This is a genomic window from Curvibacter gracilis ATCC BAA-807, assembly GCF_000518645.1.
GTDB classification, from domain to species: domain Bacteria; phylum Pseudomonadota; class Gammaproteobacteria; order Burkholderiales; family Burkholderiaceae_C; genus Curvibacter; species Curvibacter gracilis.
Map to the genome: position 1 here is coordinate 283,790 of NZ_JADZ01000005.1, position 53,273 is coordinate 337,062.

Consider the following 53,273-nt stretch of genomic DNA (forward strand, 5'->3'; position numbering starts at 1 on the left):
CACGGAAACAGGCGCGAAGTGTAAGGAATATTGAGGTCGCCCTTTTGACACCCCCTGTTTTTCACCCAGAATGTGGTGTCAGCAAGACAGCCTCATGGCTGGCCTGGGAGAAGAAATCATGACCCCGATCACCCTGTGGTGGATTCTGGCCGGTGCGGCCATCGTGGCCGAACTGTTGACCGGCACGCTCTACCTGTTGCTGCTGGCCGCCGGCCTGGCCACTGGGGCCCTGGCAGCCCTGCTGGGCGCCAGCACCACCGGCCAGCTGCTGCTGGCCTCGGCCGTGGCAGGCGCGCTGATGCTCGCCTGGCACCTGTGGCGCCGCCAGCACCCCAAGGACCGCCCCGCCAGTCAGAACCCCGACGTGAACCTCGACCTGGGCCAGACCGTGCAGGTGGCGCAGTGGCAGGCCGATGGCAGCGCCACCGCCCATTACCGCGGCGCACAATGGGCCGTGCAGTTGCAGGCCGGGCAAAGCGCCCGCCCCGGGCCGCAGCGCATCGTCGAGGTGCTGGGCAGCCGCCTGATCGTTGCCCCCGTCTGAGGCGTCAACGCCACCCTGCTCTTCCAGCATCGCCTTCCACCACCCCAGGGAACCCCATGGAATTCGCCCTCGTCGTCGCCGTCATCATGGTCATCTTCATTGCCCGCTCGATCAAGATCGTGCCCCAGCAACATGCCTGGGTGGTCGAACGCCTGGGGCGCTACCACAGCACCCTCACACCCGGCCCCAAGCTGCTGATCCCCTTCGTGGACAACGTGGCCTACCGCCACAGCCTGAAAGAGATCCCGCTCGATGTGCCCAGCCAGATATGCATCACCCGCGACAACACCCAGCTGCAGGTGGACGGCATCCTGTACTTCCAGGTCACCGATCCGATGCGGGCCAGCTATGGCTCGTCCAACTACATCATGGCGGTCACGCAACTGGCCCAGACCTCGCTGCGCAGCGTGATCGGCAAGCTGGAGCTGGACAAGACCTTCGAGGAGCGCGACATCATCAACGCCCAGGTGGTGGCCGCCATCGACGAGGCGGCCCTGAACTGGGGCGTGAAGGTGCTGCGCTACGAGATCAAGGACCTGACCCCGCCCAAGGAGATCCTGCATGCCATGCAGGCCCAGATCACGGCCGAACGCGAAAAGCGGGCCTTGATTGCCGCCTCGGAAGGCCGCCGGCAAGAGCAGATCAACATCGCCACCGGCGAGCGCGAGGCCTTCATCGCGCGCTCGGAGGGCGAAAAACAGGCTGCCATCAACAAGGCCCAGGGCGAGGCCGCCTCCATCACGGCGGTGGCCGACGCCACGGCCCAGGCCATCGAACGCATCGCCACCGCGATCCGCCAGCCCGGGGGCGAACAGGCCGTGCAGCTGAAGGTGGCCGAGCGGGCCGTGGATGCCTACAGCCGCGTGGCCACCGACGCCACCACCACCCTGATCGTGCCCAGCCACATGGGCGAGCTGGCCAGCCTGATCGGCTCGGCCATGGCCCTGGTCAAACAGAACAAGGGCTGAGCGCCTCCAGATTGGGCTGGCCGCGTGTGGACGGCTGCGGCGGGTTTTCCCCGCCGTCACTGAACAAACCTGTGGACAAGCCGTGCCCTTTGGCTTAAAAGCACACGCAAGTGATTGATTTGATTGAACTTGGCTTGCACTGCCTGTTTTCAAGGCAGTGGTGTGACAGCCACCGGTTCTTGCCGCCCTCGGGCCTTGAACGAGAGCCAGAACAGCACGACGGCCACGGCGGAGAAGGTCCAGTAGTCGGTCGGGGCCCACCACCACCAGTGCTTTTGCCAGGGCACGTTCTGCGGATCGAAGCGGGCCAGCCCGAAGTCGGGGTTGAGCACGAACCACAGAAAATCTTCCATCACCCAGAACTGCATGATGCAGGCCAGTGCCCGGGCCTGCAGGCGCCACGACCAGGTCTGGAAGAAGGCCAGCGGAAAGTGGAACATCAGCACCATGAAGGAGAAGATCCAGGCGTGGTAGCCCGTCATGGCCCGCCCGCCCCAGAAGATGTCGAGCAGCCAGTGCTGTTCGATGCGCCAGGTGGGCAAGGCCGCCGCCCAGCCCGCGCCGCCTTCGATCTGGATCTCGACCTGGGCAAAGAAGAAGGCCAGCACGGCCACCCAGGCCACGGTGAGCAGGGGGCGCTCGGCGCTGGGGCCTGTTGGCACGGCAGGGGCCCTCATGCCAGCACCCTGGCCAGCACCCGCTGCGCGGCATCGGGCCGGCCCAGCGCGCGGCTGCGCTCGCGCATGGCGGCCAACAGCGCCGGCTGATCGAGCAGACGCCGCACCCGGTACTCCAGCGTCACCCCGTCAAAGGCCTTGAGTGCCACCCCCTGCTCCAGCAGGTAGTCGGCATTGCGCTCCTCCTGACCCGGGATGGGCGAGTTGACGATCATCGGCAGGCCCATGGCCATGCATTCGGAGGTGGTCAGACCACCGGGTTTGGTGATCACCAGATCGGCACAGGCCATCAAACGCTCCACGAAACCCGTGAACCCTTGCGGAAACAGCCGCCCCGGGTGCTCCAGGGCCAAGGCCTGCAGGCTGGCCAGGGCCTGTTGGTTGCGACCGGCCAGCACCAGCAACTGAAAGCGTTGCTCCAGGCGCATCAGGCGCTGGGCAATCGTCTCCAGGCTGCCCACCCCGGCCCCGCCGCCCATCAGCAGCACCGTGGACTGGGCCGGGTCCAGGCCGTACTCGGCCGCACAGACCGAGCGGCTCAAGGCCTGACCGAAGGCCGGCATGATGGGGATGCCCGTGACCTCGATGTTGCGCGCCTCAATGCCCTGGGCCTGCATGCGAAAAGCCACCTCGTCGTTGGCGGCAAAGTAGCCCGCCATGCCCTGGTGCACCCACAGGCGGTGCAGGTCGAAGTCGGTCACCTGCACCCACACCGGGCACGACAGCTCGCCCAGGTGGATCTGGCGCGCCAGCATCTCGGCCGGCAGAAAATGGGTGCAGATGATGGCATCGGGCTGCAGGGCCCGGATCTGGCGGCGCAAGGCCCGCGCGTTCATGCGCTCCAGGGCGCGGCGCAGGCGCTCCAGCGAGCTGTCGGCCTTGGCCTCATGGGTGTGGTTGTACAGATAGCCCCAGAGCGTGGGCGCCTTGTCGACCAGCTTGACATAGAAGTCGGTGTAGACCTTGCGAAAGCCGGCCGTCACGAAGTCCATCGCATCCAGGTGCACCACCTCGGCCACCTCGGGGTGCTGCAGGGCACAGGCCCGGATCGCCTCGGCGGCCCGCACATGGCCCATGCCGGCTGACACGCTCATGATCAACAGTTTCTTGGCAGGCATGGTTGGCCAGAGTTCAGGAGGGGGCTCAGGGCAGGTGGACGAATCGGTCGATCCTGAAGCCTAGAGCCGCCACATGACAACAGCATTTCTCCTTGCGTCTGCCCAAAGGCCACAGCAGACAACCGGCCGGGTTCAGCCTCTCGCATACCCCAGCGCAGGCCCGGCCCCCTCCAGCCGGAATACGGCCACCAAATCGGCCAGATGTTCGGCCTGGCGCTTGAGGGCTTCGGTCGCCGCTGCCGCCTGCTCGACCAGGGCGGCGTTCTGCTGCGTCACCGAATCCATCTGGGCGATCGCCTGGTTGATCTGCTCGATGCCCAGGGTCTGCTCCTGGCTGGCTGAGGCGATGTGGGCCACGATGTCGGCCACCTGGCGCACGCCGGACTCGACCTGGGCCATGGTGCTGCCGGCGCCCTCCACCAGGCGATGGCCCTGGTCCACATGGTCGACCGAGGCGGAGATCAGGCCCTTGATCTCCTTGGCTGATTGGGCGCTGCGCTGAGCCAGCACACGAACCTCGCCAGCCACCACGGCAAAGCCGCGCCCCTGCTCGCCCGCACGGGCCGCCTCGACCGCGGCATTGAGCGCCAGGATGTTGGTCTGGAAGGCAATGCCGTCGATCACACCGATGATGTCCACGATGCGCCCTGACGAGGCATGGATCTGGCCCATGGTCTGCACCACCTGCCCCACCGCCTGCCCGCCCGCCGTGGCGCGCTCCGACGTGGCCTGCACCAACTGCTTGGCCTGGCGGGCGTTGTCGGCGTTCTGCCGCACGGTGCTGGTGATTTCTTCCATCGAAGCGGCCGTCTGCTCCAGGGCACTGGCCTGCGACTCGGTGCGCCCGGAAAGGTCCAGATTGCCCTGGGCGATTTCGCTTGAGGCGTGCAGCATCGCGTGGGTGCCCTGACGCACCTGGTTCACGATGTCGCGCAGGCGTTCGTTCATGGTGCCCAGTGCGTTGAGCAACTGCCCGACCTCATCGTTGCGCTCGCTGCTGATCTGCCTGCGCAGATCGCCTGCGGCCACAAGATGGGCCACCTCGACCGCCTGAGACAAGGGTTGGGTGATGCTGCGCGTGATGAGAACCGCCAGGGCCGCCGCCAGCAGCACCGCCAGAAATCCCAACACCAACATCTGATTGCGCCCACTGCGGTTGTTGCCTTCGATCAGGACTGCTGTTTCGTCGATGGCCCGGCGCTGCTGGTCCAGCAAGGTCTGCAGGCTAGCCAGGTAATTGGTGCCGGCTGGTTGGAAATCCTGCTGGAACAGACGCTCGACCTCTTCGGCCTGCCCCGCCGTCTTGCTGGCCGTGATGGCGTCCCGGGCTTTCACATAGGCCACGCGATGCACCAGCAACTGCTTGAACGCGGCCTGCTCGTCAGCGGTTTCCAGCAGGCCCTCCAGGTCTTTCTGCTGCTGCGACGAGACCTTGGAGGCGTCCTGGTTCTCCTGGGCAAAGAAAGCGGCCAGGGCGGGATCGGCGCTTTTCACCACGGCAGTGGTTCTGCGCACACTGGTGTGGATGGTGCGGTACCAATCAGACACCAGGCGCTCCTTGGCCAGGGGGCGCTCCATCATCTGGTGCGTCTGTGAGGCGATGTCCTGCAGGCGCCACACCCCCACGATGAGCATGACCACCATCATGAGAATGAGTGCCGCGAAAGCCAGAGCCAAACGGGCTCCAATGCGTAGCCTCTGAAACACGCTCATTTCGGTTCCTTCACAGATGGATCACCAATCGCTGGCCCGGACGCACAACTGGTCACATAAGTGACACTTTGTCCAGTATAGGGTTAACAAATGACGTCCGAAAGTCGCAAAAAGCGCATGTGAGCCCCCTGATGCCCGCGCATGGCGAGGCATTTCAAGGCCCTGGCCCCACGACGGGATAGGGAGCCGCCCCCTCGGAACCGACCCGCCACTGCCCAATGACCGCCTCGACATCGTCAATGCCCTGGATGGCCTGTTCGATCGCCCGGCCCTGCGCCTCAGAGCCCACGCAGCCCAGCACGAACACCCAACGGCGCTGACCGAGAACCCAGAGGCTGGTGCCCACAAAACGCTCGTCCTGCTGCGCGAACAAACGCACCCTGAGAATGATCTCGGCGTCGTACAGATAGGCATTGGGCAGGCGGCAACGGCCCGACCGATAGCAGCTGGTGCCACGCTCCGCGCGCCAGTGCGCCGACTCGCGGGCCTGGGCCGGGGTCTCCAAGGGCACGGCCGGCGCAGGGCAGCCTGCGATCCCCTCGCTGATCTGTAAAAAAGGGTCGTCGGCGTGCCGGGTCTGCTGCGCGTCCACAGGCCCAAGCCCAAGCCCAAGCATGCCGGCCAGGCACAGCAAGCCCCCTAGGCGTCGCCCCTTTGCGTTGAACACCGCCCGGCGCGAAGCCAACCCCACCTGCGCCATCAGAGTCCCCCCCATGTCTTTTCCTTCTCGGTCAACACGCTTGGCCTGGCCCTTGGAGCGCCCACCAGGACGCCAGCGGGCGGGCCGTGGCTGCGCAAGGCCCTCTTCGATCGGGGTGCATCAACCTGGGATGCCTGAGCGACGTCAGCCCCACTTGTGTTTGTCAATATTGAACAATGATTCAATAACATCTACTTACAATCAGAAAGCCCATCTTTGCACCGCAGACACCAGTCTGCCCATCAGGAGCCTCGCATGATCCGTCGCCCGTCCCTCAAGACCCTGTCCGCCAGCCTGCTGGCCCTCGCAGCCTTCGCGGCACACGCCTCCGATGCAGCACCCCACTGGGGCTACGCGGGTCATCATGGCGCCGCGCATTGGGCGGAGATGGACCCGGCATTTGAAACCTGTGCCAAGGGTTCGCGCCAGAGCCCCATCGACATCAGCAGCACGGTCAAGGAAGCCTTGCCGGCGCTCGAATTCCAGTACGGCAGCGCGGCACCAACCCTGGTGAACAACGGTCACACGGTGCAAGTGAACGTGCCCGCCGGCAGCAAGCTGACCGTGGGCGATAAGAGCTATGAATTGCTGCAATTCCATTTCCACACCCCCAGCGAAGAGACCTTGAAGGGGCGCCACACCGCGATGGTGGCCCACTTCGTGCACAAAAGCACGGCGGGCGAGCTGGGTGTGGTGGGTGTGCTGATCCAGCCCGGCGTGCCCAACAAGGCTTTCGAGCCGGTGTTTGCCCACCTGCCGCGCCCGGGCGAGAAGATCACCGTCGAAGCGCTGGAAATCAAGCTGGCGGACATGCTGCCCGCCAACCTGGGCTACTACGCCTTTGAAGGCTCGCTGACGACCCCGCCTTGCTCTGAAGGGGTCAACTGGATGGTGCTCAAACAACCCATCACCTTGGCACCGGCTCAGATCAAGGCCTTCCGCCGTCTGTTCCCGGCCAATGCCCGGCCCGTGCAGCCCCTGCAGGGTCGGGTGGTGCGCGAAAGCCTCTGAACCACGGTCCCCACCCACGAGGCGACGGCATGGGGGGGCAGATCCCTCCTGGCCTGACACCTCGCATGGCGCCATGAACTGAGCGCAATCCGGTACAAGACGCCGGGCCCCGTGGCACCTATTCTTGCCTCGGGCCCGCCGCACGTTGCGGGGGCCAGACCGGAACCCCAAGACACCCGATGCCTACAACAGACCTGCGCCAGCTTGCGGCCGCGCACCCGCAAGCTTGGCGCTCCCACATCGTCGCGCGGCTGGGCCACAGCCAGCTCAAGGTGCTGCGCATGGACGGCCAGCCCGCCGAAGAAGAGACCCACCCCTACGACGAAGCCTTTGTGGTGCTGGCAGGCGAGCTCCGGTTGGTGGTTGCAGGGCAGGCCCTGCATGTGCAGGCCGGCGAGCTGTACACGGTGGCTGCCGGCATTCCCCATGCGGTGGCCGAAGGCAGCTGGGGCACCCTGCTCATCGTCGACACGCCTGCCTGAGCCCCTCTGGTGGCAGCGATGCCCCTCAAAGAACTCAGGACAAGGCCTGCACCAATGCATCGACCAGAGCGGCAGTTTCTGCCACGCAGGCCTGGGCGATCGGCTCGGGCCAGGCGCTTTGCAGCACCAGCACCGTGCGCGAGGCCGGGTGGATGTGGATCTGTTGGCCAAAAATACCCAGTGCCGCAAACAGCCCGGCACCGCGCTGACCGGGCGCGGGGGGCGGATCGCCAAAGGTCCACCATTGGTAGCCATAGCCCCGGGGGGCATAGCGGGGGATCTGCCCGGGGCGCAGGTGGGGGTGGCTGAGCACGTCGGTCGAGTCGCTCACCCAATCCGGCGGCAGGACATGTTGACCGTCGATCACGCCCTGGTTCAGCACGAACTGCCCAAAGCGCCCGACGTCGCGCAATGTGGCATTCAGACCGCTGCCGGCGAACTCCAGCCCCTCTGGCGCATCGAGTTGCCACAGCGCGTCGCACTCCATGCCCAGTGGGGCCCACAGCCTGTCCGACAGATAGTCGCTGAGCGGGCGACCCACGGCGGCGGCCAGAATCTCGCCCACCAGGTAGGTTTCACCGGTGCTGTAGTTGAAGCGCGTGCCGGGTTCGGCCACCCGCGGCAGAGCGGCCATGAACTCCAGCACCCGTCCCTTCTGGCCGGCCGCCTGGGCGGCCAGCATGCGCCGGCGCTCGGATTGGGGGTCGAGGTAATCCTCGTTCCAGCCCACACCGGAGCTCATCTGCAGCACCTGGCGGATGTTGACCTGCTCGTAGGCCGAGCCCAGGAGCTTGGGCACAAGGTCGGTCACGGGCTGGTCCAGGCTCTGGATCAGGCCCTCGTGCAGGGCCATGCCCAGCAACACCGAAGAGACCGACTTGGCCACAGAAAACGAGGGCCATCGGCTTTGCGCATCGCGGCCCGCGGCATAGCGCTCCAGCCGCACCCGCCCATCCTGCAGCAGCAACAGACCGGTGCAGCGGTTGCGCTGCATGAACGCCTCTATGCCCCGGGTCTGCCCCTCATGGCGGTAGTGGAGCGACAAGGCAGGCCCCTGTGGCAGCGGCCGCACCTCGGGGCCACGGCGGACGCGGCGGGTGGGGTAGACGCGCTCCATCTGCCGGTAGCTGTTGAGCTGGACGTCTTCGGACCAGGTCATCATCTCTTCAAAACGGCCTATCGAGGGTGCTGCACCGGGCTCGTCAGAACCCCGGAGCCCGCAATCATCAGAAACAGTGCGCATGGGTGTCGTCTCAAGCAGCAGATGAAGAAGGCCCGATCATCCATCGGTGAATTCGATGATTCAAGCGCAAAATAATCATCCAATTTTTGCAAAATCCTCATAAAAGGACCTTTGAGCATGGAAAGCCGCAAGCTGCAGCACTTTCTGGCGGTGTGCGAGCAGGGCTCGATGCAGCGGGCGGCCGAGCATTGCCACCTGACCCAGTCGGCCCTGAGCCGCAGCCTGGCCGCGCTGGCCCAGGAATTGGGCGTGCCCTTGTTCGATGGCGGCAAACGCCGCCTGCAACCCAGCCGCTTCGGCCTGGCCCTGCTGTCCAGAGCCCAACGCCTGTTGGATGAGGAGCGTGAACTCAAGCGCGAGCTGGCCCTGATGAATGCCGGGCAGGCTGGCGACTGCGCCATCGGCTTCAGCCCGACCCCGGCCGAGCTGGGCATGGCCCACTGCCTGGCCTGGCTGGCCGAGCAGGCACCGCAGGTGCGCGCCCGCATGGCCGTCGGCAGAACCGACGCCTTGCTCGAAGACCTGCGCCGGCATGTGCTGGACCTGGCGGTGGTGGACGCCAGCGCCATCCGCGACACCGATGGCCTCAGCATGGAGTTGTTGCCTCCGCTGGAGGGGGGCTTCGTGTGCCGCGCCCAGCATCCGCTGAGCGCCCTGCCCCAGCCCAGCCTGGCTGACCTGCGCCCTTATGCCGTGGCCTGCTCTCCTTTGAGCGAGGCGTTTGAACGCGAGATCAGCCAATCCCTCGGCAAATTGCAGCCCAGCGGCCACTGGCCGAGCTTGCAGGCCGACAACTACCAGTCGCTCAAAAGTGCCACCCTGGTCTCCGACATGGTGCTGCTGGTGGCCCATGCGGTGGTGCGGGCCGAGCTGGACGACGGGCGGCTGATCGCCCTGCCCCGCCACGCGCTGCCCACCCCCGTTGGCCGCTATGCCTTGGTGCGCACCACGCACCGGGTTCAACTGCCGGTGATGGCGCCGTTGTGTGACGTGCTGCGCCAGCGACTGGCCCAGGCCTGAACCGAGGACGAAGGCCAGACGCTGGCAGCCACCTCAGGCGCGGCAACCCAAGCAACCGATCAGATCGGCACGCCCAGAATCAACTTGATGACCGTTCTGTCGCTGTTGGCCACGGCTGAGCCATAGGAACGCCCCACCCCCAGGTCGACATCCCACCCACCCAGGTTGAAGTCGGCCACCACAAAGTTGCTGGTGGTGTGGGGCGATGCCACTGCCGCATTGCGATGCAAGAGGCCCAGGGTGTCGTAGCGTTCTAGGCCCAGGCGCAGGTCACCGTGATCCTCGCCTGTCACCTGGTAGCTGAGTTTGTAGTCCAGCTCGGTCGACGAGGACTGCTGGGGATGGCTTCGGAAAGACCCATTGAGGTTGAAATTGACCCCCGCCAGCCAGGGCCCCTGGCGGTAGGTTTCAATGAACTTCAGCTGGGTGGAGCTCTCATCGGGATCAAAGCGCTGGGCCAGGTGCCCCACTTCCCAGTTGACGGCGAAATACCAGGGCGAATCGGCTGAAGGCGCACGGGGCCGCCATTTGAGCCGAACCTTGGCCCCATCGGTGACGGGGTGCCCATGCGAGATGTCCGGGGCCCCCGAACTCAGAACATACAGGCCGGCCTCCCAGTGGCTGTTGATGCCGTAACTCAGTTCAGGGGTGAGTCGCCACTGGCGGAAGGTGGTTGAACCGGGCTGGGCCGAGGGCACCAGGTTGGTGTGCAGATCCAGGCCGAACTGACCCGGCTCGGCAAACTCATCGAGGTAGACCTGGATCTCCTCCGGGGCCGCCTGGCACAGCCCAGCGCCCATCGCGGCCAGGGTGACCCACATCCATTTCGCCAGGGTGGAAAGTTGCAGGCTCATACAGCAGGGCCCTACATCAGAAAGAAAACACAAACCATCCGGCAAGGCCCGGACCCGTTGGAGCAAGCCATCAGCGCACCCCTGGGACAGCATGCCTCAAGCGGCAAATCCGAGAGGCCTGCTGGGATTCCACGCTGAACCCTTGCCATCGGCAAGCCGTCCCATCGGAAACCGGCCCTCACGTAAAGTAGGGGCTCATCCGCAGTCACACGCCGCCAGGCGCACCCACATGCCCTTAGACCTCCAGCGCGAAGCACGCCAACAGGCCGTCACCTCCATCGAGCGTTACTTTCAGGCTCACCACGACGAGCGCATCGGCAACATCGCCGCGGGCGCACTACTGGGGTTTTTTCTCGAAGAGATCGGCCCCTTGATCTACAACCAGGCCGTGAGCGATGTGCAAGAGCGCCTCCAGCACCGGGTCAGCGAGATCGACCTGGAGGTGCATGAAGAGCCCTTTGCGTATTGGCAGAAGTTCGATCGCCCACGAAAAAAATGATCAGGCCGCAGCGCCCTTGGCTTTCACCACCCCTTTGTAAAGCAAGCCGGTGGCCACCAGGCCGCAGGCCCCGGCAAACGACATCCAGTAGCCCGGCGAGGCCTTGTCACCGGTCGCTTCGATCAACCAGGTCGAGATCAAGGGCGTGAAGCCGCCAAAAATGGCCGTGGCCAGGCTGTAGGCCAGAGAAAAACCGACCGTGCGCACATGGGCGGGCATCACCTCCGTCAAGGCCACCACGGCGGCCCCGTTGTAGCAGGCGTACAGGATGGACAGCCAGATCTCCACCACCAGCATGTTCTGAAAGCTCGGCACCGTGACCAGCCAGGCCAGGCTCGGGTAGGCCGTGAGCATGGCCAGCAGCGAGAACACGGCCAAGACCGGCGCGCGCCCGATGCGGTCGGACACCGCCCCCATCACCGGCAGCAGGATGAAATTGGACAGCCCCACGCAGAAGGTCACCAGCAGGCTGTCCGTCGAGGACAGCTTGAGCACCGACTTGCCGAAGGTGGGTGTGTAGACCGTGATCAGGTAGAACGACACGGTGGTCATCACCACCAGCATCATGCAGGCGAGGATCAAGGGGAAATTCTGCAGAATCGACTGCATGATTTCACGCAGGCTGGGATGGTGCTTGCGTGCCGCGAAGGCCTCGGTCTCCTGCAAGGAGCGGCGGATCCAGAACACAAAGGGCAGGATCAGGCAACCGATGATGAAGGGCATGCGCCAGCCCCAATCACCCACCTGCGCCGTGCTGAGGTTCTGATTGATCAGGTAGCCCAGGATCGCCGAGAACATGATGGCCACCTGCTGGCTGGCCGACTGCCAGCTCACATAAAAGCCTTTGCGTCCGGGCGTGGCGATTTCCGACAGGTACACCGACACCCCGCCCAGCTCAACCCCGGCAGAAAAGCCCTGCATCAGTCGGCCAATCAACACCAGAATCGGCGCCAGCAGCCCGATGGTCGCGTAGCTGGGCACAAAGGCCACCAGCACGGTGCCCGCGGCCATGATCCCCAGGGTGACGATCAAACCCTTGCGCCGGCCAATGCGGTCGATGTAGCTGCCCAGCACGATGGCGCCCAGCGGGCGCATCAGAAAACCCGCCCCAAAGGTGGCAAAGGTCAGCAACAAGGAACTGATCTCATCCCCGGTCGGGAAAAAGGCCTTGGAGATGTAGGTGGCATAAAAGCCAAACAGGAAGAAGTCATACATCTCCAGAAAATTGCCACTGGTGACGCGAATGACATTGAGCCATGGCGATGACGGGGAGACCTTGTTGTTCATGCGAGCTTGCCTGTTGGGGTGAAAGACGAAGTGGATCGAGTGCCAAAACCGGTGCCACGCCCATGCCCAAGCCCGGCATGGCGGGCCTGCGGCGACGCGGCATCGGAACCGGTCTGCGTGAATCAGGAGGGGTGGAGGGAGACAGCTGGCGCTCGGTGCCGCCCGGCTGAGAACCTGGCGCCGTGGCGTGCATTGAAGGCGGTTGCCAGCCTTTGCGCAGGCAGCCGATTCAGGGCCAGGGGACAAGCCAGCCTGTGTGAGGCGTGGAAGCCGGCCTGGGTCGTGCAAGTGCGCATGTTGTCTCCGCTGGGTGGTGCCCGATCTGTTTTGGTGCCCAGCCCTCCCCGTGGGCAGGGCTGCTGGGCGCAGACTCTAATCACTGACGGCTTTCAATCGGCTTTCAGTCGTCGGTCAGTCGCCGATCAGTCGCCGGTCAGTTGGCGCAACGCTCGGATGGCCAGATGCGCCTGGCATCCCACTGCCGGGTCGGCTCCTGGAGGGCGACGCTGCCCCGCCCCTGGCCGCACTTTTCTTGGCCTGGACGGCCGCCCCAGCCTATCATTCGCGACAGACGGACTGGGCCTGCCAACGCGGGCGCACTAATTGCTAATCCGTGCCAATCCGTCCACCGTGGCCAATGCCTGCAGAGCAGCCACCAACAACGTTCAGGGAGAACCCAAGATCATGAGCACGGTCACCGACAGCCCCAGCACGCCTGGCCACCCCTCACTGGCCTACCTGCACACCTTGTTGCGCACCATGGTTCAAGCCGGTGGCACCGACCTGTTCATCTCGGCGGACTTTCCGCCGTCCATGAAGATCAATGGCGAGTTGCAGCCCTTGCAAACCATCAAATTGCAGGGTGAACACACCCAGCAGTTGGCGGCAGCCTTGATGGATGCGCGCCACCAGCAGGATTTCGAGCAGGAGTTGGAGGCCAACTTCGCCCTGTCCTTGCCCGGTGTGGCGCGCTTTCGGGTCAATGTGTTCCGCCAACAACGCCAGGTTGGCATGGTGATCCGGACCATCCCGAACGAGGTGCCCGAGATCGAGGCCCTGGGCCTGCCTGACATCTTCAAGACCCTGTCGCTGGCCTCGCGTGGCCTGGTTCTGTTGGTGGGGGCGGCCGGCTCGGGCAAATCGACCTCGCTGGCGGCCATGCTCCATCACCGCAATCGCCACACCAAAAGCCATATCGTCACGGTGGAAGACCCGGTGGAGTATGTCCACAGTTCGATCTCCAGCCTGGTCACGCACCGGGAGATCGGCATCGACACGCATTCCTGGCATCACGCCCTCAAGAATGCGCTGCGGCAGGCCCCCGATGTGATCCTGATTGGCGAGATCCGGGACACCGAGACCATGGAACAGGCCTTGTCATTTGCAGAGACCGGGCATTTGTGCCTCGCCACCCTGCACGCCACCAGCGCCAGCCGCAGTTTTGACCGCATCCTGAATTTCTTTGCCGAGGAGCGTCGGCAGCAGATCCTGATGGACCTGTCGATGAACCTCAACGCCATCATCTCCCAACGCCTTGTGCCCCACGCACAAGGCCAGGGCCGCCAGGCCGCGATCGAGATCCTGCTCAACACCCCCACCATGGCCGAAAAAATCTACCGGGGAGAGTTCCATGACATCAAAGCGGTGATGAGCAAATCGCGCAACGTCGGCATGCAGACGCTCGATGACGCGATTTTTGACCTGTATGAACTGGGGCAGATCAGCTACACCGATGCGCTCCGGTACGCCGACAGCGAAAATGAAATGCGCCTGGCCATCAAGCTTCGCAGCCGGCGGCCACCGCCGGCCGGTTCAATGGCCTCGCCGACCATCAGCCTTTGAGCCAGCAGGCTTCGGCCCTCTTTTCGCCTCGACGCGGCCCGATGCCATTGGACCTCCCAGCCCACTCTGACCTCGAAACAAGACCGGGAACCAAAGAAAACAGGCCCATCGTCCGAACCGCATGGAAATTCTGGTTAGAATAGAGGGCTATTGGAGAGGTGGATGAGCGGTTTAAGTCGCACGCCTGGAAAGCGTGTGTGGGTTAATCCCCACCGCGGGTTCGAATCCCGCCCTCTCCGCCAATACACGCGTCACAGACGCTTTAAGACGGCCCTTCGGGGCCGTTTTTCATTGGGCCACCCATATACTGACCCGCCGTAACACTCCATTGGCCACCGCTTAAGCGCAGCATTTATGGCCTATGGGATGGCCTATCGAAGTCAGTCATGCCAAAGATCCCCCGCGAGCTCTCTCCCCTGGAGGTTTCCAGGCTCAAGAATGAAGGCGCCCACGCTGTTGGTGGTGTGCCAGGCCTATACCTGCAGGTGCTGGGGGGATCCAGGTCCTGGGTGTTGCGATTTGTAGTCGGCGGGCGCCGCCGGCGCATGGGTCTCGGGCCATTTCCATCGGTCACACTGGCCGCGGCCAAAGAAAAGGCCCGGGCCGCTCACCAGTTGATCGACCGAGGCGAGGATCCCATCCAGGCGCGGCGGCACCAGGTCCTGTCGGCCGAGGCCGCCAATGCCAAGGCCCTCACCTTCAAGAAGGCCGCCGAGCTGTTCATAGCAGCTCGAGAGGCCGAGTGGAAGAACTCAAAGCATCGGCAGCAATGGGAGAACACGCTGGCGACCTATGCCGAGCCCGTGCTGGGCTCGATTGATGTGTCCATGATCGAGACCACCCACGTCATGCGTGTGCTGGAGCCGATCTGGCGCGAAAAGACCGAGACCGCCATCAGAGTCAGGGGGCGGGTCGAGCAGGTGCTCGACTGGGCCAAGGTTCGGGGACATCGCCAGGGCGAGAATCCCGCCCGGTGGCGTGGCCACCTGGATCACCTGCTGCCGGCGCCGGCGAAGATTGCCAAGGTGACCCACCATCCAGCGGTGGCGATCGAGGATGCCCCGGCCGTTGTGGCCCGCATCGCTGACGCGGTCGGAATGGGTGCCCGGGCCTTGCTGTTCCAGGTCCTGACTGCGACGAGATCTGGAGAAGTTCGGGGCGCTGTCTGGTCAGAGATCGATCTGGACGAGTGCCTGTGGACCATTCCTGCAATCCGAATGAAAGCGGGCCGGGAGCACCGCATCCCCCTCTCCCGACAGGCTGTGGCCCTGCTGCAGGCCCAGCCGATCATTGACGGGGCAGACCTGATTTTTCCGAGTCAAAAGCTGACCATGCTCTCAGACATGAGCCTAACGGCTGTGATGCGCCGAATGAAGCTGGAGGCCGTGCCGCATGGGTTCCGGTCGACGTTCAGGGACTGGGCATCGGAGAAGACGAGCCACCAGAGTGAAGTGGTCGAGATGGCCCTGGCGCATGCGATTGCTGACAAAACAGAGGCCGCCTACCGGCGGGGCGACCTCTTGGCCAAGCGCGTGGCCTTGATGCAGGACTGGGCCGACTACTGCCGCCCCATGCCGGTGCCTGCTGCCTGATCAATCCTCGTCGCAGGCGTTTGCTGTGGCTTTTGGCCTGGTATCGAGCCAGGTCTGCACTTCAGTGGCCACCCAGCCGACAGCGCGGGCACCCAACTGCCTAGCCAAGGGGAAGTCGTCATCCTTCATCCAGCGGCGCAGGGTCGTTTCCGAGATCTGCAGCAACTTCAGCAAGGTCTTCTTCCGATAGATCAATTGGTTCACAGCTCACCTCCAGTCACCACATATCCATGACGACGCAGCAGCTTGGCCGCGTCCCTCAACTTAGTCTGCATCTGAACGTCATAGGCCCAGCTCCAGTGGAATTGGCCCTCACGGGCCACGATCCTGCCGAGCCTGATGTCGTTCTTCAGAAGGGCCCAGACCCGGCCTGAAGCGCCTGGCACATCCAGTGCCACCGAGATCTGTTGGGCTGTGAGCGGCCCCTGGACCTTGATCATGGCTCTGATTCGCTCGGTCAATGATGGCGTGCGCTCTGTGGGCTCAGCCTCGCGCACTTGAGGCCAGGCCGCATAGGGTTGTCCTGTGAGACCGCATGCCATTCTCTCAATTGCGTTGTGCATCAGGCCCTCCTTTCAAGGTTTCTTGAGTAATGGGGTTTGTGCGCACACAGCCCAGGTCCTGAGCCGTGGCAAGACGCACTGACGAAGCCGCGCTGCGCACCCAGGCCTTTCCCATCAGTTCGCAGGCAGATATGCCGACGCGACGAGCTGCCGTTGAAGAGGGTGCACCCACCAATACCTGGGCGGTCTTTCGGTTGCGGCGCGGCCCAGCAGTGAAATCGACAACCCACTTTTTGTAGTCTTTGCCCTCCCAAAAAGCATTTGCTTGGGCTTGCGTTTGGATGGTTCCCATAGTCGTGACAACAGAATTGGTGCTCGGGCGCTGTTGCCCGATATGAGGTTGAAGAATGGAAATATTGAAATTGACAACCGTCCTGGATGCTGAGCGCCAGGCCTGCGCTGTAGGGGCTGCTTCGCAGCAGGCCCTGTCCGATACCGCCAAGAAGTGGCTCTTGGAGCGGGATCTCAAGCTTCTCGCGTTCGAAGACGGCGTGGCAGAGGTGATTGAACGCCTCATGAGGAAGCCCCACTAGCCACCGCCAAGGCCACTGCCATCGGCCGCACCCAAATGGGCTGGGCCGACAGCATGAACGTCTCGCCGGCCCAAGCCAGCAGCAGTGTCTCGCCCATCACATGAGCGATCGCCTCTGCTGCCGAGCTGGGTACAGCGTTGCCAATGCGCTCGCGCCAGGCCTGATCGCTCAGGCCGTCCAGCTCCAGCACCTCCTCGGGGTCGACCAGGCTCTGCAGCGCTGCCAGCTCCAGAGTGGTGAATGGGCGGTGCCAGGTGCCGTCCTCGGACACGATGCGGGCCACCAGGCGATCAGCCGCGGCTGGCAAGCGCGGGTCGGCCACACTCCAGCGCCCGTTGTCGTGGCAGGCGGCAGCACTGACGGCGCCGGCCGGGCTGGCCCAAGGCACCACGCCGTAGTGGCCGCCGGTCAGGTAGGCCGAGCGGTCGGTCGTCATGCCGCTGCGCGGGTCAGCCACGGCAAAGGCACCCTGTCCGGTGGTGCTGCCGCTGATCACCGTGCCAGCAGGCTGGTCGAACGGGGTCACAGCGTACTTGCCGAACGCTGGTCCAGCGCGGCGAGGATCTGCCACGCACTGGCCTGAGCCATGGGCACCTGTCACTGCGCAAGCCTCACGGTCCCAGCGCACCACCCGGAACTCGTTGCTGTGCTTGGCTGGGCCTGCATGGCGCGGATCTGCCACGCTGTAGGTGCCCTGTCCAGGGTTCTGCTGGCCAGCAATCGCGCCCGAGGTGTCGCCCCAGCGGCGCACGCCATAGGCCTGGCCATCGTTCCAGGAGGACGACTGGGTGAAGCGTGGGTCAGCGATCGAGAACGATCCGTTGCCTGGCAGTGATTTGCCGGTGACCGTGCCTGTCGAGTCTTCCCATGCGTTCACCCCCAGGAAGCCATCGCGGTACTCGGGCACGATGAGGTAATCCCGCAGCTGTCCATCCTCCACCGCCAAGCGGTTCAGGCTGCGCCAGTCGCTGCCCGCTTCAACGAATGCCAGGCGAACCCAGGTCTTCCACTGCAGGGCGGGCACCCGGTGCATCGGGCCGGCGCGCAGGTCACCCGGGGGCAGCATGCGGCCCAGCACGTCGCCCACGGCGCGCAGCGGCTTGGTGGCGGGCTCGTAGAGGAACGGCGGCACCTTCTCGATGTGCCTGGCCACCAACAGGAACCGTTTTCGGCTCTGGGCCAGGCCGCCGAGCTCGCCGCAGTCGTGGGTAGTCTCAGCTACGGCGTAGCCATAGGCGCGCAGCAGGTCGCCGATCTGGTCCAGAAGGTGCCGGCCCCGGGTGGCGATGCGGGGCACGTTCTCGAAGACGATCAGCTCGACAGGGTCATCCTTCCAGGCCTCCAGCATCAGCCAGATCCCGCGCAGTGTGAGCCGGTTCAAGGCCTGGTACTTGTCGGTGGCGCTCTTGCTCTCTGGCAGCAGGCCGCTGAAGCCCTTGCAGGGGGCGCTCAGGAACACGATGTGGGGGCGCTCGCCGCCGGCGGCGCGGTGGATGTCGGCCGTGGTGGCCTCGCGCCAATGGGCCGGTGGCTCATGCCCATGGAAAGCCACGTATTGGGCCCGATCGAAGAGGTCGAGCACTGTTCCTGGAACCCCCGAAAGCCGCCCAAAGTCGGCGATCGAGGCAGTGTCGACGTCGATGCCGCCGATCGTGCGAAATTTGGCCTGGCAGTTGCCCACCACGGGCCGGGCCCGATTGAAGCCACGGGCACCGCCTCCCAGGCCGCAGAACATGTGGAAGTGACGGATGGTCTTGGTGATCATTGAGCTACTCCCTCACTGGACTTCTTCTGTTTGAGGAATTTGTCCAGATCCTTCGCATGGCTGGCTTTCGCCCATTCACAGCCGAGTTTCCATGCCGCCTCAAAAGTGGGCGCAGCAATCCATCCTGTCCTGGAATGACCCCAACCCGCGCGCCAGGTGTTCTGCGTTAAATGGTGGCGTACTGGGGTTGAAAATTTCACAAGCAGACCAGCGTGCCATGGGTGAATCTCGAACAGGTTCTCCAAGTTGGCGTCTGCCTCGGTGGTATTCCCATTGAAGGCAGCGACAATTTTTTGAAGTGATGGGTGGACGTCTGTATCAAAAATTTCATCAAGAAAGTCGGCGACCTCCCCTGGAAGTCCGATTTCGAATTCAGCGGTGACCTGCACAGAGCACAGGTCAATGAAGCCAACAACCCGAAGTTCAAGGTCGAAGGCCTCCTGTCTGCGCCTCAGCAGTCTCATTGGCTTCAGCATGCAAGCTCTCCCGTCATTTGGCCCACCATTTCGACCACGCTGTCGGCCAGCGCCTGCAGGGAGCCATCGTTCAGGATGTCGAAATCCGCCTTGATGCGGTGGTGCTGCTCGCTGACATGGCCAGCAGTGTCGGCAGGCAGGCAAGCCAACTGGGGGCGGTGCACCCGCACCACCTTGGCGCCAAGGGCCCGCAGCATCTTCTCCTCAACCGGGTCGCGCAGATCGGTGACAACGATGCGGGTCCATCCGGTACCGATCTGGCGACCGATCCAGCGTTCGACGATCGAGGCGTAGTAGGTTGGAGAGAACCGACGCTTGTACGAGGCCCAGCGCTGCAGCACCCAGCGCGGGCTGCGCGGCGCGGTCAGGATGTCACCACCGTCCGCAATCCAGCGCGAGAAACCCGGGTCGCTGCACATGCCGGCGGCCAGGGCCGGCAGCGGGGTTTCCTTGGTGGGGCGGTGGGTGAGCATGCGGATGTCGATCCGCCAGGCCTCGGTCACCTCGCGACGCAGGGCATCAGCAAAGGCAATCCGCACAAAGCCCTGCTGTGGGGCCAGCACATCGGCCACGGTGTCTTTGCCCACGTCGGGGCGGCCTGTGAGGGCCAGGATCAGCGCAGGCGCTGAAGAGGGTCGTTTCATGGGTAGATCTCCTGTCAAAAGTGGTTCAGTCGTCGCGGTCACCGGCGGCGGCGCGCTTCACATCGGTGGTCAGCCCATAGGGCCTGGTCATGGGGTAAGGCGGTGGCACAGTCCGCTGCATCTGTCGGGTGGCTGGGCTGCGGGTCCGCAACATGGCCTCCAGACGCACCAGACGCATGGCAATCGGGTCAGCCATCACCTGGTCAAAGTCCTGCGGCCAGGCCGCACAGCAGCGCCGATAGCGCATGGCCTCCCAGGCGGCTCGCAGATCGGCGCTCATCTCGCACCTCGACCGGTTACGGGCATGGGCACCACCGTCGTGGCTTCCAGGTCCAGTGATGTCTGGGATGGCTTGGAGGCCTGCAAAGCGGCCTGCTCGCGACGGATTCGGGCAAAGGTCTTGCGGATGTCGGTGACCGTCGAATGGCGGTACCGAAAGGCCTTGTCTGTGATGCCCAGGGTGGGCAGGGTCTTGGTGATGGGCACGGTGGATCCTCCTGGTCATGGCTTGCGGGATGGCTTGAGAGGGGACTCAAATACCCAGCAATAGACCGTGCGCCCCAGCTCTTGGACTACTAGGGCATCGTCGCCAGGCTTTGGAGGCTTATTGCTACGGGTTTTGATCGCGCTGTTGACGGTCTTCACGTCGACAAAGCGGCGGGCTTTGCTGGTGCGCAGCACCTTCTTCAGCTCGGCCAGAACGGGGATCTGTTGGCGATGCTGGGCCGCCATTTCCACGAACTCGTTCAGGTTCACCGCGATCTGCTGCTGATCCCTGCTGTGGTCCAGGCGAGGCATGTCCCTGGGGCCAGCTGCCGTCGCCAATGGAATGCCATTGAGGTAATCGAAGGCCTCCCAGAACTCCTGCACCAACGGGTGATCGGAATTGATGGACTGCTGCCGCTCCTGGGCCATGGCGACCACCTGCTGCTTCACCTGCTCCATTTGCTGATCCGAGATCCGGACCACCCGGCGCATGATCTGAGCCATGGCCAAGAGCTGGGCATGGTTCTTGGCAATCCGAGGCTTGTGGATGCCGTCAGTGGCCAGCAGTGCCTTGGTGTGCTGCTCAGTCAGCGGCACCATTTCCGCCATCACCTCGGCTTCACGCTTGAGCGCTTCCAGGATGAAGCCGCTCACGCCTTCGATCGCGACCTTCTCCAGGGCCTTGGCGCTTTCGTAGCTGGCAGGGGTGAAGCCACGCGTGTCGAAGGTCATGTGGCAGATCCGCTCCATGATCGGCTGGCTGGCCTGCACCTGGTTGTTCTGGCTGATGACGATCGAGGCCCGGAATGGTGGGTCGTAGGTCTCGTTCCCGCCCGTCTTCACCCCGGTGGTGCGGATGCTGTTGCCGTTGTAAGCGTCCTTGAGCTCATCCCAGTCGAAGGCCTTCACGTGGGCCTGGCCACCGGTCTTTGTCTCCCGGTCTGATTCGATCAGCACGATCGGCAAGTTGCTCACCTGGGTGAAGGTGCGCAGGCGGCCAGCCGAGGTGGATTTCGACGGGTCGAACCCCTCGTAGTCCCTGCCGAACAGCTTCCAGAGGAACTGGATCAGCGTGGACTTGCCGGCACCAGGCTCGCCGACGATCTCCAGAAAGGGCCAGCTCTTCTGCTCCTCGCGGATCTGCTCGGCAAACAAGCTGCCGAACCAATATGCGAGGGCGATGTAGCCCTTTGCACCGAAGGCAGACCAAAGGTGATTGATCCAGCCCCGCTCGTACGCGTCGGTGCGGGTGTTGATGTCCAGGGCGATCGAGCGCTGCAGGCTCTTGATCGACAGCTTCTCGAAGTCGAAGTAGTCCTCGCTATTGGCGTCATGGACCTGGCCACCACGAACCGCCACCTTGCCCAGCAGGTACGTCTTGTGGGCGGCGCTGTAGCCGATGAAATCAACCGTTTGGACGATCTTGATGTTGTCCAGTTGGCGCTGCATCATCCGCTCGAGCTGGGGGCTGGAGCCGCTGTAGATTGCCCCTGCGGCCATGTGCAGCAACTGTTTCTTGAACTCGCTGGCGGTGGTCAGTTGGCCCGCAGTGAATGTGCCCTTGACCACACCACCGTCGTGGGGGAATGAAACACGGAAGTAGTACCAGGCCTCCTGTGTCACCTCGTTGCGTTGGTAGTACAGGGCCTGGGGTAGGCAGTTGGCGATCGGCTGCAGCACGTTGGCCTCGCGCACCGCTTTCTCGCGCAGCTCCTCATCGCTCAGTGGCTCGGCCTTGCCGTCGCTGATCGCCTCCTCAATAGCGTCGCGGGCCTTTGCATACCGCTCCAAGTCCAGCTTGAACCAATACAGCCGGTTGTTGAACGACAGGTCGAATTCGGTCTTCGACTCGCGGTTGTAGATCAGCAGAGCCTTGTCCAGGGCGCTGCGGGCAATCAGCAGGGCACCTTGGTAGAGGTACTCGTCCAGGTGTTCACGCTCCAGCTTGTCGCGCTGGTGCATGTCGTTCCAGTCCAGCTTGGCGCGTCCCTTTTGGGGGATCTGGGCCGCTTCGCACTTCCAGCCGGCAGCGCGAGCGCGCTCCACGTGCTTCAAGGTGAAGGCGCGGCCAGCCTTGTCCCCGTCCAGGGCCCAAACCAGCGTGGGCATGGCCACGGTGCCGCCCTGGCGGGCCAGCAAGGCCTGCAGCTCTGCCAGAGCATGCTCCGGGTAGTTGTTGCAGCTCAGAAGCGCTACAGCGGCCACCCCGTGGTGGGCCAGGGAGATGGCGTCGAAGATCCCCTCCACCAGCCACAGCTCGGTGGGGGGCTTTGGCGCGTCAACCTGGGCCTGGGGCCCGAGGTCCACGAATGACAGGTCGGGCAACGACCACCAGTACCCCTGGAAGGTGCCGCCGTACTTGAAGTTGGCCTTCTTCTTGCCAAAGCGCCACGGGCGATCGATGAGGCGTTCCCACCAGGTGTCCGCGACGGCGAAGCGCACCGTGGCAGATCCAGCGCCGCGGCCGTGGTCGGCCTCCTGGTCGAAGTAGGCCTCCTGCGTGAACAGACCTTTCACCTTGGACAGGTCGAAACCCCGGGCCTGGGTGAGGTAGGCCTCGGCCGCGGCGTTGGGGTTCCGCTCCTCAGGCGGCTTGGCCATCTCGGGCACTTGGTAGCGATCAGTCCAGCTCTCGAACAGATCGGGGTAGAGCTCTTTGGCGTGCGCTTCCCAGCCGCAGTTGTTCAGGCGCTCGCACCGGACTACCCAGGGGGAGTCGGCAAAGGTCCAGAGGCTTTTTTCATTGCACTGGGGGCACTTTCCCTTGCGCATGTGCTTGCCCTTCGGCGGCTTGAAGTCGTAGTCGGCCTTCAACCGCGCGGCAATGTCGTCAAGAAGGTCAGCCATCAGCGGGTGCCTCCGATCAGACGGATGGCGCTGATGTACCAGGCGTCGCCGTATAGCTGCTCAATCCAGGCCATGGCCTGCTGGCGGTTGCCGGCGCCGTGGACCACCAGGCGCCGCCGGCGGTGGTTCATGTCGAAGTGGGTCACGCGAAACGTCATGACGTCCTCCGTTCCTGCGGTGGCAGTGCCGACTTCTTCACGGCCCCCTTCAAGCGCCAGTCGTAGGCCAGACGCTCAAATCGGGCGCCCATATCGCTCACGCCATACAAGCGGTTCAGGAGCTCATGCACCTCGGCCGTTGGTCGCGCGTCCAAGCGCAGAACCGCCAGGCAGTCGTTCAAGTTGTTTCCGTCCAGCCGGCGCAGCTCGGTCAGGTCGAAAGGGAAGCGTCGGCCGTTGTACAGGCCGAGCAGCAAGGTGGCGCAGACCTTTGCACCGCTGTGGAATTCCTGAGCCTGTTTCCAAACACGAACCAGGGCTGCGAGTTGTTCTTGTGACGATGTATTCATGCCGCCCTCCGAGCAGGACGGGTGTTCATCGAGCGGGCACGGGCTGCAGCTCGCTGGAGCTGGCCAGCCAGCTCTTCGGCCTCATTCGCAGTCAGGTTGAACTGGAGCTGAAAGGGACCGCTGGCAGCATTGACGTACACCGAGGCATCGCCCCCGATGCGCCCATTGCGATACGAATAGACCCCCAGCAAGCTGCCCAGGTCTTTCTCCTCGGGGTGGCCCATTCGGCCGTGGTGCAGGGATGGCTTTTCCTCTTGCCAGTGGTTGCCGCCTGCATCGATCACAGGGGTCAGATGGAGTTTTGACATCGAATTGCCTTTCTTCAGGGTGAGCGAATCCCGCAGAGCCTGAAAACAGGCTCCGCAAGGGGTGTTTGTGGTTGGGGTTAGTCGGCGCTTAGCCGGGGTGTGGATCGGTCTCGAAAAGGTCGAGGGTTTGTGACAGAGGCATGCGGGTCGGCGTGTAGTCGGCCTTGGGCATGTGCTCCAACTGGTGCTGCAGGAGCGCGCGGCGGGTATGGCTGCTCAAGGGCAGCGCGATGGAGGAATCTGGTGTAGCACTTGGGCTGATCGTGTGTTCAACCGTTGAGATCACGCTGAAGGTGTGACCGCATTCGTAGTTGCTGCAAACGAAGATCCCCTTGCGGGTGAGGTCAGTGACCTGAGTGCTGGTGCGCACGTGTGCTGCGGCTTTGCAGTGAGGGCAACGCATCCTCATGAGGCCATCTCCACAAGAGGTGAAACCCAGTCAACGGAAAGTGCCGCTGCCGAGTTAAAGGTGAGCCAGTCGTAGAACACGCGGTACCTTCAGTCAGTTGGCGGTTGCGGCGTTCTTGGCGCGAAAGTCAGCGAGACCTCGCAGGAGCATCAGGCGTGACATTGATGCCAGTGAACGGGATTCGCTCTGGGCGATGGCCGCAACTTCAGCACGCTCTGCAGGCAGCAAGCGAATGGGGATGGGCTTTTCGGTGACGACGCCGCGTGGTGAGCGACGGGCAGCTTGGACTTGGGAGGTCATGTGGTGCGTTATCCTGTTTGTGGAACTAAAAATTGCACTGTCACGGCGATGATATTGCAGAAAACAGCATTGCGCAACAAACATGAGTGAAGAAATCCGCAAGTTCATTGGTGAACGCCTCAAGTCCGAGCGCGAAGCCCTTTCTTGGTCTCAAGCTGCGCTGGCTGAATGTGCTGACGTTTCCAAGCGGGCGGTCGCTTCGTGGGAGGCCGGCGAGTCAACCCCAGGAGCTGACGCACTGAACCTGCTCTCGTCAAAGGGGATCGATGTCCTATATGTTTTGACGGGCACCCGCATGACCCCTGCCGAAAGCTCACTGTCACTCGAGGAGGCCGCATTGCTGGATGCATACAGGCGTGTTGACTCGCAGACGCCAACCAGCGTTCGCCAGGTCGTTGGACAACTAGTTTCCCTGTTCGCACAGTCAGATTCGTCGCCACCCCATCAGACAAAACTTCCGATCGCATACCCCGGGCCACGGATTACCGTCGCCGGAAATGTCGGCCAACACATTGACGGCAACGCAACGATCAGCGCACCTCAGACCTTTCACGTCGGATCGCCAAAGAAACAGAAGTGACCGCTGCACTGATTCGACCAGTTTTCTATATAGGGAGTAGCTGTGGAAACAACAGCACTGAAATTCATCTACACGAACGCCAAGCGCGAGACCCGCGAGCATGTTGTTACCGGCTGGTCCGAGGTTGGCCACTACATCCAGGGCTTTTCTCAAACTGATCAAGGCCCACGCACTTTTCGCAAAGACCGAGTGGATCGCTACCTCGACGGATGCGAAGCACTTCTCACGAACCCCACTTCACCACCGCCACCGCGCATTCATCGCGAGGCGAAATCCGATGATCGGCCCCATGTTCTTTTCACTGGGTTTCCAAAGGCACTCCGGGCTGATCTGGAGGCGAAGGCCTCAGAAGCCGGCCTTAGAGTCGTGAGCACCGTTACTCAAGGCCTGGTGTTTCTTTGTTGTGGGACCAACGCCGGCCCAGCAAAAGTAGAGAAGGCTCGCGCCCAACACGTTTATGTGCTGGACGAATCCCAGTTCTCTCTATTGCTCGACACCGGGGAACTACCGGACTGACCTAGTGCTACCTCAACCTGACTACTTTTCATCCTTGTTCCAGCCCTGCAAAGAACTGTAACAAGACCGATGATCTGACCCGAATAAGGCGGACCAACAACACCGCCGGGAGATCAGGTTGGCTCAGGATTTGGATATTGGCCGTGACGTCGCAAGTCTCGTGGCTGGTGACTCTGTCACGCACATCGGCAAGTTCGTTTCACTCAATACCCGCGTGGGGCTGCAGGGTTTTTTTTTACCGCACTCGCCATCGTCATGATCTTCCTGGCCGTGCTGTTCGGGGTCCTGGTAAACAACGGTGGCCGCCCCGTCATCGGTCCGGATCCTGCTGTGCTCTGCCATTTCGAGGGGAGCACGTACTCGCTGGGATCAATGATCGAGATGCTCGAAGGTCAGTTCAGGGTGTGCCAGCTAGACGACGGCACCCCCGTTTGGAGTGCCATGGACAGCGAAAGTAGGTGAGATTTTTGTTGTGCTGTATATTTAACCAGTGTTTTGCACTGTCATACAGCTCAGAGATCGAGGCCTGCGCTTGCGCCGGGATGAGTGGCCTGCGCCCATAGATGGGCGCCTCCAAATGATCGAGATGGATGCGCGCGTCTCCTCTTTTAGGCGGGCTACACACATGGCGCAGTTGATCCAGATGCAGGGGATGGTGGCCATACCCGCTGTGGTTCTTGCCGACCCAGTGATGACTCATGTCGTTGAGCATGGTTTTGTGCTGCGAGGCATTCAACTGCACGTCGAGGGCGACCGGGTATGGGAGCATGAGCAGGTGTGGCTGGTGACTCCTGTCATTGGCAGCGGTGGCCGAGCCTAATCATCATTCGATCAGTCATCCGAACCGATGCTCGAGCTGTCGCCTGTGGCGTCGTCCTCCTGAGTCGTGTCGTCGGGGACAGCTCCCGTTTCCAGTTCGACGCGGGTGGTCAAGCCCCCGTCCCCGAGGTGATGATGCACCTTCACCACCAGCCATGCGGTGCCGTCGACATCAGACTTGAATCCCTTCACAGTGACCGGCGTCTGCGGCATCAGCTCTGGGCGGCCGAGGGCCAGCGTGAGTTCAAGCGTGGCCGCACCGCGCGCAATTCGGTTCATCTCTGCTCGGGCTGCGGCCAACGCATCGGCCTCACTGCCGTACGTGTCCTTCAGCCGCTTCTCGTGGCCCTTCTTGCCGACTAGCACACCGCGCCGGCGGGCTCGGCCAGCGTCGTGCCAGTAGGCCCGCACGCCGCTGTAGCTGTCGCGGTCGCTGATGTGGAAACGGTGCTGGTCGCCGTCGTCTCGGCTGATCGTGACCTTGGCCAGGGCCTGCCCTGAGCTGCTGCGCGTGCCGTTGATGGGCAAGAACACCAAGCGCTCCTTTTTGACGGTGGCAACGGCGTCGTGCTGGGTGGCCAGGCGGGTCAAGAAGTGCAGGTCACTTTCACCTGTCTGGTCGATGTGACCGATTTTCACGCTCGACAGCGCGGCATCCACCCTGCCCTGCAGTTCATGCCGCTTGGCAATGGCCCCCACGATGTCGCCCAGGGTGGTGCCGTGCCAGCTCTGATCGCGGCGGATGCGCAGGCTCTTGCGCATGTCGGCGGCCCGGGCGCGGATGTGCACCTGGTCGGGCGAGCCGCTGTGCTCAACCTCATCGACGGTGAACAGGCCCTTGTCGATCAAGGTCTGTCCCGCCCACCCAAGGCGCAGCGCGATCTCAGCTCCGCGAGGGGGCAAGCGCACGGCGCCGTCGCTGTCGTTGAGCACCAGGTCGAGCTGATCGCTTTCATTGCCTCGGCACTCACTGAGTGACAGGCTTTCCAGGCGGGCATCGATCGAGGGCGTGATATCCCGGCCATCAATGGTCAGGGCGAAGTCAGGGGCGCGGTAGGGAGCGCGGTCCATGTACGGGTTGGTAGCCATCAGATCCACCAGTCCACAGGCCACGGCTCGCCAGGGTTCACGCCACCGCTGGCGTCGGCCAAGTTGTCGTCGACCCGGGCCAAGCTCAGGTCAAACGAAACGCGCCGCGGCACGCCCTGGGCCACAAACACCGATCCAGTCTCGCTGATGCCCTCGATCACCCAGGCCCCGTACACGCCACCGGCGCCGTCCACCATGGCCCAGGCCCGGCCGCTGTCGGCCATGTCGCGCAGCTGGGGCAGCGACTGCCTGGTGCCCATGAACTCGGGCACCTGCACGCCGGTCAGGTTGATCGTGTCATCACCAGGACCGACGAACTGACGGGCTGGGCGCTGACCTACACGGGAGTTGCTGGGGTGGCGCCAGGTGGTCTGGCGCTTCAGTTCTTCAAAGGCCAGGGTGTTCAGACTGAACACGAATTGGCCGAGGCTCATCATCATGGTGGGCTCTCTTTCAATCGATATCGCTCATGCTCGACAGCACCCGCGACCGGGCTGCCCTGTCGCGGCGGTCTAGCTCGGCCGACACCGCGCGGGCAATGGCCTGCGGGTCCATACCCGGGGTGGCGTTGATGGTGATCTGGTGGCTGCTGGCCGGTGCAGCGGCGGCAGATCCGCCAGCACCGGCCTGGCGGGCCGCCATCACCGGGCGCTGGGCCAGTACCAGGGGCTGGGCATCGGAGCCAAGGCCATCGGCCGCCATGGAAGCGCCGGCGACGGCAGTGCCCGCCATTGCCAGCACCGCACGGCGCACCAGGTCCTGACGCCCGGTGATGCCCAGTGCGGTGCCCTCGCTGATGAAGCCGCCGACCTCCATGAACACCCGGCTGGGGCTTTTGATGCCCAGGCGATCACGGAACCACTGGGCCACAGAGTCGGCCGCACCGGCAATAGTGTCGCGCACGGCCGCCAGGCGGCTGGTGATGCCATCGGTCAGGCCCGCCATCAGGTCGGTCCCGGCCTGCAGGAAGCGGCTCTTCAGGTCCACCACGTACTGCCACGCGGCCTGGCCACCGGTGCTGATGCTGTTCCACCAGCCGCTCACGGCCCCCGACAGGGTTTCCCAGATCGCAATCAGCCCGCCCTTGATGCCGTCCCAGTTGCGCCAGACCATGAAGGCGGCCACCGCGATCAGCGTGAGGGCGAGCCCGATGGGGTTGGCCAGCATCAAGGCGCCTAGGCGAACGATGGCCGAGCCGGCAGCGGTAAGGATGGGGCTCAGCACAGCAAAGGCCCGCCCAGCCATGAAGCCGACCTTGTACAGCAGGCCCATGCCCGGCCCCAGGCCGAATAGCTTCACACCCAGCGTCGTCATCAGGTAGCGCATCAGAATGAACTTGCCGGCCAGCAGTCCCACCGGGATCATCACCGCGCCGAGCACGGCCAGCAGAGCGGACCCGGCCAGTACCACCTTGAGCACCCCGGAAACGAGCCCTTCGTTCTCTTTGACCCAGGCAGCCGTCTTTTCGAGCACAGGGTTGATGCCGTTCATCAACTCAATCAGACCTGGTTTGAGGTTCTCTCCGATGGCCGCTTTGAGGTTGAAAGTTCGGTTCTGGAACATCTTCCACTGGGCCGACAGTGTGGCATTGCGGGCTGCGGCCTCGCGCGCCATCGAGCCCTTGCCGGCATCACCGTTGGCCAGTTCGCGCTGGCGGGTCAGCTCCTCGGGCTTGTCCACCAGCTTGGCCAGGGTGTCGCTGTGCTCCAGGCCCACCAGCTCGACCATCACGCCGATGCGCTTGTCCTGGGGCAAGGCTCGGATCGATTCCAGCACCTGGGTCAGCGTGCCCATGGCGTCGGTGGCCATGCCCTTTTGGATGGCGGTGTCCTTCAGGCCGATCTCGGCCAGGGCCGCGTGGAACTTCTTGGTGCCCTTGGTGGCAGCGGCCAGCTTCTGCACAATGGCATTGGTGGCCGTGCTGGCGGTCTCTTCACGCTCGCCCAGGGTCAGCAGCGTGGAGCCCAGGGCGGCCGCATCCTTGGCCGACATGGCCACGGTGGACACCACACCCGAGGTGCGGTTCAGGAAGCCGATGATGTCGGCCCCCTTGCTGATGGCATTGTCATCCAAGTAGTTGATCGAATCGGCCAGGCCTCGGATCTCGGTCAGCGGGATCTTGAAGTTCTTCGCCACCTTGCCCATGGACTCGGTCACCTGGTCGGGCACGGCGTCGAAGGCGGTGGCCATCTCGCTGGCCATCAGCGTAAATTCCTTGAGCTGGTCGGTAGGCACCTCCATCCTGGCTGCAGCGGTCATCATGGCCGCGATCTGGGTGGTGGCCAGGGGCACCTGGCCCGACAGCTCGCGCACCTGCTGCTCGGCCTGGCGGTACACCTCAGTCAATTTTCCCATCTCGTCGCGGGCGCCTGGCACCTGCCGGGCAATTCCCAGCATGGCGTCTTCATGGGCTGCAAAGTCCTTGACTGGCGCCATGCCGATGTCGATCCCCTTGCGGCCGGCGGCGTTCATGGCCACGCCGGCGCCCACCACCATGCCAGCCTTCATGCCCTGGCTGGCGGCGGTCTCGCGGATCTTGGCCAGGCGCGAGAGCTGGGCTTGCTGGCGTTCCACCGAGCGCGTGGTGGCGTCGATCTGGCTGCGCAGCCGGGCCTCGGCTTCGGTGACGTTGCCGATGCCCATCTCTTTCATGGCCCGGCGCACGGCGATCAGGCGCTGGCGTTGGGTGTCGCTGGTGGCGTTCAGGCGCTGCAGCTCTTTCTCGGCCGTGGCGATCTGCTGGGCCAGCTTGCGCTGCTCGGCGGCCGTGGCCGGGGTTTCCTGGCGCAACTGGGCCAGCATCACGGTGGCCACCTTGGTTTGCTGGCCGGTGGCCGCGAGCTGCTGCTGCAGGCCGCGCATGCGGTCGATGGCGCCTTGCTGGGCGTTCAGGTCGCGCAGTTCCTTGCGGGTGGCGCTCAGGGCCTGGGCCGTGGCCTTGCTGCCCTGGGTGATGCGTTTGAGGGGGGCCAGGGCGCGGTCTGCCAGGTCAAGCACCACGCGCAGGCGCAGCATGTCTGCAGCCATGTTCAGTTTTCCTTGGGGTCAGTCGTCTGGGTTCAAGCGTTCGACGGCCAGCTCGCGCCAGGCCATCAGCTCGGCCACCGTCATCGGGGTCATCTCCGACAGCGGCCAATGGAAGGCCACGGCCAGGTCGGCCATGGCGCTCTCTACGCGTTCAGGAAGTCCTGCACCTGACCCTTCGGCAGCAAAAAAGCGAGCACCTCCCCGCCCAGGGCCACCAGGTCGACCGGGTCGAGGTTGGCCACGTCGAACTTGGTAAGGGTGGGCGTGCTGATGCGCGGCAGCAGCACCTGCAGCGAGTCGACGTCGACCCGCATCAGGGCCGACAGCGACAGGCCTCGCAGCTCGCCGGCCTTGGGCTTGCGCAGGGTGACGGAGCTGATGGTCTGCTCGCCGCGCTGGATCGGCGTGTCCAGGGGCACCACGGCGGTGTCGGTCTGGGCTGCAGGGCTGGCGGTGATGGATTCAGGGGTGGTCATGGGATTTCAGGGGATTAGGTGAAGGGGGACTGGGCGGCCCGGCTGGGGCCGCCCGGGGTGGGCATCAGATGCCCAGTGCGGCGCGCACCTGCTGCATGCGGTCCACGCCGTTGACCAGCTCGATCATGTTCACCACGTCGATCTCGATCAGGGCCGTGCCGTTGACGGTGAGCTTGTAGTAGCTGATCGCCGACTTGATGGTCAGCTCGGTCTTGTCGCCGCCCTTGGCCTTGCCGGGGTCGAATTCTTTGTGACGGCCGCGCACCACAATCTCCAGCGAGTCAACGGTCTCAGCGTCATCCGACTGCAGGGCCCCGGCAAAGCGCAGCAGCACGCCGTTGTGGGTGGTGGTGCCCCACTGCTTGAGGATGTCGGTGATCCAGCCGGCGGCCTTCCAGTCCATCTCCATGGCTTCGGAGCCGAGATCCAGCTCGATCTCGCCGGCCATGCCGCCCGAGCGGTATTTCTCCATCTTGCGGGTGAGCTTGGGCAGCGTGATTTCTTCGGTCTCGCCGACGTAGCTCACGCCATCGACGAACAGGGCAAAGTTCTTGAGTTTCTTGGGCAGTCCCATGAGGTTCTCCAGTGATCAGGGGTTGAAGAGTGGCGGCTTTTACAAGCCGGTGCCGACGCGCACGGCGAAGTCGCTGAAATACGCGTCGGTGATGCGTTGCTGGAAGCCCAGGTCTTCGAGGGGCGGCACCGGGGTGTAGTCGTAGTCGATGCGCAGCTTGCCGACCTTCAGGGTGGCGGTGGTGTTGATCTCTTCGTCGTACCAGGCCTTGCCGTCGAGGATGTAGCCACCGCTCTTGAGCTCGCGGAACTTGGCGTTGATGCCTTCCAAAATGTCCTTCACCAGGCTGGGGTGCAGCGGCTTGTCCACTGCCCACATATGGCCCTCGGCCATGGTGTCGGCCAGCACCTGGGCGGTGCGGGTGGCGCTCTCGAAGGCGAACAGCTCCTCGCTGCTGGTGGTGCGGCTGCCCCAGAAGCGGTAGCCGTTGGACTGGATCAGCGTGGTGACGCCGGCGGCATTGAGCAGGCCTGCGTCGGTGTCGGGGCTCTGCAGATCCCAATGCACGTCGCGGCTGATGCCCTGCACCCCGTTGATCGGCACGTTGGACAAGGTCTTGTGCCAGCCGTATTCCTGGTCGATGCGGGCGCGCAGGCCCATGGCGTAGGCCACGGCCGGGGCTTCGACGATGCCGGCGGCGTTCACGTCGAACTTCTTCCAGTTGGGCCACAGCAGCATCAGCTCACGGGCACCGAACAGATCACGGTAGGCGGTGGCACTGCTCACGTCATCGCCATGGGCCGCTGCATAGCCAAAGCCGCGCAGCTTCTGAGCCACCGACACCAGGGCGTCGGCCACGGGCTCGCTGTCCAGGCCAGGCGCGCCCAGGATGCGGGGCTTGACGCCGAGCTGGGCTTGGGCGGCCAGCAGCGCCTGCAGGCCGGTGTAGCGGCCGCCCACGCTGGTGCCGATCACCTTGGCGTCTTGGTCGGCCTGCTTGGCCTGGGGGTCGGCGCCCTGGCCCTCGGCCACGCGCACCACCACCAGGATGGGGCGGGTCTGCTCGCTGATGGCGGTGAGGGCCGGGGCCAGGGTGCCGTGCACGCCGGCCTTGTCGATGGCGGTGTTGATCTTGGTGACCAGCACCGGAGTGTTCAGGGGGAACACGGTGGCGTCGGCATCGGGCGCGGTGGCCACCAGACCAATGATGGCCGTCGAAATCATGGTGATGGCCTGCAGGCCGGCAGAGATTTCCGTGACGCGAACGCCGTGGTGGTAGTTGGCAGAAGACATGGGTGGTTGCTCCAGGGTTGAAATCAGAGGTCAGCCGCGCCGGCGCGGCGCTGCTGTTGTTCGTTGAGGTAGCTGCTCTCGCAGTGGTTGGGGTCGCCCAGCCAGGCCGCCACACGGTCGATGGCGGGCTGCAGCCAGCAGTAGGGGCGCTCGGACCGGTAACGCCAGCAGCGCGAAGAAAAGTAGGCGTCGGGGTGGCCACCGCCGGCCATGGTGTTGCCCAGGCAGTCAAAGGCCAGGGCCAGGGCCCAGCCCCGCGGCGAGCCGGCCGCAAAGGCCACGGCCAGCCAGGCAAGCGCGACTAGGCCGACCAGAAGGCACAAAGCGGACAGAGCCAGGGCGCCGAGCAGGCGAAGCACCAGCGCGCGCATTAGGCCTCCACCACGTAGATGGTCAGACCGGCAAACGCCATGCGCTGCTCAGGCGGGATGGCCTCATTGATGGCCTCTTCGGTCACCGACCAGACACCCGACTCGGGCAGCGTCACCCGAAACCGGATCTTCCCCTGGGTCATGGTTCCCAGCAGCACCCGCTCGCGGCCATCGCGTGAGCGCAGGGGCATGCGGAAGGCGTCATCCATCGGAACCAAGGCACCCGCCAGCCTCAGCTCGGCCTCGGCCTGCAGCTCGGTGCCCACTGGGCAGGTGACCTCGCGCAGGCCCTTGAGCACCAGGTGCGCAGCATGGGCGGCGTCGGCCGTGAGGCTGGTCACCACGATGGTGGGGCGCTGGTCCTCGGGCACAGCAGCCGGCGGCGGGGCGATGAACTCGCCTGCAGCCAGGTCGAAGCCCCAGCCGATGCCGACCCCCAGGCCCAGCTCGTGCAGGGTGTCCAGGGCTTCGATGTGGTCCCATTCGGGGGCGATGTGCGCGATGAACTCGGCGTCGGCCACGATGACGTTGTGCACGCGGCCCAGGCCGGTGCTGTCAGATTTGATGAGTGCGTATTGCATGGTCTTGTTACTCCAGCCACCAGATCAGGCAGTAGCCGGCCTGGCCAGGAAGGCCCGCCGCCCACGGGCTGACGGAGGCTCCACCCTTACCGCCCCAGCCCTGATTGGCTTTGGTGGGGTTGCTCTCGCCCGAGAAGAGGTTGGCTCCGCTGATGAAGTGGGCCGGCGCACCCGCGCCACCGCCCTGGGCCCCTGGCCCCTTCATGCTTCCGCCGAAGCCCATCAATGGCGCCCCCGGGATGCCATAGCCGTTGTATCCAGAGGGCCCATTTCCGTTCCCGGAAGTCCCGTTTGCTTTTCCTCCCGCTGCGGTCAGTAGCGATCCAAATGAGGTCGATCCGCCATCGGTTCCCGGCACGTTGCTGTAGCCGTTCACCCCCGTACCTGCGAGGCCGCCCGAACCAATCGTCACGGTGACCGGTGCTGTCACCGTGACCATTCGATCCAGCAGCACCTCCCCGCCGCCGCCACTCTGCCCCCCGGTCCCATACGGGTTCCCGCCGGGGTCGTACCCAGAAACTCCAGAGGCCCCACCGGCCCCACCGCCCACCAGAGCGCGGATCCAGACTTGGCCCCCGTTGGCCAGCAGCGCCGCGCTGGGCGTGAACAACGCAGAGCTGGTGAATTCCTGGTACCGAAGGGCGCCACCATTGCGGGTCGGAATTGACGCCACGCGTTGGGCCAGGTCATTGGTCCAGACCTCGGTGGACAGGGCTGTGGTGGCCGGCGCACGGCTGGTGATGGCCGCGTCGAGGCGATCGAGCAGAGCCGCCCGTGCGTTGGTCCATTGGGCGGTGTTGAGCGCAGTACCAGCTGGGGCTACGGTGTTGAGCAGGCTCTGCAGATCGGCATGCAGGCTGGTCAGCACGTTGCCCATGGCATTGGTAAGCAGGGCCGGAATGGCGGCGTCCAGCGTCTGGATCATGTTGCGCAGGCGCAGGATGTCCACATCGGCGTCGTTGGCTGGGTGAGGCAGCGCCAGGCCCAGGTTGGGCGTGATGTCGTTGATAGTGCTCATGTCAGGGCCTTTCTCACAGCACCACGGCGCGCAGGTTGGTGATGGCCGGGCGGGCCACGTGGGTGCCCGTCAGGCTCAGGCGTAGACGGGCCTTGTCGGCGGCGTAGTTGTCGAGCTGGTAGACCAGCTCCATCACGCCGGCGGTCTGGGGGCTGCTGCTCACAAAGGGCACGGGCGTCCAGGCGCCGGCCGTCTGGTTCTGGGCGTGCAGGGTGAGCGAGCTGCCGGCGGGCAGATCAGCCTCCAGCACCACGCGCACGCTCACCTGGCCGCCGGCGTTGACCAGCGGGCTGATGTAGCTGCCGGCGGTCTGCAGCGATCCCACCACCAGCTGGATACCGGGCTCTAGGATGGCGCCGAGCGAGCCAGCACCACGCAGGCGGGCGGATGCCTGGACGCGGCCGGTGTACCGGGCGGCCAGCGTCACCACCTGGCCGGGGGCGGCCTCGATCACGCTGCCGTTGTCCAGTGTGAGGCGGAACACGCAGCTCGAGGCGGCCGAAGGCTGGTGCGCATAGGCCTGCACCAGCAGGTCGGTGGCGTCGACCACATCCACGGTACCCAGGTCGATCAAGCGCTCGGTCTGGGTGTAATCGGCCGCCAGCAGCTCGAAGGCCATGTCACGGTCCTGGTGGGCCGTCCAGGTGCTGGCATTGCTGCTGGAGAGCAGCACGCCCACCTGGTAGGGCTGGGCCGTGACGATGCGGCCATTGGTGGCATCCCACTTGCCCAGGTCGGCCACGGCCACGGCGGTGGTGGCGTCGTCGCACAGCAGCACCAGGCAGTACTCCCGGCCAGCATCAGCCAGCACGGGCGACCAGGTGACCTGCGTCTTGCCGTTCAGCACGATGGCCGCAGGCTGCAGGCGGGCCTCGATCAGCACTCGGGCCGTGGGGTAGCCGTTCTCGGCTTCGCGCAACTGCACCAGCACATCGCTGGTGCCCTTGGCCGTGAACCACAGGTTGACACCGGTGAGGTGCACAGTGGCCGAGGTGGTCAGGGTTTGGGCCAGAGGGTCGGTGCGCACATACCAGTACTTCACGATCTGCTGCTGTTCGCGCTGCACCAGGGTACCCTGGCCAGTGAACAGGGCGCTGGCATGGTTGCCGCCCGAGCCGGTGATCTCCACGCTCTTGGTTCCGGCTGGCACATTGGCTGGCACGGTGAACTTGCCTTGCAGCAGGCCTTGGGCGTTGGCCACCAGGGCGCCACCATTCAGGGCGGTGGGATGCACGGTGATGCCATCAAAGCTCATGGCGGTCACGGTCTCGCCCGGCCCGAAATGGCTCTCAAACTGCACCTCAATCTGGCGCAGGGTTTCCAGAGCCGTCGACGATTCGGCCAGGATGTTGGTCTCAGTGGTGACGCTGTTGCTGCCACCGCCCACGTAGAACACCTGCTCGATCGGCTTTGCCCACTGGGTCTGCACCTCGATCCATCGGTCCACGGCAGGCTGCAGCACCAGGTCGGTGGGCAGCGGGTCGAAGGCGGCGTAGGGGTTGACCAGCATCTGACCGGTTCGCATGGTCTGCGAGATCACAGCCTTGTGCCCGTGGGCAAGGGCCTGGCGCTCGGTGATGCCCAGGCCGAGCTGGTGCACGGTGATGGCGATCGGCAGGCGCAGCGCCCCGCCCGAGATGGCGGCTGTCTGGGCCACGCCGGCGTCGCGCATCGAATCGTTCAGGAATGGGTCTGCGAACAAGCCCTTCTTGATGCCGGTGTTTCGGCCCGCGATGTCCAAGGACAGGCGCAGCTCGGCCTGGTCTTCGTACACGCGGCGCAGCATCGCCTTCAGGGCGGCCTGCTCTTGCATGGGCACCATGTGCACGGCGTCCTGGTCGATGCGGCGGTTGCTGTCCCAGCTCTGGTAGACGGTGGCCAGGCTCAGGCAGTTCTGCGGCACGGTAGGGGCCACCGGGCTCCATTCAGCCGGCACGCCCCGAATCCAGGTGATGTTGCCGTCGCTGTCCATGCACAGTCGGTCGTAGCGGCGCAGGGCCTGCTGGTAGCTCACCAGGATCAGGGAGCCCTGCAGAGCCCCGACCACATCAAAGCCAGTGCTGCTCAGGTTCTGGACCTCGGCGGTGATGATGTGCTGGTAGGTGACTTGGTAGGTGCTGCCCGGGTTTGGCTCGGCACCGGCCGGGCTCCAGTCGATCTGGCCTGCGGTCAGCTTCCAGCTCACGTCCTTGGCGAACACCGTCGCCCCCTGTTTGACCGATTCGACCAGCAGCACGCTGGTGTCGGGCAGCGGGTCGGCCGCTCCGTTGAAGCCGCCGTGAACGATATCGTGGGTGCTGCGCACGGTGATCTTTACCGTCAGCGGTCCCACGGCCGGGGTACGGTCAAACGCGATGTGCTGCAGCCCCTCGGTGGTGGAGGCATGGGGTTCGTCCTCGATCGCCAGCAGCTCGGGCGTGGCGGCGTACACCACGCGGCGCGAGGCGGGCAGCTCCAGGCCCCGGCCGCTGATGCGGGCCGCGCCCTCGGCCAGGGTGTAGACCTGCTGGCCGGTGGGCAGATCCGGGCCTGCCACCACCTCCAGTCCCCGCACCACGTAGGTGCCGCCGGTGCTGTCGCGGTCGTAGCGCGACAGGGCCTGAGTGATGGCGTCGAGGTTGGGGGGCGCCTCCCGGGCGCGCACCGAGCCATCCTCCACCGCCCAGATCGGGTAGAAAGTGCCAGCCTGGCCGTCGCCCTTGAAGCCCCACACAAGGGTCACCTGCTCGCGCCAGGCGCCGGGCTCCTGATAGCCACGCGTGCCCACGGCAGGGTTCAGTAAGGTGGGGTCCTGCTCTTCGGTCACCACGGCCACCTGCAGGTACACGCCCACGTTGACGATGCCCACGGTGGCGATCTGCAGTTGACCGGCGGTAACTGGGCGCACCGTGCCGTCAACGTAGACGCGGCCAGCCTCGCACAGCGTGGCGCCGGTGGCCGAGTTCACGACGATGCCAGCACCATCCACGATGCCGCCATCCTTGAAAAGAACATCGGCAACGGACTTCGCCTGGTAAATCAGGGCGTCCTGCATGTCGTTGAGCTCGGCCGACTGCAGCACGCGCTCGGCATTGAACAGCACGCGGTTGTAGCGCTTGGCCGGGTCGAATCGGTTGTAAATGGTCATGGGTGGATTCCTGCTCAGAACGGCAGCACGTACTCGAACATCTGGCGGGTGGCGCCATTGCGGGGGAAGGCGGGCACGCGCTCCAGCGCGTACAGGCGGCCGGGGCTGGCGAGATCTGCGGGCAGGAAGTAGCGCTGCCCGGCGGGCAGGCCGGCCTTGACCTGGGTACCCAGGAAGATGCCTTGCTCGCGGATGGTCTCGCCGGCGGCCTCGGCAAAGGCGAAGACGAACTTCACGTAGACGAAGGTGGTGGGTTCGGCCGACAGGGTGTAGCGGCCCGAGGCCAGCTCGATCTCCCCATTGGCATCGGGCCGGCAGTAGCCCACCTGGGTGGAGGCGCGCCGGCCGATCTCGTCGACCAGTCCCGTGTTGGTGTTGCCCTCGGGCTGGGGGGCCGCATCCCAGGCGGGCGAACCGTGGCCCCAGGCAAGGTGGATGGGCTGGCTGGCGACGGCGATAGCCAGGGCAATGCGGCCGGATTCTTGAAGGGTTGCCATGATGGTGGTCAGTCCTGTGTGTGCTTGGAATCAATGGAGGTGCGCCAGGGCCGGGAGTCCCAAGGGCCCACCCAGCGGCGCGGGGCCGGCATGGGGCTCGAGATCTCGATGGCGTGGACGTCGGTGCGGTTGTCGAGTGGGTCAAGGGCAGGCCAAGCCACAGATTCGAGGTACACGGTACCGGTGACCCCTTGCGGGACGCCTGGCACTGGAGCTGCGCAGGTGCCGGTGAACATGGCGCCGACCCCGCTGTAGGTGTCGACCACTACATAGCTGTCAAGGCGCCAGGAGTCCAGCTCCACCCGATCGCCTCGGGGCATGGTCAGGGCGTGCACGGGCGTGGCCGTGGCCTCGATCTGCCCATGGGGCCAAGGGGTCACCCCCCGGGCCTGCAGGGTCGCAAAGCTGGCCTTGAGGTCGCCACCGGTGTCGGTGCTGACCCAGACACCCGAATCGTTGTCCAGCAGGCCCACGTCCATGGCCTGGCCACCGTCAAAGGTGATGGGCCGCAGGTCGTAGCTGTGGAACACCCGATAGAAGCGGATGTGGGCCGGGATGCTGGAGCGCACCACGCGGGCGATCTCGCTCAGTTCGGCAGGGCTGGCGGCCCGGCCCAGGTCGATGTGCAGGTAAGCGCCGTCCTCTTCGATCAGCACCTGGTCGAAGCCCAGCCAGCCCAGCACGCGGCGCACAGCCGCGGCGGTGCCGCGCTCCAGCAGCCAGGGCCGGCCTGCCTCCAGCAGGGCGGCCAGGCTGTCGAAATAGCGGGCGAAGTCGGCCAGGCCCCATTCAGCGGCCAGCCAGGGAAAGAAGGCCACCGGGTAGGCGTCGATCACGCGGGGGCCGGTGGGCGCCATGGCCTCGGCCAATCCATCCCAGGCGGGCATGCCCTGGTCGATGGCGCGCTCCAAAGCCGTAGAGGCCGGTGGAAGGACGGTGGTGGCCATCAGGACACCCCCTCATCGGTCAGATCGAGCACGCCCACCACCGGGTATTCATCAGCGGCCAGTGTGGTGGTCTCGGCGGGCCGCAGGTTGTCCACGTAGCGCACCGCGGCCACGCCTGCGACGTGCAACTGGGTGGTGATCCAGGACCGGGGCACGGAGCGGCCCAGGCGCGCATATGCGGCCATGGCCAGGGGCAGGCTGGTGCGCAGCTGCGCCACCAGGTCGGAAGGGGCCGAGGCCTCGCGCCAGATCCTGGCGCTGATGTTGACCGGGCGCGGCCGGGCCACTGCGACGGAGACCGGCACGCCCAGCGGCCGGGCGGCTTCGGCGTTCTCGGCGTTGAGCACGGCCAGGGCAGTGACGTCGGCCAGGCTGGCATCGTCGATCCACAACAGCACCTGCACCCGACCCGGCTGGGGCTGGGTGGCCAGGGCGTCACGCACGTTGAGCGAGGTGCCAAGGGCGATCAGCTCGTAATGCTCGCGGGTGCCGTTCCCTGCCAGGGCGCGGATGCGCAGACCAATGCGCAGGCGCAGGCGTTCGTCGGTCTCGCCTGTCAGGCGCTCCAGGCCATAGAAAGCGGCCTTGTGGTCGAGGTCGGCGCCGGTGGCGAAGGCCAGCAGCGCGGCGCGGGCCGCTTCGTTGACGCGCTGGCGGTACAGCAGCTCGCGGTAAGCGTGGGCCTGCAGCAACTTCTGCAAGGGCTCGCTCTCCAGGTCGATCACATCGGCCACGCCCGGGTAGCGCTGCAGCAGGTCGGCTCGCTCGGCCGCCAGGATTGCCTCGAAGGACAGCGCCTCGACCACGTTGGGGGCCGGCAGGGTGGTGAGGTCCTGGGCGTTCATGCCGATGCTCCGGAAACGAGGGTCGATACAAGGGTGAGCGGCACGCTCAGGCTCAGCACTTGGGGCTGCTTGGTGCTGGGCACCAGGTACAGGCCGTCCAGCGTGATCACGGCCTTGCCGGGCTCGGTGCGCGTGAAGTGCAACTGGGTCAGGCGCAGGCGGGGCTCCCAGCGCATCAGGGCGCTGGCGATGGCAGCGAACAGGCGCACCTGGGTGGCTGGGTTGTCGGGGTGGTCCACCAGCTCGGGCACAAGCGAGCCGTATTCGCGGCGCATGACGCGGGTGCCGATGGCTGTGGTCAGGATGTCGGCCACGGACTGGCGCAGGTGCTCGATGCCGGTGATCGCGGCTCCGGTGGTGCGGTTCATTGCGGCTCCCCTGTGATATCGAAGCCAGACTGAACCCCACCGTGGTGGTGGTGCCGCACGCTGATGGTGTCGGCCAGGAGGTCGGGCGTGGCCCGGATGGATTCGGGAGTGATGCGCAGGCGCTGGTCGCCTACCTGCAGAGTGATGGCGGTGCGGCATTGGATGAGCAGCTCGCCATCGAGCCAGCTCATGGAGTCATCACCCGACCATTCCTGCAGAAACTGGTTGGGGTCTTCGCTGCCCTGGGGGGCGTCGTCGCTGAAAAGCCCGACCAGGGCCACTCCCTGCAGCAGATCGCCACCGGGGCACAGCAGCACGCACTGCTCGCCCACCACGGGCGGCCACCAGGTGCGCCCTGCCCTGCCGCCGGCGCGTAGCGAGAAAAACGGCACCCAGTTGCTCAGCAGCCCGCCGGTGCGCACACGGCAGCGCGCGGGCTTGCCCAGGCGCACCATCTCGATGGAGCCCAGGCGCACGATGTTCTCAATCTTGCGATTGAGTTCGTAGGGGGATTCGGGTTGAGCGGTTGGATTTTGCACCCGGTTGATGGTGCCGGGGCGGGGTGCGAAATGCACCTGATTCTGGTTGTGTACGGGGCGTACACAACCAAGAGTTGCTCAGCGTCCGAGGTGCGTTGCGATCAGGTCTCGCACGCGCTCGATCTGGGCGTCAGTCATGCCGATCAGTTCGCGAGCGGGGTATCGATACGTCGGCCCACCGGGTGTCACCCTATCACTTAGCCCGAACTGATGCACGCGGGCGATCCGCTCCGCCCGGCCCACAAAGCCCACCACCGCCTCAGAGGGAGTGGCCATGGCCTTGAGGTTCTTGGGCGTCCCCATCTTCAGAAACATCCGCATGCCCGCCTTGCCTGCCTGGGCCTTGCGTCGGATTTCCCCCCGCTTGTTCCTGGCGGGCTGTTTGCGGGCTTCCCAGGCCCCTCCATCCGGGGTTTGTTGGGCCAGGATGCTGGCTGCGTTGGCTGCGCGCAGATCTCGCGCCACGGCCAAGGCCAGCTTTCGTCGCTCGCCATCGGATAGCCGGGCGAGCAGCGGCGCTACCCAGTCTTCCAGAGCCGTCAGTTCGCTCATGGTCAGATCACCGGCCGGGGATCATGCTCCCACTGCGCCACCAGCTCGTCGCGCACGTACAGGCTCCATTCCTCGCGCTGCTGCGGCCAGGCTGGGTGGGCGGGCTCGCCCACGTGGCGGATGTCGTAGGCGCCTGGCTGGTTGGCCCTGGGCTTGACCAGCACGCGCTCGGTCAGGTCCAGCTCGATCGACAGATCCACGGTGCTCGCGTTCAGGAATTCGACCTCGAACCGTACCGCCTTCTCGCGCAGATCCGGGTTGTCCAGCACCTCGGGCTGGTTCACGGCCAGCCAGGCCAGGAGGGGGACCATGACGGCGTCGGCATGGCCGGCGTAGTCCAGCACTACCAGTTGCAGGGTGTAGGCGTACTCAAACGACAGCGAGCCGGTGCCTGTGGTGATCAAGTGGCCCGAGCGCACCATCACCGACAGTTTGTCGGGATTGGTGCGCAGATCGGGCACGGCCGCCTCGATGTGGGCGCGCAGGCTACCGGGCTTGAGCATGGGCTAAGCCTTCTGGTTTTGCGTTCAGGCCCACCTTCACGGCGTTGTAGGCGTCGATGCAGGCGTTGAGCTGCCGGATGCTGTCGTCTCCGGCGTCGGCGATGGCAGTAAGAGCAAGTCCATCTTCAGGCGCAAGTTGGGCACGCGCTTGGTGCCGATCTCCACCGGCAGATCCGGCACCTTGGCCCGGGTTGCTTCCACCGTCCGAAGGGCAACTTGCGACGGGGATTGACAGGCGCACAGCGCCAGAGCGCACGGCAGCAGCAGAGCGATCACTGATTTGTTTCGCATTTTGGGCATCCAGGTTGAGGCGGGTTTGCAGATCGGTCAGTTCAGTCCGAAGGGTTCGTTCCGTGGCCTGCTCACGGGCGGTGGCGCGCAGTAGGGCTTCGGCGTGGTCAGCGTTGATCTGGGCCTCACGGGCCTGCGCCTCGCCCTTGGCCCGGACCTCGCCGCGTTGGTAGCCGAGTTGGTAGGTCAGCATGCTCAGGCCCACCACCAGCAGGGTGGACAGGGCCAAGGCCAGGGCGTTTTGTTTGAAGTCGTTCATGTGGCGTCCATCAAGGGGGAGTACTTGGCCCGGCGCACTTGCATCACGTTGCGCACGTACTCGCGGTTGATCTCAAAAAAGCTCTTGCCGTAGCCGGCCACCGCCGTCTTGGCTTTGGTGCTGGTGTGCTCGATGTGGCCGAACCATTGGCGCGGGTCGCAGCCCGAGGTGTTGCTGCACAGGCGGCGGTCGGCAAGAAAGCCCCCGGCGCCGCCGTTGTACTGGGCCGCGGTACAGGCCAGCGCCGCCGGCGCGTCGGCCATCAAGGCGCTGCAGCTCCGGAAATGCGCCCGGTCCTTGACCACCAGGGCGATCAACTGCCGGCGGCGGTCGAATCGATCCTCAAAGCGCCAGTCGGCCAGGTCGTGGTGCATGCGCTTGACTTCTTCGAACACATTGAAGCGGGGCGTGATCGTGAGCTGGCCCAGACCGAAGCCGTATTCGCGTGCAGTGCGCAGCTCGGCCCGCTCGCTGAAGCACATTCGGTGCTGGAGGCTGGGGCAGGTCTCCTGCTCGATCTGGGCGGCAAGGAAACTGGGCACAGGCATGGCGGGCCAGTAGGCCGGCAGCAGGGCCTGCAGCAGCGCCAGGATGGCCGGGGCCTGGACCGGGATCATCCAGCGACCCCCAGACCCACGGCGCCGCCCATGCTGGACCCCACCCACAGCACAAAGGCCAGCATGCACAGACCGTTGTAGATGAACAGGCCCAACAGGATCACGCCGGCCGCAAAGTCGCCTTGCTGCACCGCGTGCTGGAGCAGCTCGCCCACGCTGATCTGGGGCCAGACCAGCAGGCTCAACAGCACTTGCAGGCCCGCCATGCAGAACATGAAGCCCGAGAGCTGCAGCACGGTGGCCAGCAGCGGCAGGTTGATGCCCGCGGCCGAGCCCTGCAGCGGGGTGCGGGCGCCGAACAGCACCAGGCCGATGAGGATCAGCACCCAGGCGTCGAAGTTGAAGATGGCGCGCAGGCGCGGGTGGTGTTGAAGGTGGCTGGTGAGGTTCATGGGCGACTCCGGGACAGGTTTCGGTTGACGTCGTCCACCGAGCGGCGGACATCCTTCAGATCGGCCTTGATTTCGCGCAGCACCTCGGAATTGCGCTGGTCTTGCTCCGAGGCCTTTTGTTCGGCGATCAGGGCCTTCTGCTCTTGCATGGCCACCCGCTTGTCCAGCGTGCTGTAGGCGCCGAAGCCGGTGGCGATGAACCCGGCGAACGTGAGTACGTGGCCGAGGTTGATGGTGGGATCGAAGATGAGCCGGTGGCTCTTTTGTTCATTCATTCGGTTTCATCCTTGGCTCAAGTCCGACCTGCGCCCGGTTTCCTGATGCGCCCCGCAATGCACCCAGCTCCAGGGGATTGCGGGGTGGGTGCAGATGGATTGGCCGGTGGTCATCCAGCAACAGCCAGGATGTACTTGGCAGGCCCCTTCGCAGATAGTGCGTATCCGGCCGCATTTGGGTGGCTTTGATCCCACATCAGTGACGCTGCATTTGCAGCTGCATAGCTCCCCAATGTGGCCCTGACATCAATCAGCCGATATCCGTTTGCTGCGCTGATTTGCTGCAGTTGTGAAAGATATTGGGTCTGCAGCGTGTCCCGTCCGATGGTCGGATCGCTCTGAAATGGAGTCATCAAATCAACGTCTCCATACCCTGCAAGAGTTGCTGCGAGAGTGGTCATGGCAGCGTTGTACGCAGCAGCCGTCACACCCTGAGCTGACTCATTGATGCCGAACATCGCTATTGAGTGATTTGGCGCGTATGCAGCAATCATTGGGTTTGAGGCCCACAGTCCACCAGCATTCCAGTCTGCGGCCGTAGCCCCGGCCACACCAGCATTGCCGATGTAGATGCATTTTTGAGTGGTATCAAAGAACTCGATACCCAGAATAAATAACGTCCCAACTGTGGTCTGGGCAATTGACCCGGTGATGGAGTTGCTGCGCGTAAACGTCGCCTCATATACACCAACCCCTCCAGCTCCCGCAGCAGATTGAGCCGTCAGAGCTACGCTATTGATCGTTGGAGTGAACCCGCCTAGGCCGCTGTTGCGCAAATAGTAAATGCGGATTTTGTTAGCCCAAGCAGAGTATGTGAATCCCAGATTACCTGATGCGCCAGACGTGGCCTGCCAAGATGCGTTTGAGCCAAATCCATAGTTACCACCATATGACCACCCGGACCCTATCGTTATGCGGCTGTCCGATGTTGGTGAAGTAGGCGCTTGCGGGATTATTAAGTTGTTGATTACAGGAACCGGTAGGCGCACCGCGAGACGATTGGCCAAGAGCGCCGGCAACGACGTACTTCCGATGACAGCGCCAACGCCATAAGTCGTGGAATCCCCTCCCATCAAAATCCTGGTGTCAGAAACGCCTGCCAGCGTTTTTGCAATTGCAATTGCTAGTTTGGTCGGAGCCAGATCTCCAACAACCCCCATCCCCGCATGCTGAGCAGCGTGCCAAGCGGGGTTCAGAAAAGCGATCAGGTCTTTGAAGCTGATCATGGCTGCTTCACCCACTTGGAAATTGCCGTCAACTTTCCACCAGTCCACGTGAGTGTCTGGCTGTAGTTCACACCGGCCGGGCTGGTGACCGTGGTCTTGATGAGATTCCCTGTGGCCTGGTCATAGGCCAACGCCTGATCGAGGCTCGGCGGATGAATAACATTCCCATCGCTTGCGACCACCGCGCCCTCCAACGAGGACACCACCTCGGCATGGCTGCCGTTGAATAGGTCAACGAGCAGCTTGTAAACGCTCCGGCCAATGGCCGGGATTTGCTTGTTCGCCATTTCGGTTCCTAACTGTTAAAAAATCAATCCCATAGCGACACTGTTTCCTGGCTCGTGGCGTCCACGATCACCAGCTCGACGACAGCCCCAGCAGGTAATTGAGGGCCCAGTGCAGCCAGACCAGGGTTTGCCACCAGCGTGGCCTCTGTAACGCCCGCGGTGCGGCCCAGGTGTCTCCAGCACAACAGGTCGACGGTGTCGCCATCGCTGGCCATGACCTGCAGCGTGGTGACCATCAGATGAGTTCCACCGTGGTGCGCGGCTGGCCCAGCAGGTCGCTCAGTGCCCAGCGCATGTTTCGGCGGTGCGTATCGGCGCGGGGCTCCATGGCGTCGGCGTTCTTGTCGCCCTTGCCCGTGGTGTCCATGTCGCGGTATTCCTCCACCAACTCGGCCTGAACCCCGCTGTACACCGCGCGGCGGTAGTGCAGCACCAGCACGCTGGAGCGGCCGACCTGGTCAGCGGGGATGTCAGCCAGGGCCTCAAAGCCCGCAGCGAGCTGGCGGGCCTTGAAGGTGGCCAGCTCTCGGTTGACACTCAGTATGGCCGCTGTGGCGGCCTCGCGCAGCCGGGCAACAGTGACCGTGCCATCGAGCCGGCAAGCGGCGCGCAGCGCGCCCAGGTCGATCTCTGGGAACCACGGGTCGTTCTCGATCACGGGTTCACTGGTCGACGTGGGTGGGGATGTGGTGGCCAGGAAGCTCATGGTGGTCAATCAAAAATTTGGTGGCGGTGGTCGGGGTGCGTCAGGGGTGGGCCTGGGCTCACTCCATCGGCACCCCGAGCCGCCAGGGTGCGGGGTACGCTCAGTCGGGGCCTGTGCCGGCTTTGAGCCGACGCTCCAGGCGCTCCATGTCTTTTTTGACGCCCACCTGGCCGAAGAGCTGGTGGGCGCGTTGCAGTTGGTCCATAGCGCGGCGGGCCATGGCCAGGTCCAGCGTGGTGATGTCTGGCTCGGTAGTGGGTGTCTTGCCCATCAGGGCGTAGCCAATGGCCTTGTGCAACTTGGCGCGCGCCTGGTCGGGGGCGTCGCGTTCGGCCGTCATCTGGTCGACCCGGGCCAGAACCACCAGGGCATCAGGTCCCACCAGTTGGCCGGCCAGAGCTGCGGTGCTGGATTCGTCGATCAACAGCGTGGCGATATCGCGGTTGTATTGATCCGGCAGGGCGAGGCCATGCTGCAGCACATATTCAGCGATCTGCAGGCCTCGCTCCCAATTCCCGATGTCGAGGTGCCAGACCATGACGCTGGTGAGCACCAGGTCTTGGCCACCCTGACCACCGGCCAGGGCGCCATCGATCCAGGCATCGAAGTCGCCCACCATGGAGCGCTTAGCCTCGATCTTGCGCTCCACGGACTGGATGCCCTTGAGGGTGCGGCGGTGCTCGTAGAGCTGGGCCAGCATCAGCTCGTAGGCTGAGCCTTCGACCTGGCCCCCGTTGGGGGTGGCCAGGGCGGCCTGCTCGGCGAGCACGCGCATCTGGTGACGTCGAAATGGCGTGCTCATCTCGACACCAATCAGTCAGTGAAGGTGATGTTCTCGGCCATCACGGCGCGGCCGAGGTCTTCAACCACATAGGCATCGTTCGAGGACTCATAGTTCTCGATGCGATCACGCTTTGCGTTTTCTTCCATGCGGCGGCGGCGCGCGCCCTCTTGCCAGTAGATCGACAAGTTGTCGTAGGTGGTGATCAACAGCTTGTTGTCGGGGAAATAGGGCACGGTGGCGGCCTGCAGGCCACCCACACGCTTCTGGCTGATCACGATGTCGGCCGCCAGGGTCTCGGTGGGCACCTGGCTCACGTCAACCAGAGGGAAGTACTTCTCGGTGAGCAGGTTGCGGCCCATGAGGACAACCAGGCCTGGGTCTTGTTGATACCAGGGGTCGAGGCCGTTGATCGCATCGAAAACCAGGGCATCGAGGTTTTGGTAGTCGTTGGCAGCACCGACACCGATCTTGATCTGGCCAGCGGTTTTGCCACCGGACATGACGCGGGACGGGGCATCGTCGCGCAGGTGTTGCAACCAGCCCTTGTTCACGTCCTGCAGCAAGGGGTGGGCCACCAGGTCGGTGTCAGCCGCAATGCTGGTGCCATTCCAGCCGATCAAGATGCGATCCAGCGCCTGGCGGCGCACGATCAGGTCGCGCACTCGGGTTTGGAAGTCGGGGAACTTGGCCCAGGCGTCCAGCTTGGCATAGGTGATGTGCGTGTCCGAGTTGGTCTTCACGCACTGGTAGCCACGGCTGTCCAGCGTGCTGATGTCGCGGGTCTGGCGGTCCTTGGTGGTGGTGTCGGTGCGGCTGGCGGCCGGGCCGGACACACCCAGGCCGAGCTTGTCACCCTGCATTTCCACAACAGGCGAGATGTTGATGCGGCCAAGGAAGTCGCTGGACTCTTGGATCTTGCTTTCCAGCTTTTGCTGCACGCTGGGAGAGACGGTGAATTGCTTGGTGGCGTCGGCCACGGCATTCAGGCGGCCAATCTGGTTCAGCAGTTCGGCATAGGCCTGGCGGGTTTCATTACGCATGGAGGGGCTCCGGGTTGAATGCGATTGCGGTGGAAAATCTGCGGCTGATCAGCAGTCGGTCTGGATGCGGCCGCTGTTGCCGGTGGCCGGCGGGCGCTGGCTGTGCTGCTGCTCAGGCGTGGTGCCGAGCTTGGTCACCAGCTCGGTGTACTGGCCCTGCAGAGTGGCGAAAGCCTTGGACAGCTTGTCGTGGTCGGCCTGCAGGGTGGCGTGCTTCTCGGCCTGGTCGGCGATCACCGTCCCAGCTTCTTCCAGTGCTTCGAGCACGGCAGAGAACCGGGCGTCGTCGCTCTTGGCCTTGCCGTTGAATTTCTCCGTCACGGCTTTGACCGAGGCGATGAACTTGGTGACCAGGCCCGCGTCTTCGGGCTTGTCTTCCTCGAACTCCAGCGTGACCTCGATGGCCTCGGAGAACAGCGCTTCGGCGTGGCTCTTGCGGCCGGCCAGCGGGCTGGCCTTCGGGTTCTGGGCCGCGAAGGCCAGGATGTCGGTGCCCAGGCTGGCAGGGCTGTCGGTGACGGCCAGGCCGGTCAGGTAGGCCTCGCCGGTATCGGCGAATTTGGGGTTCACCTCGATGGAGGTGTAGATCTTCTGCTTGGCCTTGGTCATGGCCACCAGTTCGGGCAGGGGCTCGATCTGGGCGAACAGGGCCAGCTTGCCGTCTTCGACCGGGCGGGCCTCCACTGCGATCACGTCGCCGTAGGCCTTGAACAGGCCGTCAGGCGCGATGCCACGGTAGTGCTCCAGCCAGACGCGGGCGCCGTATTTCTTGGGGTCGAAGTTGGCCGCCATCTGCGTGATCCAGTCCTTCTGGATCACGCGGCCGTCGGTGGTTGCGCCTTCAGTGGCGACGCGGAAAAGTTTGGATTTTTGGGCCATGATGGCTGCTGCTCCGAGGTTGGTAACGAGTAGCTGCCATCGTCGCGCCCCACGGCCGCGCATTCAACGACCTTTGGTTGTGTACGGCCCGTACACAACCGATACCTGTCAACGAAACGGAGCGACGCCCATACGCTCGACGGCATGAACGAAGCCGTCATCGTCCCCAAGCGTTTCAAGCGCGAAAAACCAGCTGATGGGCTGGACGCCGACAAGCGCCGCGAAGCTCGGCACCTGTACTGGCAGGGCTGGCGAATCTCGTCGATTGCGGAATACATCGACGAGCCTCGCAGCACTGTGCAGGGCTGGAAAGATGTGGAGGAATGGGACAAGGCACAACCGGTGCAGCGCGTCGAGGCCACGCTAGAGACCCGGCTGGTGCAACTGGTCATGAAGGACCCCAAGACCGGCACCGACTTCAAGGAAATTGACCTGCTGGGCCGCCAGATCGAGCGCCTGGCCAGGGTGCACAAGTACGGCGCGACCGGCAAGGAGGCCGACCTCAACCCGGCGATCGAGCGGCGCAACGACCGCCCCAAGAAAAAGCCCGATCGCAACCACTTCAGCGAAGAGCAGCACGAGCAGCTGCTGGAGGCCTTCAAAGACTCGCTGTTCGACTACCAGAAGGTGTGGTTCCGCAACAGCGAGGCGCGCACGCGCTTCATCCTCAAATCACGCCAGATCGGCGCCACCTGGTACTTTGCCCGCGAGGCCCTGGCCGATGCGATCGCCACCGGCCGCAATCAGATCTTTCTGTCGGCCAGCAAGGCCCAGGCGCATATCTTCAAGCAGTACATCATTGCCTTCGCGAAGGATGCCTGCGGCATCGAGCTGTCGGGCGACCCCATCGTGCTCAGCAATGGCGCCACGCTGTACTTTCTGGGCACCAACGCCCTCACGGCTCAGGGCTACCACGGCAATGTCTATTTCGACGAGTGCTTCTGGACGCGCAAGTTCGACGAGCTCAACAAAGTGGCGTCGGGCATGGCCATGCACAAGCATTGGCGCAAGACCTACTTCAGCACGCCCAGCAGCATCCAGCATGAGGCCTATGCGCTGTGGAGCGGGGCGCGCTTCAACCGCAAGCGACCGAAGGATGAGCGCATCAGCCTGGACCTGAGCCACGACCGGCTGGCCGGGGGCTTCACGGGTGAGGACAAGATCTGGAGACAGATCTGCACCATCGTCGACGCCATGCGCGGCGGCTGCAACCTGTTCGATATCGACGAGCTGCGGCTGGAGTACTCCACCGAGGAGTTCGAGAACCTGCTCATGTGCGGGTTTCTCGACGACTCGTACAGCAGCTTTCCGTTGGCCGAGTTGCAGCGCTGCATGGTGGACAGCTGGGAGGTATGGGACGACGTCAAACCGTTCAGCCTGCGCCCTTTCGGCTATCGGCCTGTGTGGGTTGGCTATGACCCCAGCCTCACCGGAGACACCGCCGGCTGTGTCGTGCTGGCTCCTCCCAGCACGCCGGGTGGCAAGTTCCGGGTGCTGGAGCGGCACCAGTTCAAGGGCAACGACTTCGAGGCCCAGGCCGAAGTGATCCGCAAGATCACCCAGCGCTTCAACGTGGTCTTCATCGGCATGGACACCACCGGCCTGGGCCAGGGGGTCTATCAGATCGTGCAGAAGTTCTTCCCCGCGGTGAAGGGCTACCAATACAACGTCGAGATCAAGTCGCGCCTGGTGCTGAAGGCCCAAAGCGTGATCCGCAAGGGCCGCCTTGAGTTCGACGCCGGGTTCACGGATCTGGCCCAGGCCTTCATGGCCATCAAACGGGTGATGACGGCCAGCGGCCGGCAGGTCACCTACGACGCGGGCCGCAATGAGGTCACCGGCCATGCCGACCTGGCCTGGGCCTGCATGCACGCAATGGACAACGAATCGCTGGATGGCGAGACCAGCTCATCCAAATCGATCATGGAGATTTCTTGATGCAAGACGAAACACAGGCCTCGGCGCAGCTCGCCCAAGCCGACCAGGCCAAGAAGATGGAGGCCTTCACCTTCGGCGACCCCACCCCGGTGATGGATCGGCGCGAGCTGCTCGACTACCTGGAGTGCTGGAGCAACGGGCGCTGGTACGAGCCACCCATGAGCTGGTCCGGCCTGGCCAAATCGTTCAGGGCTTCAACCCACCATTCGAGCGCGATCTATTTCAAGCGCAACATCCTGGCCAAGACCTTCAAGCCCCACCGCCTGTTGAGCACCGATGTGTTCAGCCGCTTCGCACTCGACTTCCTGGTGTTCGGGAATGGCTATCTGGAGCACCAGGTCAACCGACTGGGGGGCTCCATTGGCCTGTCGCACGCGATGGCTAAGTACACCCGCCGCGGGGTGGACCTGCAGAAGTACTTCTTTGTGCGCAACGGCGCCGACGAGCATGAATTCAACAGCGGCCGGGTGTTCCACCTGCAGGAGGCCGACATCGAGCAGGAGGTCTATGGCCTGCCCGAGTACCTGAGCGCCCTGCAGGCGGCCTGGCTCAACGAATCGGCCACCCTGTTCCGCCGGCGCTACTTCAACAACGGCAGCCACGCCGGGTTCATCCTGTACATCAGCGATGCGGCGCAGAGCCAGGGCGACATTGACGGCATCCGCGAGGCGCTCAAGCAGAGCAAGGGGCCGGGCAACTTCCGCAACCTGTTTTTGTACAGCCCCAATGGCAAGAAGGACGGCATTCAGCTGATCCCCGTGAGCGAGGTGGCCGCCAAAGATGACTTCTTCAACATCAAGAACGTGAGCCGCGACGACGTGCTGGCCGCCCACCGCATCCCGCCCCAGCTGCTGGGCATCGTGCCCAGCAACACCGGCGGCTTCGGCGCCATTGTGCCCGCCGCCCAAGTGTTCGCCACCAATGAGATCGAGCCCTTGCAGGCGCGCTTCCTGGCCCTGAACGACTGGCTGGGCGAAGAGGTGGTGCAGTTTGAGAAATACGAGGTGACGGTCAGCCCGACCGCCCCCGGCGGGGGAGGATAGACCTCCCCCAAAAAAAGACGGGGCGAGTGCACCAGGTGCGTCAACACCCAGCACAAACCCCTCCGCCGTGAATGCGCACGGCATTGGCCAAACGACCCCGTCACCTGTGCACAGGCGGGGCGATCATAAGGCGATGCCGACATGCAAGAACCGAAAGAAGTTCGATGTGGCCACTGCAGCAAGAAGCTGGCGGTGGCAATTTTTGTTCGACTGGACATCAAGTGCCCGCGCTGCGGGACCTTGAACCTCCTGCGGGCCGAGAGCCCCAGCCCAGAACGCCACCGAGCGTCATCAACCCCTGAAACGAAAGATGACGATGCGCGTGAGCGAAATGATCGAAGAAGGCGGCCATCCGGCCGCATCCCCCCTGGTGCCCTGGATCGGTGGCAAGCGCCGCCTGGCCAAGCACATCCTGCCCTTGTTCCCTGAGCACAGCTGCTACGTGGAGCCCTTCTGCGGCGCCGCAGCCCTGTTCTTCCTGAAAGAGCCCGCCAAGGTCGAGGTGCTGAACGACGCCAATGGCGATCTGGTCAGCCTTTACCGGGTCGTGCAGCACCACTTGGACGAGTTCGTGCGCCAGTTCCGCTGGGCCCTGACCAGCCGCGAGATCTATGGCTGGCTGTCAGCCACCCCACCGCGCACCCTGACCGAGATCCAGCGCGCCGCGCGCTTCTTCTACCTGATGAAGTGCGGCTTCGGCGGCAAGGTGGAGGGGCAGACCTTCGGCACCGCCACCACCAGCCGCCCCCGGCTGAACCTGCTGCGCCTCGAGGAGGACCTGAGCGCCGTCCATTTGCGCCTGCACCAGGTCACGGTGGAGCACCTGAGCTGGCTGGACTGTGTGAAGCGCTACGACCGCCCCCACACGCTGTTCTACATGGACCCGCCGTATTGGGGGACCGAGGGCTATGGGGTCGAGTTTGGGCTGGAGCAATACGCCCTCATGGCCGAGGCCATGAGCACCATGAAGGGTAGGGCGGTGGTCAGCGTGAACGACATCCCCGAGATGCGCGAGGCATTCAAGGGGTTCCCGATGAGGGAGGTGGTGATCAATTACAGCGTAGGGGGCGCCGGGCGGGCACGGGCCCCCAAAGGCGAGTTGATCATCACGAACTTCGCAATCGATTGACCACCCCCAGAAGCTGATCACCCATCTCCCCCAGAGGCCATCCCATCGGATGGCCTTTTTCTTGACCTCTGCCCAGCGTCAAAAACCGCCCAGAAAGCGCTCCGAGCTGATCCGGCGCCCGAGCCATTGCTCGCCCCATGATCGGCGCCCAGAGGGCCGCCTGCGCCCTCCCCTGCCCCATTCCAACCGACCCGACACCCCTACCGCTGTGGCCGTGCGGTCATGCCCATCGAGACCCACGGCGCGCGGACGAGACCCCGCCGCGCCCTCGGTCTTAATAGGCCTCTTTTGACGACCCTGCCGACCCTGGGCAGCGCAAGGCCTGGTGCGGCCTCGCGGGCGGTTTTCAGGGCCAC

The 53,273-nt window shown here is 64.4% G+C and carries 65 protein-coding genes and 1 tRNA gene; 16 read left to right on the top strand and 50 right to left on the bottom strand.

Features of this window, described 5'->3' with window-relative positions; translation table 11 throughout:
- The first annotated feature begins 118 nt into the window (after nt 1-118).
- A complete protein-coding gene (locus L880_RS0104035; protein ID WP_027474584.1) occupies nt 119-544 on the top strand; it encodes an NfeD family protein in 426 nt (141 codons plus the stop codon).
- A 56-nt stretch (nt 545-600) separates the two neighbouring features.
- The gene (locus tag L880_RS0104040; protein ID WP_027474585.1) at nt 601-1,512 is read left to right on the top strand and encodes an SPFH domain-containing protein; all 912 of its coding nucleotides are present in this window, start codon (nt 601-603) and stop codon (nt 1,510-1,512) included.
- 149 nt (nt 1,513-1,661) lie between these two features.
- On the opposite strand, the gene L880_RS0104045 is transcribed toward L880_RS0104040, so the two are convergent.
- From L880_RS0104045 to L880_RS31510, 4 genes are all read right to left on the bottom strand, one after another.
- Nucleotides 1,662-2,189: a hypothetical protein gene (locus L880_RS0104045; protein WP_027474586.1), complete on the bottom strand. Its 528-nt coding sequence runs from the start codon at nt 2,187-2,189 to the stop codon at nt 1,662-1,664.
- On the bottom strand, nt 2,186-3,307 hold the full coding sequence (locus tag L880_RS0104050) for an MGDG synthase family glycosyltransferase (RefSeq protein WP_027474587.1): 1,122 nt from the start codon (nt 3,305-3,307) through the stop codon (nt 2,186-2,188). Before L880_RS0104050 ends, L880_RS0104045 begins: the two co-directional genes overlap by 4 nt.
- Nucleotides 3,308-3,439: 132 nt before the next feature.
- The gene (locus tag L880_RS0104055) at nt 3,440-5,020 is read right to left on the bottom strand and encodes a methyl-accepting chemotaxis protein (protein ID WP_027474588.1); all 1,581 of its coding nucleotides are present in this window, start codon (nt 5,018-5,020) and stop codon (nt 3,440-3,442) included.
- Nucleotides 5,021-5,174: 154 nt separating this feature from the next.
- Nucleotides 5,175-5,735: a BON domain-containing protein gene (locus tag L880_RS31510; protein ID WP_245614926.1), complete on the bottom strand. Its 561-nt coding sequence runs from the start codon at nt 5,733-5,735 to the stop codon at nt 5,175-5,177.
- 240 nt (nt 5,736-5,975) lie between these two features.
- On the opposite strand from L880_RS31510, the gene L880_RS0104065 reads away from it, so the two are divergent.
- Both L880_RS0104065 and L880_RS0104070 read left to right on the top strand, forming a co-directional pair.
- Nucleotides 5,976-6,731, top strand: a complete 756-nt coding sequence (locus L880_RS0104065) for a carbonic anhydrase (protein ID WP_027474589.1) — start codon at nt 5,976-5,978, stop codon at nt 6,729-6,731.
- A gap of 179 nt (nt 6,732-6,910) precedes the next feature.
- Entirely contained in the window at nt 6,911-7,213 is a 303-nt protein-coding gene (locus tag L880_RS0104070; protein ID WP_027474590.1) for a cupin domain-containing protein, read from the top strand.
- A gap of 34 nt (nt 7,214-7,247) precedes the next feature.
- Here the strand turns inward: L880_RS0104070 and L880_RS31515 are convergent, their stop codons facing one another.
- On the bottom strand, nt 7,248-8,372 hold the full coding sequence (locus tag L880_RS31515; protein ID WP_169737720.1) for a serine hydrolase domain-containing protein: 1,125 nt from the start codon (nt 8,370-8,372) through the stop codon (nt 7,248-7,250).
- Between the two features lie 201 nt (nt 8,373-8,573).
- Between L880_RS31515 and L880_RS0104080 the strand changes: the two genes are divergently transcribed.
- Complete coding sequence (locus L880_RS0104080; protein ID WP_027474591.1) at nt 8,574-9,476, top strand: LysR family transcriptional regulator; 903 nt, start codon at nt 8,574-8,576, stop codon at nt 9,474-9,476.
- Nucleotides 9,477-9,535: 59 nt separating this feature from the next.
- Here L880_RS0104080 and L880_RS0104085 read toward each other — a convergent pair whose 3' ends face one another.
- Nucleotides 9,536-10,330 (bottom strand): hypothetical protein, encoded by a 795-nt coding sequence (locus L880_RS0104085; protein ID WP_157462563.1) that lies wholly within the window; start codon nt 10,328-10,330, stop codon nt 9,536-9,538.
- 229 nt (nt 10,331-10,559) lie between these two features.
- Between L880_RS0104085 and L880_RS0104090 the strand changes: the two genes are divergently transcribed.
- A complete protein-coding gene (locus L880_RS0104090; RefSeq protein ID WP_027474593.1) occupies nt 10,560-10,829 on the top strand; it encodes a DUF2164 domain-containing protein in 270 nt (89 codons plus the stop codon).
- Here L880_RS0104090 and tcuC read toward each other — a convergent pair whose 3' ends face one another.
- Nucleotides 10,830-12,116, bottom strand: a complete 1,287-nt coding sequence (gene tcuC / locus L880_RS31520) for an MFS transporter (protein ID WP_043328417.1) — start codon at nt 12,114-12,116, stop codon at nt 10,830-10,832.
- 684 nt (nt 12,117-12,800) lie between these two features.
- Here tcuC and L880_RS0104100 point away from each other — a divergent pair.
- The 3 genes from L880_RS0104100 (at nt 12,801) to L880_RS0104110 (ending at nt 15,550) form a co-directional block, all read left to right on the top strand.
- Nucleotides 12,801-13,958 (top strand): PilT/PilU family type 4a pilus ATPase, encoded by a 1,158-nt coding sequence (locus L880_RS0104100; protein WP_051443035.1) that lies wholly within the window; start codon nt 12,801-12,803, stop codon nt 13,956-13,958.
- Nucleotides 13,959-14,110: 152 nt separating this feature from the next.
- Nucleotides 14,111-14,200, top strand: a tRNA-Ser gene (locus L880_RS0104105).
- Between the two features lie 144 nt (nt 14,201-14,344).
- Nucleotides 14,345-15,550: a tyrosine-type recombinase/integrase gene (locus L880_RS0104110; protein WP_027474595.1), complete on the top strand. Its 1,206-nt coding sequence runs from the start codon at nt 14,345-14,347 to the stop codon at nt 15,548-15,550.
- On the opposite strand, the gene L880_RS31525 is transcribed toward L880_RS0104110, so the two are convergent.
- From L880_RS31525 to L880_RS34790, 14 genes are all read right to left on the bottom strand, one after another.
- Nucleotides 15,551-15,754, bottom strand: coding sequence for a helix-turn-helix transcriptional regulator (locus L880_RS31525; protein ID WP_043328421.1), 204 nt, complete (start codon nt 15,752-15,754; stop codon nt 15,551-15,553).
- A complete protein-coding gene (locus L880_RS0104120; protein WP_027474596.1) occupies nt 15,751-15,990 on the bottom strand; it encodes a hypothetical protein in 240 nt (79 codons plus the stop codon). The genes L880_RS31525 and L880_RS0104120 overlap by 4 nt, the downstream gene beginning before the upstream one ends.
- Nucleotides 15,991-16,096: 106 nt before the next feature.
- Nucleotides 16,097-16,555, bottom strand: a complete 459-nt coding sequence (locus tag L880_RS35440; protein WP_157462564.1) for a hypothetical protein — start codon at nt 16,553-16,555, stop codon at nt 16,097-16,099.
- A 71-nt stretch (nt 16,556-16,626) separates the two neighbouring features.
- Nucleotides 16,627-18,411, bottom strand: coding sequence for a DNA cytosine methyltransferase (locus L880_RS0104130; RefSeq protein WP_027474598.1), 1,785 nt, complete (start codon nt 18,409-18,411; stop codon nt 16,627-16,629).
- Entirely contained in the window at nt 18,408-18,887 is a 480-nt protein-coding gene (locus L880_RS0104135; RefSeq protein WP_027474599.1) for a hypothetical protein, read from the bottom strand. Before L880_RS0104135 ends, L880_RS0104130 begins: the two co-directional genes overlap by 4 nt.
- Nucleotides 18,881-19,531: a deoxynucleotide monophosphate kinase family protein gene (locus tag L880_RS0104140; protein ID WP_027474600.1), complete on the bottom strand. Its 651-nt coding sequence runs from the start codon at nt 19,529-19,531 to the stop codon at nt 18,881-18,883. The genes L880_RS0104135 and L880_RS0104140 overlap by 7 nt, the downstream gene beginning before the upstream one ends.
- Before the next feature lie 25 nt (nt 19,532-19,556).
- Nucleotides 19,557-19,811, bottom strand: a complete 255-nt coding sequence (locus L880_RS0104145) for a hypothetical protein (protein WP_027474601.1) — start codon at nt 19,809-19,811, stop codon at nt 19,557-19,559.
- Nucleotides 19,808-20,017: a hypothetical protein gene (locus L880_RS0104150; protein WP_027474602.1), complete on the bottom strand. Its 210-nt coding sequence runs from the start codon at nt 20,015-20,017 to the stop codon at nt 19,808-19,810. Before L880_RS0104150 ends, L880_RS0104145 begins: the two co-directional genes overlap by 4 nt.
- Before the next feature lie 15 nt (nt 20,018-20,032).
- Entirely contained in the window at nt 20,033-22,864 is a 2,832-nt protein-coding gene (locus L880_RS0104155) for a toprim domain-containing protein (RefSeq protein ID WP_043328423.1), read from the bottom strand.
- The gene (locus tag L880_RS36000; RefSeq protein ID WP_169737721.1) at nt 22,864-23,022 is read right to left on the bottom strand and encodes a hypothetical protein; all 159 of its coding nucleotides are present in this window, start codon (nt 23,020-23,022) and stop codon (nt 22,864-22,866) included. Before L880_RS36000 ends, L880_RS0104155 begins: the two co-directional genes overlap by 1 nt.
- A complete protein-coding gene (locus L880_RS31530; protein ID WP_157462565.1) occupies nt 23,019-23,372 on the bottom strand; it encodes a DUF7673 family protein in 354 nt (117 codons plus the stop codon). Before L880_RS31530 ends, L880_RS36000 begins: the two co-directional genes overlap by 4 nt.
- Nucleotides 23,369-23,680, bottom strand: a complete 312-nt coding sequence (locus tag L880_RS35445; protein ID WP_027474604.1) for a hypothetical protein — start codon at nt 23,678-23,680, stop codon at nt 23,369-23,371. Before L880_RS35445 ends, L880_RS31530 begins: the two co-directional genes overlap by 4 nt.
- Nucleotides 23,681-23,768: 88 nt before the next feature.
- Complete coding sequence (locus L880_RS31540; protein ID WP_051443037.1) at nt 23,769-24,089, bottom strand: Ogr/Delta-like zinc finger protein; 321 nt, start codon at nt 24,087-24,089, stop codon at nt 23,769-23,771.
- A 93-nt stretch (nt 24,090-24,182) separates the two neighbouring features.
- Complete coding sequence (locus L880_RS34790) at nt 24,183-24,389, bottom strand: hypothetical protein (RefSeq protein ID WP_084460983.1); 207 nt, start codon at nt 24,387-24,389, stop codon at nt 24,183-24,185.
- 82 nt (nt 24,390-24,471) lie between these two features.
- Between L880_RS34790 and L880_RS34795 the strand changes: the two genes are divergently transcribed.
- The 3 genes from L880_RS34795 to L880_RS0104185 all read left to right on the top strand — a co-directional run bounded on the left by L880_RS34795 (nt 24,472) and on the right by L880_RS0104185 (nt 26,305).
- Nucleotides 24,472-24,969 carry a helix-turn-helix domain-containing protein gene (locus L880_RS34795; protein WP_084460985.1) on the top strand — a complete coding sequence of 166 codons (498 nt, stop codon included), beginning with the start codon at nt 24,472-24,474 and terminating at the stop codon, nt 24,967-24,969.
- Nucleotides 24,970-25,011: 42 nt separating this feature from the next.
- The gene (locus tag L880_RS34800; protein WP_245614930.1) at nt 25,012-25,485 is read left to right on the top strand and encodes a BRCT domain-containing protein; all 474 of its coding nucleotides are present in this window, start codon (nt 25,012-25,014) and stop codon (nt 25,483-25,485) included.
- Nucleotides 25,486-26,062: 577 nt separating this feature from the next.
- Nucleotides 26,063-26,305, top strand: coding sequence for a hypothetical protein (locus L880_RS0104185; protein ID WP_027474606.1), 243 nt, complete (start codon nt 26,063-26,065; stop codon nt 26,303-26,305).
- 11 nt (nt 26,306-26,316) lie between these two features.
- Here L880_RS0104185 and L880_RS0104190 read toward each other — a convergent pair whose 3' ends face one another.
- The 29 genes from L880_RS0104190 to L880_RS0104330 form a co-directional block, all read right to left on the bottom strand.
- The gene (locus tag L880_RS0104190) at nt 26,317-27,393 is read right to left on the bottom strand and encodes a contractile injection system protein, VgrG/Pvc8 family (RefSeq protein ID WP_051443038.1); all 1,077 of its coding nucleotides are present in this window, start codon (nt 27,391-27,393) and stop codon (nt 26,317-26,319) included.
- A complete protein-coding gene (locus L880_RS0104195; protein WP_027474608.1) occupies nt 27,393-27,833 on the bottom strand; it encodes a phage tail protein in 441 nt (146 codons plus the stop codon). The genes L880_RS0104190 and L880_RS0104195 overlap by 1 nt, the downstream gene beginning before the upstream one ends.
- Before the next feature lie 13 nt (nt 27,834-27,846).
- Nucleotides 27,847-30,420, bottom strand: coding sequence for a phage tail tape measure protein (locus L880_RS0104200; RefSeq protein ID WP_027474609.1), 2,574 nt, complete (start codon nt 30,418-30,420; stop codon nt 27,847-27,849).
- An 18-nt stretch (nt 30,421-30,438) separates the two neighbouring features.
- Complete coding sequence (locus L880_RS34805) at nt 30,439-30,555, bottom strand: GpE family phage tail protein (RefSeq protein WP_084460987.1); 117 nt, start codon at nt 30,553-30,555, stop codon at nt 30,439-30,441.
- An 8-nt stretch (nt 30,556-30,563) separates the two neighbouring features.
- Nucleotides 30,564-30,896 carry a phage tail assembly protein gene (locus L880_RS0104210; RefSeq protein WP_027474610.1) on the bottom strand — a complete coding sequence of 111 codons (333 nt, stop codon included), beginning with the start codon at nt 30,894-30,896 and terminating at the stop codon, nt 30,564-30,566.
- A gap of 64 nt (nt 30,897-30,960) precedes the next feature.
- Nucleotides 30,961-31,470 (bottom strand): phage major tail tube protein, encoded by a 510-nt coding sequence (locus L880_RS0104215; RefSeq protein ID WP_027474611.1) that lies wholly within the window; start codon nt 31,468-31,470, stop codon nt 30,961-30,963.
- Between the two features lie 39 nt (nt 31,471-31,509).
- A complete protein-coding gene (locus L880_RS0104220; RefSeq protein ID WP_027474612.1) occupies nt 31,510-32,703 on the bottom strand; it encodes a phage tail sheath protein in 1,194 nt (397 codons plus the stop codon).
- A gap of 23 nt (nt 32,704-32,726) precedes the next feature.
- Nucleotides 32,727-33,074 carry a hypothetical protein gene (locus L880_RS31545; protein ID WP_051443039.1) on the bottom strand — a complete coding sequence of 116 codons (348 nt, stop codon included), beginning with the start codon at nt 33,072-33,074 and terminating at the stop codon, nt 32,727-32,729.
- Nucleotides 33,074-33,655, bottom strand: coding sequence for a hypothetical protein (locus L880_RS31550; protein WP_051443040.1), 582 nt, complete (start codon nt 33,653-33,655; stop codon nt 33,074-33,076). The genes L880_RS31545 and L880_RS31550 overlap by 1 nt, the downstream gene beginning before the upstream one ends.
- Nucleotides 33,656-33,662: 7 nt before the next feature.
- Nucleotides 33,663-34,673: a hypothetical protein gene (locus L880_RS0104240; RefSeq protein WP_027474614.1), complete on the bottom strand. Its 1,011-nt coding sequence runs from the start codon at nt 34,671-34,673 to the stop codon at nt 33,663-33,665.
- Nucleotides 34,674-34,686: 13 nt separating this feature from the next.
- Nucleotides 34,687-37,800 (bottom strand): DUF4815 domain-containing protein, encoded by a 3,114-nt coding sequence (locus L880_RS34180; RefSeq protein ID WP_051443041.1) that lies wholly within the window; start codon nt 37,798-37,800, stop codon nt 34,687-34,689.
- Between the two features lie 14 nt (nt 37,801-37,814).
- Nucleotides 37,815-38,297, bottom strand: a complete 483-nt coding sequence (locus L880_RS0104250; RefSeq protein WP_027474615.1) for a hypothetical protein — start codon at nt 38,295-38,297, stop codon at nt 37,815-37,817.
- An 8-nt stretch (nt 38,298-38,305) separates the two neighbouring features.
- Entirely contained in the window at nt 38,306-39,244 is a 939-nt protein-coding gene (locus L880_RS0104255) for a phage tail protein (RefSeq protein WP_043328428.1), read from the bottom strand.
- Nucleotides 39,244-40,089: a baseplate J/gp47 family protein gene (locus L880_RS0104260; RefSeq protein WP_043328430.1), complete on the bottom strand. Its 846-nt coding sequence runs from the start codon at nt 40,087-40,089 to the stop codon at nt 39,244-39,246. The genes L880_RS0104255 and L880_RS0104260 overlap by 1 nt, the downstream gene beginning before the upstream one ends.
- Complete coding sequence (locus tag L880_RS0104265; protein ID WP_027474690.1) at nt 40,086-40,457, bottom strand: GPW/gp25 family protein; 372 nt, start codon at nt 40,455-40,457, stop codon at nt 40,086-40,088. Before L880_RS0104265 ends, L880_RS0104260 begins: the two co-directional genes overlap by 4 nt.
- Entirely contained in the window at nt 40,454-41,032 is a 579-nt protein-coding gene (locus L880_RS0104270; RefSeq protein WP_051443043.1) for a phage baseplate assembly protein V, read from the bottom strand. The genes L880_RS0104265 and L880_RS0104270 overlap by 4 nt, the downstream gene beginning before the upstream one ends.
- 42 nt (nt 41,033-41,074) lie before the next feature.
- Entirely contained in the window at nt 41,075-41,548 is a 474-nt protein-coding gene (locus L880_RS0104275; protein ID WP_027474619.1) for a phage virion morphogenesis protein, read from the bottom strand.
- A 2-nt stretch (nt 41,549-41,550) separates the two neighbouring features.
- Complete coding sequence (locus L880_RS31560) at nt 41,551-42,051, bottom strand: phage tail protein (RefSeq protein WP_043328432.1); 501 nt, start codon at nt 42,049-42,051, stop codon at nt 41,551-41,553.
- The gene (locus tag L880_RS34185; protein ID WP_051443044.1) at nt 42,035-42,601 is read right to left on the bottom strand and encodes a lysis system spanin subunit; all 567 of its coding nucleotides are present in this window, start codon (nt 42,599-42,601) and stop codon (nt 42,035-42,037) included. Before L880_RS34185 ends, L880_RS31560 begins: the two co-directional genes overlap by 17 nt.
- Nucleotides 42,598-43,218 carry a hypothetical protein gene (locus tag L880_RS0104290; protein WP_051443045.1) on the bottom strand — a complete coding sequence of 207 codons (621 nt, stop codon included), beginning with the start codon at nt 43,216-43,218 and terminating at the stop codon, nt 42,598-42,600. Before L880_RS0104290 ends, L880_RS34185 begins: the two co-directional genes overlap by 4 nt.
- On the bottom strand, nt 43,215-43,610 hold the full coding sequence (locus L880_RS0104295; RefSeq protein WP_027474621.1) for a hypothetical protein: 396 nt from the start codon (nt 43,608-43,610) through the stop codon (nt 43,215-43,217). Before L880_RS0104295 ends, L880_RS0104290 begins: the two co-directional genes overlap by 4 nt.
- Complete coding sequence (locus L880_RS0104300; protein ID WP_027474622.1) at nt 43,607-43,885, bottom strand: hypothetical protein; 279 nt, start codon at nt 43,883-43,885, stop codon at nt 43,607-43,609. Before L880_RS0104300 ends, L880_RS0104295 begins: the two co-directional genes overlap by 4 nt.
- Before the next feature lie 110 nt (nt 43,886-43,995).
- Nucleotides 43,996-45,111 carry an SGNH/GDSL hydrolase family protein gene (locus L880_RS34810; RefSeq protein WP_084460989.1) on the bottom strand — a complete coding sequence of 372 codons (1,116 nt, stop codon included), beginning with the start codon at nt 45,109-45,111 and terminating at the stop codon, nt 43,996-43,998.
- The gene (locus tag L880_RS0104305; protein ID WP_027474623.1) at nt 45,108-45,398 is read right to left on the bottom strand and encodes a hypothetical protein; all 291 of its coding nucleotides are present in this window, start codon (nt 45,396-45,398) and stop codon (nt 45,108-45,110) included. Before L880_RS0104305 ends, L880_RS34810 begins: the two co-directional genes overlap by 4 nt.
- Nucleotides 45,399-45,421: 23 nt before the next feature.
- Complete coding sequence (locus tag L880_RS0104310; protein WP_157462566.1) at nt 45,422-45,634, bottom strand: tail protein X; 213 nt, start codon at nt 45,632-45,634, stop codon at nt 45,422-45,424.
- Entirely contained in the window at nt 45,634-46,104 is a 471-nt protein-coding gene (locus tag L880_RS0104315; protein WP_027474625.1) for a head completion/stabilization protein, read from the bottom strand. The genes L880_RS0104310 and L880_RS0104315 overlap by 1 nt, the downstream gene beginning before the upstream one ends.
- Nucleotides 46,105-46,204: 100 nt before the next feature.
- Nucleotides 46,205-46,906, bottom strand: coding sequence for a phage terminase small subunit (gene gpM / locus L880_RS0104320; protein ID WP_027474626.1), 702 nt, complete (start codon nt 46,904-46,906; stop codon nt 46,205-46,207).
- An 11-nt stretch (nt 46,907-46,917) separates the two neighbouring features.
- Entirely contained in the window at nt 46,918-47,928 is a 1,011-nt protein-coding gene (locus L880_RS0104325) for a phage major capsid protein, P2 family (protein WP_027474627.1), read from the bottom strand.
- A 48-nt stretch (nt 47,929-47,976) separates the two neighbouring features.
- Complete coding sequence (locus L880_RS0104330; RefSeq protein ID WP_027474628.1) at nt 47,977-48,807, bottom strand: GPO family capsid scaffolding protein; 831 nt, start codon at nt 48,805-48,807, stop codon at nt 47,977-47,979.
- A gap of 144 nt (nt 48,808-48,951) precedes the next feature.
- Between L880_RS0104330 and L880_RS0104335 the strand changes: the two genes are divergently transcribed.
- The 4 genes from L880_RS0104335 (at nt 48,952) to L880_RS0104345 (ending at nt 52,917) form a co-directional block, all read left to right on the top strand.
- Nucleotides 48,952-50,745: a terminase ATPase subunit family protein gene (locus tag L880_RS0104335; protein ID WP_051443046.1), complete on the top strand. Its 1,794-nt coding sequence runs from the start codon at nt 48,952-48,954 to the stop codon at nt 50,743-50,745.
- Nucleotides 50,745-51,788: a phage portal protein gene (locus L880_RS0104340; protein ID WP_043328435.1), complete on the top strand. Its 1,044-nt coding sequence runs from the start codon at nt 50,745-50,747 to the stop codon at nt 51,786-51,788. Before L880_RS0104335 ends, L880_RS0104340 begins: the two co-directional genes overlap by 1 nt.
- A gap of 141 nt (nt 51,789-51,929) precedes the next feature.
- Nucleotides 51,930-52,217, top strand: coding sequence for a Com family DNA-binding transcriptional regulator (locus L880_RS35450; RefSeq protein ID WP_157462567.1), 288 nt, complete (start codon nt 51,930-51,932; stop codon nt 52,215-52,217).
- Nucleotides 52,105-52,917, top strand: a complete 813-nt coding sequence (locus L880_RS0104345; RefSeq protein WP_425389164.1) for a DNA adenine methylase — start codon at nt 52,105-52,107, stop codon at nt 52,915-52,917. Before L880_RS35450 ends, L880_RS0104345 begins: the two co-directional genes overlap by 113 nt.
- The last annotated feature ends 356 nt before the right edge of the window (nt 52,918-53,273 follow it).

Bases quoted from the DNA above. Each gene is read 5' to 3' on its own strand.
- L880_RS0104035 (WP_027474584.1), top strand. From the start codon at position 119: ATGACCCCGATCACCCTGTGGTGGATTCTGGCCGGTGCGGCCATCGTG.
- L880_RS0104040 (WP_027474585.1), top strand. From the start codon at position 601: ATGGAATTCGCCCTCGTCGTCGCCGTCATCATGGTCATCTTCATTGCC.
- L880_RS0104045 (WP_027474586.1), bottom strand. From the start codon at position 2,189: ATGAGGGCCCCTGCCGTGCCAACAGGCCCCAGCGCCGAGCGCCCCCTG.
- L880_RS0104050 (WP_027474587.1), bottom strand. From the start codon at position 3,307: ATGCCTGCCAAGAAACTGTTGATCATGAGCGTGTCAGCCGGCATGGGC.
- L880_RS0104055 (WP_027474588.1), bottom strand. From the start codon at position 5,020: ATGAGCGTGTTTCAGAGGCTACGCATTGGAGCCCGTTTGGCTCTGGCT.
- L880_RS31510 (WP_245614926.1), bottom strand. From the start codon at position 5,735: ATGGGGGGGACTCTGATGGCGCAGGTGGGGTTGGCTTCGCGCCGGGCG.
- L880_RS0104065 (WP_027474589.1), top strand. From the start codon at position 5,976: ATGATCCGTCGCCCGTCCCTCAAGACCCTGTCCGCCAGCCTGCTGGCC.
- L880_RS0104070 (WP_027474590.1), top strand. From the start codon at position 6,911: ATGCCTACAACAGACCTGCGCCAGCTTGCGGCCGCGCACCCGCAAGCT.
- L880_RS31515 (WP_169737720.1), bottom strand. From the start codon at position 8,372: ATGACCTGGTCCGAAGACGTCCAGCTCAACAGCTACCGGCAGATGGAG.
- L880_RS0104080 (WP_027474591.1), top strand. From the start codon at position 8,574: ATGGAAAGCCGCAAGCTGCAGCACTTTCTGGCGGTGTGCGAGCAGGGC.
- L880_RS0104085 (WP_157462563.1), bottom strand. From the start codon at position 10,330: ATGAGCCTGCAACTTTCCACCCTGGCGAAATGGATGTGGGTCACCCTG.
- L880_RS0104090 (WP_027474593.1), top strand. From the start codon at position 10,560: ATGCCCTTAGACCTCCAGCGCGAAGCACGCCAACAGGCCGTCACCTCC.
- tcuC (WP_043328417.1), bottom strand. From the start codon at position 12,116: ATGAACAACAAGGTCTCCCCGTCATCGCCATGGCTCAATGTCATTCGC.
- L880_RS0104100 (WP_051443035.1), top strand. From the start codon at position 12,801: ATGAGCACGGTCACCGACAGCCCCAGCACGCCTGGCCACCCCTCACTG.
- L880_RS0104110 (WP_027474595.1), top strand. From the start codon at position 14,345: ATGCCAAAGATCCCCCGCGAGCTCTCTCCCCTGGAGGTTTCCAGGCTC.
- L880_RS0104120 (WP_027474596.1), bottom strand. From the start codon at position 15,990: ATGATCAAGGTCCAGGGGCCGCTCACAGCCCAACAGATCTCGGTGGCA.
- L880_RS0104130 (WP_027474598.1), bottom strand. From the start codon at position 18,411: ATGATCACCAAGACCATCCGTCACTTCCACATGTTCTGCGGCCTGGGA.
- L880_RS0104135 (WP_027474599.1), bottom strand. From the start codon at position 18,887: ATGCTGAAGCCAATGAGACTGCTGAGGCGCAGACAGGAGGCCTTCGAC.
- L880_RS0104140 (WP_027474600.1), bottom strand. From the start codon at position 19,531: ATGAAACGACCCTCTTCAGCGCCTGCGCTGATCCTGGCCCTCACAGGC.
- L880_RS0104145 (WP_027474601.1), bottom strand. From the start codon at position 19,811: ATGAGCGCCGATCTGCGAGCCGCCTGGGAGGCCATGCGCTATCGGCGC.
- L880_RS0104155 (WP_043328423.1), bottom strand. From the start codon at position 22,864: ATGGCTGACCTTCTTGACGACATTGCCGCGCGGTTGAAGGCCGACTAC.
- L880_RS36000 (WP_169737721.1), bottom strand. From the start codon at position 23,022: ATGACGTTTCGCGTGACCCACTTCGACATGAACCACCGCCGGCGGCGC.
- L880_RS31530 (WP_157462565.1), bottom strand. From the start codon at position 23,372: ATGAATACATCGTCACAAGAACAACTCGCAGCCCTGGTTCGTGTTTGG.
- L880_RS35445 (WP_027474604.1), bottom strand. From the start codon at position 23,680: ATGTCAAAACTCCATCTGACCCCTGTGATCGATGCAGGCGGCAACCAC.
- L880_RS31540 (WP_051443037.1), bottom strand. From the start codon at position 24,089: ATGAGGATGCGTTGCCCTCACTGCAAAGCCGCAGCACACGTGCGCACC.
- L880_RS34790 (WP_084460983.1), bottom strand. From the start codon at position 24,389: ATGACCTCCCAAGTCCAAGCTGCCCGTCGCTCACCACGCGGCGTCGTC.
- L880_RS34795 (WP_084460985.1), top strand. From the start codon at position 24,472: ATGAGTGAAGAAATCCGCAAGTTCATTGGTGAACGCCTCAAGTCCGAG.
- L880_RS0104185 (WP_027474606.1), top strand. From the start codon at position 26,063: ATGATCGAGATGGATGCGCGCGTCTCCTCTTTTAGGCGGGCTACACAC.
- L880_RS0104190 (WP_051443038.1), bottom strand. From the start codon at position 27,393: ATGGCTACCAACCCGTACATGGACCGCGCTCCCTACCGCGCCCCTGAC.
- L880_RS0104195 (WP_027474608.1), bottom strand. From the start codon at position 27,833: ATGATGATGAGCCTCGGCCAATTCGTGTTCAGTCTGAACACCCTGGCC.
- L880_RS0104200 (WP_027474609.1), bottom strand. From the start codon at position 30,420: ATGGCTGCAGACATGCTGCGCCTGCGCGTGGTGCTTGACCTGGCAGAC.
- L880_RS34805 (WP_084460987.1), bottom strand. From the start codon at position 30,555: ATGGCCGACCTGGCCGTGGCCTTCCATTGGCCGCTGTCGGAGATGACC.
- L880_RS0104210 (WP_027474610.1), bottom strand. From the start codon at position 30,896: ATGACCACCCCTGAATCCATCACCGCCAGCCCTGCAGCCCAGACCGAC.
- L880_RS0104215 (WP_027474611.1), bottom strand. From the start codon at position 31,470: ATGGGACTGCCCAAGAAACTCAAGAACTTTGCCCTGTTCGTCGATGGC.
- L880_RS0104220 (WP_027474612.1), bottom strand. From the start codon at position 32,703: ATGTCTTCTGCCAACTACCACCACGGCGTTCGCGTCACGGAAATCTCT.
- L880_RS31545 (WP_051443039.1), bottom strand. From the start codon at position 33,074: ATGCGCGCGCTGGTGCTTCGCCTGCTCGGCGCCCTGGCTCTGTCCGCT.
- L880_RS31550 (WP_051443040.1), bottom strand. From the start codon at position 33,655: ATGCAATACGCACTCATCAAATCTGACAGCACCGGCCTGGGCCGCGTG.
- L880_RS0104240 (WP_027474614.1), bottom strand. From the start codon at position 34,673: ATGAGCACTATCAACGACATCACGCCCAACCTGGGCCTGGCGCTGCCT.
- L880_RS34180 (WP_051443041.1), bottom strand. From the start codon at position 37,800: ATGACCATTTACAACCGATTCGACCCGGCCAAGCGCTACAACCGCGTG.
- L880_RS0104250 (WP_027474615.1), bottom strand. From the start codon at position 38,297: ATGGCAACCCTTCAAGAATCCGGCCGCATTGCCCTGGCTATCGCCGTC.
- L880_RS0104255 (WP_043328428.1), bottom strand. From the start codon at position 39,244: ATGGCCACCACCGTCCTTCCACCGGCCTCTACGGCTTTGGAGCGCGCC.
- L880_RS0104260 (WP_043328430.1), bottom strand. From the start codon at position 40,089: ATGAACGCCCAGGACCTCACCACCCTGCCGGCCCCCAACGTGGTCGAG.
- L880_RS0104265 (WP_027474690.1), bottom strand. From the start codon at position 40,457: ATGAACCGCACCACCGGAGCCGCGATCACCGGCATCGAGCACCTGCGC.
- L880_RS0104275 (WP_027474619.1), bottom strand. From the start codon at position 41,548: ATGAGCGAACTGACGGCTCTGGAAGACTGGGTAGCGCCGCTGCTCGCC.
- L880_RS31560 (WP_043328432.1), bottom strand. From the start codon at position 42,051: ATGCTCAAGCCCGGTAGCCTGCGCGCCCACATCGAGGCGGCCGTGCCC.
- L880_RS34185 (WP_051443044.1), bottom strand. From the start codon at position 42,601: ATGAACGACTTCAAACAAAACGCCCTGGCCTTGGCCCTGTCCACCCTG.
- L880_RS0104290 (WP_051443045.1), bottom strand. From the start codon at position 43,218: ATGATCCCGGTCCAGGCCCCGGCCATCCTGGCGCTGCTGCAGGCCCTG.
- L880_RS0104295 (WP_027474621.1), bottom strand. From the start codon at position 43,610: ATGAACCTCACCAGCCACCTTCAACACCACCCGCGCCTGCGCGCCATC.
- L880_RS0104300 (WP_027474622.1), bottom strand. From the start codon at position 43,885: ATGAATGAACAAAAGAGCCACCGGCTCATCTTCGATCCCACCATCAAC.
- L880_RS34810 (WP_084460989.1), bottom strand. From the start codon at position 45,111: ATGATCAGCTTCAAAGACCTGATCGCTTTTCTGAACCCCGCTTGGCAC.
- L880_RS0104305 (WP_027474623.1), bottom strand. From the start codon at position 45,398: ATGGCGAACAAGCAAATCCCGGCCATTGGCCGGAGCGTTTACAAGCTG.
- L880_RS0104310 (WP_157462566.1), bottom strand. From the start codon at position 45,634: ATGGTCACCACGCTGCAGGTCATGGCCAGCGATGGCGACACCGTCGAC.
- L880_RS0104315 (WP_027474625.1), bottom strand. From the start codon at position 46,104: ATGAGCTTCCTGGCCACCACATCCCCACCCACGTCGACCAGTGAACCC.
- gpM (WP_027474626.1), bottom strand. From the start codon at position 46,906: ATGAGCACGCCATTTCGACGTCACCAGATGCGCGTGCTCGCCGAGCAG.
- L880_RS0104325 (WP_027474627.1), bottom strand. From the start codon at position 47,928: ATGCGTAATGAAACCCGCCAGGCCTATGCCGAACTGCTGAACCAGATT.
- L880_RS0104330 (WP_027474628.1), bottom strand. From the start codon at position 48,807: ATGGCCCAAAAATCCAAACTTTTCCGCGTCGCCACTGAAGGCGCAACC.
- L880_RS0104335 (WP_051443046.1), top strand. From the start codon at position 48,952: ATGAACGAAGCCGTCATCGTCCCCAAGCGTTTCAAGCGCGAAAAACCA.
- L880_RS0104340 (WP_043328435.1), top strand. From the start codon at position 50,745: ATGCAAGACGAAACACAGGCCTCGGCGCAGCTCGCCCAAGCCGACCAG.
- L880_RS35450 (WP_157462567.1), top strand. From the start codon at position 51,930: ATGCAAGAACCGAAAGAAGTTCGATGTGGCCACTGCAGCAAGAAGCTG.
- L880_RS0104345 (WP_425389164.1), top strand. From the start codon at position 52,105: ATGCGCGTGAGCGAAATGATCGAAGAAGGCGGCCATCCGGCCGCATCC.